We start from the raw sequence: 48,511 nt of genomic DNA on the forward strand, positions 1-48,511 counted from the left end.
TAAAATAATTATTATATAAAATACCATACTATTGATGATAATAAACAAAAGACACTTATTAATTCAGGATATCCATTTAACCCTATACTGATACCTAGGATAAATAATACTAAAACTATCATGACTTCTTTTTTATTATAACTGATTTCATTTAATTTCCCACTAATATTTACTAAACATCTGGTTAATATCAGAAATGTTATGTATACTAGAATAAAATTAATACTATATATTAACTGTGAGATTAATGAGTGAAAATTCTCTGAGAGTAATGATGTTATGTAAGGTAATATAATTAACAGTACTAATAATACAGCTGTAATTATAATAACTGAATTATTGATAGTTCTTACCTGTTGAAATATAGTATGATGATTCATCCATAGGGTTATACATATTATAAAACTTATAATATATGGTAAATATAAGAATTTTAGTTTCCATATAGCTGCTAATGATGGCTGTTCTAGTTGAGGTAATTGTATTACTAGTACTGTCATTATGATAACAATAACAGCATCGGATATTACTTCTATTCCATCAGAATTTATTTCTTTTTTTGTAATCATAATCCTTTTCACCATTATTATATATTTTAGTTTATTTTTATATTAATTTTTAAATATAAAAACATTTATATATTAATATATATTGATACATAATCATGTGCAGATAATGATAAAGAAAAAACAATTAAAAATAGTAATAAAAATAATAATACTAATTTAATTTTAGAAAAAACTTTAGAATCTGCAAAAAAATAAAGACTAAAAAAAAATTGTTAACAATAATAATAACAAATTATCCTATTATACTAACTTAGAAAAAGATAGTATAAATTTATTATCAATCAAAAAAGAAATACTCCCCCTATTAGGGAGTATTCTACTTTTTTTAAATTAAAAACTAGTTTTATTAATAAAGAACAATAAACATAAAATAAACTAGAAAAAAAGGTAGGATGTAGGTTTAAATGAATCATGAAGATTTAAAAAAACAAAACATTAAAGAACTGCGAGAACTCGAAAAAACATTACCCTCCAATGAAGAATTTGAAGATTATTCTGATAAATTAAAAGCATTATCAGACCCTACAAGATTAAAAATTCTATACTTATTGGGAACTGATTTAAAGTGTACCTGTTCTATCCAAGAAGTTCTTGATAAACCACAATCAAACATATCACACCATCTAAAGATACTAAAAAACGCAGGATTTATAGAAAGTGAAAAAGATGGTGTATGGGTATATCATAAACTAAAAGATCCAAAACTTATTGAATTATTAAATCAGATAATAAATATCATAAAATAATACTTTCCAAAATAATAAAAAAATGATTAAGATGAATGATAAAATATATTGTTCTTGCTGTGGCGTAGAAAACTCTATAAACCAAGATTATTGTAAAGATTGCGGGGAGATCTTACATAATTTCAAGGAATATGAAACAAATAATGAAATCAACACTATAGAGGAATTATTTACAGCCACTCATTATCATCAATTAACAGATAAAATATTGAGAATAGAATCATATAAAGCAATTATTCAGAACATTATAGAAACAGGTGAAAATGAAATAATATATAAAAAGAAAATGACCCCCCTAAATAGAATAAAAGCTATTGCTGATGCATATGCTAAAGTAATATATAAAAATAGAGGCAATACATATGGTGAGTACGCATACAATGTAATATGTATAGATAAACAGTTTGACTCAGCAATCCAAATAGCCACGATATTACATGAATTAACACATCACCTATTTAATGAGATAATAGAAGAAATATTAATCTTTCTATGGAATGTAAGAAAAACACCTATGCTTGAATCATTTATACAAACAATGATAACAATACCATCCATACTATTAATCAGTGAATATTGTGCAAGTAGTATAGAAAAAGAATACTTACCACCGGAATATGTTTCATACTCATCCTTTAATTCAATATGTGCTGATTTAAACTATGATAAAAACATAATTCTACGGGCAGTTATTATAGGTAAGAGTATGACTGAGAGCATACATCAAATATTAAGTACATTTATAGATAAAGAATTAGAAGAAAAAATAATCAAAGAATTCCAAATAAATAATACTAAAACAATAGCTGAACCTATCTGTATAACTGACATTGAAAAAAGTAATTATATATTACAAAATGTCTACCTTATGGATATGATAATAAACAGTTATGAAATAATGAATGATAAGCAAATATATCCAAAAATAATAAAAAATAAGGAATATTATGAAAAGTTCTATGAAAAAGAGAGTGCTTAATCATTAATCTTTTCATGATAAATCTTTGTTAATTCAAAATTCATATTATTAATATCTTCACTGTTTAAACATTTAAGAAGATAATTTAAAGATTCTTCTTTTGAAAAAATTAATTTATCAACATTCATTGAATCATAAGCAGTGGAAAAGCTTATTTTTAATTTATTCATATTTATTGAATTATCTGTTAACACGTTACTTAAATATTCAATGAAATTCGAATCAATTGGCTTAATACTTTTAACAGACATGTAATTATAATTTAATCCAAAAATAAACTTCTTTAATAATGTTACAATTTGATTTAAAGTATCTTTATTAATTTCATAATAATATGCCTCTAAATCATAACTAGATATACAGGAACCAAGCATTCTTTCTTTAAAGAAATTTTCACGTTTAAAAATAATATATGATACAAGTAAATCCTCTTGATCAACATTTTGATTAGTAGAAATGAAATTATCAAAACTAATAATATCATCCATACACGTGTTGATTATGAAAAAATTATAAATTAATACATGTTTATTATTATTTAAATATGCCTCTCCTTTATCAGTTAAAGAATAAAGCCAGTTGTCCCTTTTATTAGCTATTTTATGAATATCCTTATAATCTAATACTGATAAAAAATTTGAAAAATTCTGATAAAATTTACCCTTACGAATTTTAATTAATCCATCATTTGCTAATTCATTTATTACTTCAAGAACATTGTTTATTTTATATGATGAGTAAACTTCTTTATTAATATATTCGATACTCTCATATTTTTTAATATAATATAATAAAATTACTTTAAAATAGTGATGATAAAGTTCAATTTTTTCAATCTTATTTTCATATAAATCTTCTAATTCTTTATCCTCAATTATATTTCTTAATTCCGATGGATCTTCATTAAAAGAGGTTAATTCAATTGTATTATCTCTGTTAATTCTTAAAATATCTCCTGGTTTAATCTGTGTAGATTTTATACTGGATAATAATTCAAATAATGTAATTTGTGGAACTTGTTCATAGCCACAATTATAACAATATTTATCTATAGCCAATATAGGACATCCACATTTTTCACAAATAACCTTGTTCTCATTATGATTATTCAGATATAATAAAACATCTTTATTAAACTGGAATATGTGATTATTATGTGATTTATGAGAAGATAAAAGATTTAAAACATAATTTAATCTAGGAATAACATCTTCTTTAGCTAATTTTCCAGATAATATTTCATTATTAAGTTTTAATTTAACAATATATCCATCAGTTTCATTTAAATGTAATTCAGATAATTTTTGTCGATATCCATCTGATAAATCATTAGTTCCTGTGACTTCATTAAATAAATCTAATGCATCATTTATATCTGGTGACATAATATTAATATCCATAATTTTTATATAATTTATTTTATCAATGAACATAATTAAACATTGGCATTATATAAAATATTATTTCTGTACATTATAATATATCAATAAATATTATTAACAAAAAGAGTTGAATAGCTTTTCATTTTTAATCTTATGAATATACTCTTTATTTTTTCAAATCCCTATTTTCAAATGTAATTTTAGGATTATTTTGTTAGAATTCTAAAATTTAAATAATTTAAAAAAAAAGGTTTATGTTTTTCATGAAGATTTTATTTATATTATTTAGGGTGCATATTATTGAATAAAAAAAAAATAAAAAATAAAAAATGAGTAATGATTAATTATCATCTGACATTACAGGTACTAATTCTGGTTTAAGACTTTTTAATGCTCTCATAACAATTATTGTTACAGCACCTTCAAGTACTCCTACACCTGCCTCAACAGGTACTATTATGGTTAGTCCATAAGTTATTGGGAATGTTCCTGCTATTGCATATTCTATACTTGCTATTAATCCAAGTAATGTTATTGTACCAAAACCTGATATAAATAATGCTACATCTCTGTTTATTTTATGTAATAGTTTATATATTCCATAAGCTATTATTGGTGCTAGTATAGCTAAGTTTAATAGGTTTACTCCTAATGTGGAGATTCCTCCTTCTCCAAAGAATGCTTGTATTATTGTTACGAACATGTATACTATCATTGAAGTTCTTAAATCATATAGTGCTAGTATTGTGATTAAGGATACGTGGACACATGCTGCAACAGGTAGTGGAAGTTCAATCATTTGAACTATTACAGTAGCTACTACAAACAATGCAATCATAGGTATACTCTTTTCATCTAGTTGGTCTTTAGATTTATAGAATATTATTGCTAGAAGTATTATTGCAACTGCTGCATATATTATTAATGGATATCCTGTAATCATTCCATCTGGTATGTGCATTTATTTTCACCTCAAAATTTTTTTTATAATTAATAACTCGAATTAAACCTATGAGATAAGTTTAGTTATTTAATTCCTAGTTAGTATTATGTAAATACCACTATATAAACGTTCTATAGCCCTATAGGGGTATACGTATAACGTTAAACTAAATTATAATAAAAATTAGTGGAGGTTAAATGAAAATATGCTCATATGATAAATTACTAAACCATGACATGATAAAGAAGTATAATTTATCTTAAAAAAAATAATAATTAGTAATAAAATAATAAAAAAAGAATAATACTGAATAAAAAAAATGTTAAAAAAAGAAGAAAATTAGAAATATTGATAATCATCAAAAGCAAAAGAAACAGCTTTTAACACTTTAGGAATATCAATATGCTTACTACAAACATCTATACAGTTATCACATCCAATACACTCATATGCTCCCCTATATTTCTTATTCAACACAAATGTTTGATAAAATCTTTTCTGAGAATAATTTCTCAAACCAGAGGACATTCTGTATGTATTAAATAAATTAAGATAATTTGGTATTAATATATCCATCGGACAAACATCTAAACATTGTAGACATCCAACACAAGGAATTTCCATCCTACTTTTGATTATACGAACTCCTCTATTAATTATTTCTTTTTCTTCATCAGTAATTGGTTTAAAATTAACCATATAACCTACATTATCAGCAACATGCTCAATTTTACTCATGTCACTTACAACCATGATAACTCCATCCAGACTAGCTAAAAATCTAACAGCCCATGAAGCATTAGATAATTTATTATCATAATTATTATATAATCTAATAACTGTTTCAGGTAAATCAATTAAAGTTCTTCCTTTATATGGATCCATAACTATTATATCTTTTCCATGTTTTCTAGCTACATTATAATAGTTACCCGAGGATACTTCAAAATTATCCCAATCAAAGTAATTTAAAGGTAATTGTAGTACATCTACTTCATGATGTTTATCTAATAAACCATCTAAATCCTTTGGTTTTCCAGAAAAACAAATTCCAATATTCTTTATCTTACCTTCATGTTTCTTATTTTCCATGAATTTGAATGATTCATCTTTAACTAATTTTTTTTCAGAGAAGGAATCAATATCAATCATATAATAATCAAAATAGTCAACACCACAACGTTCTAGCTGCTTATTAAATATTTCTTCCAAGTCATATGATCCATCTACAGACATAGTTGGCAATTTATCAGCTAATATTACTGATTCACGAGGATATCTGTTAATTACAGCTTTATGAATAGCCACTTCTGACATGCCATTATGACTAATGTATGATGTGTCAAAGTAGTTGAATCCCTTTTCAATGTAAAGGTCAACCATACCATTTAATCTATCAAGGTCAATACTTTTTATATCTTTCTTATTTACTAAAGGCAGGCGTTTAAATCCAAACCCTAATTTTTTCATGTTATATCACAAATCCCTAACTATATTATTATATATTAAATTCATACCATATAAAAAAATTCAATTATCAAATGTTTTTACTACTTTTTCCAGATTATTAGGAATATTGATATTTTGAGGACATACTTCCATACATTGTTTACATTTAATACATTTATCTGGAGATGCGTGATTAGAATATGAAACGTAATTATTATAATACATGGAATATGAATTCTCATGATTTAACAATTTTTGTTTATTATATAAGTCAAAATATTTAGGAATATTAATATTTTGAGGACATACATCTATACAATAATTACAAGAAGTACATTTTATTTCTATTGTATCATTTATAATATCAACTGCTTTATTTAAAATAGATTTTTCTACCTCATCCATAGGTTTAAAATTATCTACTATTGAAATATTTTCATTAATATCTTCTACAGATTTCATTCCACTTAACATCATAAAAACATTATCCAATGAAAGATTAAAACGAATAGCCCATGAAACCACACTATCATGTTCATCATAATTATTAAACATGTCTTTAACAGTACTTGGAACATCAACCAATGTACCACCTTTTAATGGTTCCATTATAATAACAGGTAAATCATGTTTACATGCTACTTCATAACAATCCCTTGCACGTATATTATTATCAGTCCAATCAAGATAATTAATCTGTAATTGAACAAATTCAATCTCAGGATGTTCATTTAATATTCTATCAAGAAATTCAGGGGAATCATGACAAGAAATACCAATATGTTTTACTTTACCTTCCCTTTTTTTCTTTCTGACAAATCCAAAGGAATCTATATCAGTAAACTTCTTCATATGATTTGTAGATACATTATGAAGCATATAATAATCAAAATAATCCACACCGCAACGCTCTAACTGTTCATCAAATATATCCTGCATCTGACTTGAATTAGTCAAATTAAAAATAGGCAATTTATCAGCAATAATATAAGAATCACGAGGATATCTATCTACTAGAGCCTTACGAAAAGCTTTTTCACTATTACCCTTTAAATAAGTATGAGCAGTGTCAAAATAGTTAAAACCGTTCTTCATGAATATATCAACCATCTCAAAAACCTTGTCAAAATCAATACTTGACGGATCATTATCATTAATTAAGGGTAATCTCATTAATCCAAAACCTAATTTTTTCATAAATAATCACCTCAAAAATACAATATAAAAAAAATAGAAAAATAGGATAAATCCTAAAAATTTATTGAATTATTCAGTATTAAAACCATATAATGGTGTTTCAAATTTAGCTGCAACATCTTTAAGATACTTAGGAATATCAATATGCTGAGGACACTGTTTTACACATGCACCACATTCTATACAATCAGATGCTAAACCATTTCCCTCAATCTTACTGTAATTAAGATATTCGTTACCAGTAGCTGTGAAGCCATCAATATTTTCAATCATTTCATTATTATATAAGTCAAATAACTTTGAAATATTAATATCTTTAGGACATGATGATACACAGTAATTACATTTAGTACATGGAACTGTTATATTATCATTAATAATATCAACCACTTGATGGATTATATCTAATTCTTCATCATTTAATGGTTTCATATTCTCATGAATATCCATATTACTCTTCAATTGTTCATAAGCACTTGCACCAGAAAGAACCATCTTCACATTATCTAATGTTAACACATATCTTAATGCCCATTCCACTGGGGATTGTCCATTATAATCTCTCATTAGTTTTTCTGCTTTCTCGGGTACATCTGCTAAAAAACCGCCTTTTAATGGTTCCATTACAATGATTGGTAAATCATATTTACATGCTACTTCATAACATTTACGAGCTTCTACTCCTGGATTTTCCCAGTCAAGATAATTTATCTGTAATTGTATAAATTCCATTTCAGGATGTTCCTTAATTATCTCTTCAATATAATCAGCATGTGCATGTGTAGAAAATCCTAGATGTTTAATTTTTCCTTCAGCTTTTTTCTCATTTGCAAATTTAAATGAATCTACGTCACGGAAACCTTTTTCAGATAAACCACTGACATTATGCATAAGGTAATAATCAAAGTAATCAACGCCACAGCGTTCTAATTGCTCATTGAAAATTGGTTCTAATTGGTCTTCGCTTGTTATTGAAAATATTGGTAACTTATCTGCTACAATAAATTCATCACGGGAATATCTTTCAGTTACTGCTTTTCTAAATGCTACTTCACTTTCTCCATCATGATATGGATATGCAGTGTCAAAATAGGTAAATCCTTTTTCTATAAATTCATCAGCCATTTTATTTACTTGTTCTTGATCTATACTTTTTGTATTATCTTTATCTAGGAGAGGTAATCTCATCATTCCAAAACCCATACTTTTCATTTTCATAAACTCCTTATTGTGTAATTTAATATTCTTTTTATTTATTTTCTCTAATTATTTTTGCTGGTGAGCCTACAGCAACTACATTATCTGGTATATCCTTAGTAACAACACTTCCAGCCCCGATAACTACATTATTTCCAATAGTAACTCCAGGAAGTATTATAGAATTGGCACCAATCCAACATCTATCACCTATTTTCACTGGTTTTCTGGTGTTAACAAATGTATACTCAATAGAATCATCAAAATTTCCTTTTTCATCAATATATGAATAATTTTCATCTTCTAAATCATCATCTACAGGTAATATTCTTTCACGTGTAGAAACAGGATGATCCGCAGTTAGAACATTTACTCCAGGGCCTAGTAATGTATTATCTCCTATTTCTATTATATCCGTATCTAAAAAGTTACAATTATTATTTATAAAAGTATTTTTTCCTATTATAGTTTTTACACCTGTATTACAATAGAATGGCAACATTACTGTTGTTCCTTCACCTATTTTACCAAATAGTTCTTTTAGCAATTCCTGTTTTTTTGTTTCTTCTGAGGGATGTAAATTATTTAATTCATATGTTATGTTAGCTGCATTTTCAAATAATTCACCCCAATTTCCATCATTTAAGCTTAATGGTCCCTTAATAGCCCATTGTTTATTAACCATGTTAATCATCAACTGTTTTTCCTAGTTCATATGCTTCTTGTACAAATTTTGTATTATTTATTTCGCCTTCTTCCCATACACCTGTAGCTAATACCATTCCTTTTTCTTTTGGTGATGGCATACAATCTAATAATCCTCTGAAATCTTCTATTGCACGATTAAAATTATCCTGTGAACCTGTAATACCACATGAGAGGAAGTACACTTCTTTATCATGTAAATCTTGGTATCTTGGTGTCATTCTATCGATTAATGTTTTCATTTGTCCTGTTATAGTATAGAAATATAATGGTGATGCAAATACAATTACATCTGCTTTATCCATTTCATCAAGAATATATCTCATGTCATCATCAAATATCACACAATATTTTTCTCCTTGTTTATAACAGGAACTACAGCCAATACAGTAATTAATATTTTGATCTTGAATTATTATCTTGTTAACATTGGCTCCTGTTGTTTTTGCTCCTTTTATAAATTCATCACATAATATATTTGTATTTCCATTTTCTCTTGGACTACCCATTAATACTACTACTTTTTTTGTCATATTTACTCCTCCTCTTTTTGGTTTTCATTTAGCAATTTTTTTTCTAGTTCTAAAATGTGAATTTGTTTATTGTAATTTTCTTCTTCATGATTTTTTGATTCAATAAGATTACGCATTAATATGTCTATTTTCTTTTGACAATCAGCTATTGCCTCATCACGTTCTTTTTCTAGTTTTTCTATTTCCTTATCAATCTCTTCAATTCTTTCTTCATTGTTTGTTATTTTATCGAGTTGTAGCTCGTTATCCATTGCTTTATCTAGTAAGTCTTGTAAATTTAATCCTTTAGCTTTTATTAAGTCCATTTTTTCTTTATTAACTTTTACACAAGTGCATTTGTTAAATTCAGTCATTGTTATTAAACCTGTTTTTATATATACATAATAAACTGTCTACTTTTATATATACGTTTTAAACTATATAAACTTATATATAAAATCAAAATAGAAACACCATATATATAAATATTAATTTAATATAAATATCTTAATTATTTTCAATAATTAATATAAAAAAAGATAAAAAATTATAAATAGTTTAAAAATTATATTAAAAAATAATCATTGTTTAAAAACAATGATGTTATATAGAAAAAGGAGATGTTAAAAAAGAAGAAACATGAATAAAAAACACACACTACTAATAATATTTCTAACAATCACCATAATTGGAAGTATTAACACACTAAACGCAACAGAAACACCCGAAAACAACACAATAATACACAATGAGGACACAACACATACATATATAACCCCTCACATCACAAATAAAACAATAAAACAAGCAATAAAAAAAGAACCCCTGGAAAAACCAACCACTGAAAACGTGTCAACATATTCCGAATTCATCAAAGCAATAAACAACGCAAAACAATCAAACACGACAAATTACACAATAAATCTAAAAAAAGGAAACTATACTATCACAAACAAAATAATATGGGCAAATAACCTAGAAAACAGAAAAAAATTAATAATCAATGGACAAGGAAGTACAATAACAGGAAATAATACAAAAAGCTTCATCCAAGTAAATTCAAATAATACACTTATCATTGAAAACATGACGATTACAAACACGTCAAAAAATTATGGAAGTGCAATATATAACTCTGGAACAACAATAATCTACAGCACAATATTCAAAAATAATCATGCAACAACAAAAAATACCCTAGGCGGTGGAGCCATATTCAACACAGGTAATTTAACCATAAACAACTCCACATTTGAAAATAATACATCCGACTTTGATGGTGGTGCCATATACAATATAAAAAATAACATGGACAACATGGGCTACATTCAAATTAACAATTCTACATTCACAAACAATAATGCAAGAACTGGAGCTGGAATATATAACTTCAATGGAAAACTAATCCTAATAAACAATACCACATTCAAATCAAACAATGCAAATAACTCACTAATATACATTCAAGATTATTCAAAGGAAAATATAATCAATAACAGCCATATACTAAACAACAACTGTGGTGACACATTAATAACCAATCTGGAAAATATGACAATAGAAAACACCACTCTATCAAATAACAACGTTACAAACACATTAATATACCTAACAGGAAATACAGTTCTCTACAAAATAAAAATAACAAACAATACCAGCAATAACACAATAATAAATACAAATACAACAACAATAATCAAACAATCAGGGATAACAAATAACAATGCTACAAACCTAATAAGAAATTATGATCAATTATTTATCAATGACACAATGATAACAAGCAATACACTAACTAACACTGGAATTATAAACAATAATTCATTAATTCTAACAAATAATACATTCAATAACAATACAGTCATAGAAAAATCATTAATCTATGATAAAATAGGAATAACCAAAGTACATGAAAACAAATTCTATGAAAATAAATGCAATGATTTGTTTATTGGAACAGAAAAAACATTTTCCCAAGTCATCAATAATATATACAAAGGAAATAATCTAAGATACACTGATATAACCATTAACAACAAGAAAATATATAATTATGATGAAAATGTTACAATAAATGGTCAAGTAAATACTGATAAGATTTATAATACTACAGTCAACACAGGAAAAATATCCTTAATGTATAATGATGAAATATTAGATACAGCTGACGTAATAAATGGTTCATACACAATTAATAAATATTTGAATAAGACAGGTATACTTAATTTAACATTAATCTATGAAGGTCAAAATGATTACATTGACACAGCAGATAATGTTAATATATCCATTGAAATCCCACATTATATTCTTCAAATAATAACTGAAAATGAATCATATAGTTATGGAGAACCTATTACATATACTGTGTATCTTACTAATACTGGAAAAGGTAATGGTAGTAATATAACAATCAAGAATATACTAGATAAAAATCTAGAATATATGAATTCCACAGATGATAATTTCAGTATAACTACTAATACGTGGTATATTGATAGATTAAATTCAAATGAAACAAAAAATATTACCATAACCACTACTTCAAATAAAAAAGATGATATAAACATCACAATAACCACTAATTCAGCAATAAATGAAACTTCTACAGCAACTAAGATCATTAGGTATGTAGAACCTGACTATAATCTGACAGTGAATAGTTCTGACATGTATCTATTTGGAAGTAGAATAGTAAACCAGATTATTATAAACAACACGGGAGCAGGCCGTGGAAATAACATATCCTTAATATTTAGTTTAAGTAAAAATGATAAAGAAATAATGCATGAAGTAATACCCCTTAATAAAATAGAGCCTCATGACATAATTATAGTTAATAAAAGATACACAAGTCTAACTTACGGTAATCTCACTGGAAAAATAATACTAAATGATTTGTTAAACAATATCTGTGTTTATAATTTTAAATACATCGTACCTAAACCATATATTACTTTAGACAAAAAAACAGCACATCCTGGAGATACAATTAATATTTCAGCCACATTACACAATATCAACACAACTGTGAATGGAAAATTTGTTTTCAAGTTAAACAATAAAACATTACGAAACTACACTATTAACCAATACAACAATACTATTACAGTGTTAAATTACAAAATTAGTGATGGTCTAAAAGGAAATAATGTACTTGAAGTAAAATATAATGTTAGAGGATTAGATTATGTATTATGTAATAAAACCTCTTTAAATCTTCATAAATTTAAAGTTACCAGTATCCTTGATAACATTAAAGGTTACCCTGGAGATTATGTGAATTTAACAGTACATTTAAAAGATAACCAAAATAATAATGTAACAAGAGGAAAAGTAGTATTTAAAATCAACGATAAAACAATTAAAGATAAAAGAGGTAATGTAATTTACATTAATGTTACAAATGGAATAGTCCAACTAACAAATTTCCAAATACCTCTTAATTTTGGTAAGGATAAATATAAAATATCTGTAGTATACGGATCAAACAACAAGTATGAATACAATAGAAACTATTCCTCACTAAACATTATACATCAACAAACTAGAATAATAATAACAAATACCACATTTAAACCAGGAAATAAATTTACAATACACTGTCAACTAAAAGCCATGAAAACAAATAAAGCTATCTACGGCGGCAATATAGTATTCAAAGTTAATGGAAAAACAATTAGTCCTAAGATTCAAGTAAACAACAATACCCTATCATTTACATATTACCCAAAAAATGCAAAATTTATAAAAAATATAATAGTATGTTTCTCAGGAAATACCATTTATCATAGTACCCGTGAAACATTAAGTTTTGTACCTAGTACTTAAAATCATAAAAAACATAAAATTGAAAATAATATTAAAGAAAAAATAGAACAATTTAACCCATTCAGAGAAAAAATGGATAATTAAAAAGGATAAATAATAAGGAGGATAGTCATTTAATAATAATACATTAGAATAAAAAGTATTACAATAAATAAAAACTTTATGAGATTATTTCTCATAAATGTTTTTTAAAATAAACTATAAATAAATTCAAATAAATATTAATAATTATCAAACAATCAACATAGGAGATTTTAAAAATGATTATTGTTAACGCAACAATGAAACCAATAGCAGATAAAAAAGAAGAAATAATCGAAAAAGCTGAAACATTAATAGCAGCATCTAGAACACATCATGGAAATATTAGTTACAACCTATACTCTGACATTGAAACTGGTAATTTAATGTTTGTTGAAAAATGGGAATCCAAAGAAGCATTACAAAAACACATGCAAACTGATGAATTTGTCGACTTTGGACAAGAAACAAAAGATTTAGTTGACGGTGATTTAGGTATTGACATCTACTATGCAGAATTATTATCTAACAGTGCAGATGTCAAAAATGATGTGAAAGAAATTAGAATATATTATCAATAAATCTCTTCTCCTAAAAAAAGATAATTATTAAAGTAATAATCTTTACTTTAATAACATTTGTTTTTCTTAAATATTTTCCTATAACAAATTATAAATCCTCAAAAATTATTTTTCTCTTGAATTCCTTTAATAATTCAGATACTACCATTGTATCATCCAGAGGATTAGATATAGGTACCTTAATTACTATTTCAACACCACTAGTTCCAATACTCTTAACAAAAATACTATAACTTGGATTTTTAAGAATCAAATCACTATTATCCAGAATTTCTGAAATCTCCTTAATGACTTCATCAAGATCAGATTTATTTACTATTTGTATTGTGAATGGAACTATGTAAAATCCTGTTTTAGTATAATTCTTGAATGGTGTTGTTGTGAATAATACGTTAGGAATAACAGTTAGTTGATTATTAGAAAATAATTGTACAGATTTAAAGCCTATCTTCTTTACCTGTCCTTTATGACCATTAATCTCAATCATATCTTCTACTTCAAATCTTTTCTCTACCAATATGATTAGACCAGAAATAATATTTGATAAAGTATCTTTAGCTGCTAAACTTACTGCTACAGTTACTAATCCTAAACTTATTACCAGAGAACGAATATTAATACCTAAAATCTCTAAAACGCCTAGAATTATTATTATTACTATAATATATCGTAGTATTTTTATAAGTGTTTCAATTGAACTTTTCTCTATCGTACCATTATTTTCAAGTTTTATTAACATTTTAGAAATTAATTTATATATAATTACAGGAATAGCTATCATTAATGCTAAATCAACTATTAGATATAAGTTAGTGATAAGAGTGTTTATATTACTTTCTAACATTAAATATCTTCTCCATTCTCTAATAATATTATATTCTATTTATAAAATAAAATTATCATTAAATTTGTATACTAAAAGAAATATATATTATATAAATATAGTTTAGGATAACTAATCTTATTATTTTTTTTATTTTTCAAAATTAATTTTAGAGGTCACAAATAAAATGGTTTTAACAGAATTATTAGCACCAGCAGGATCATATGATATACTTGTTGTTGCTATTAATGCAGGAGCTGATGCAGTATATATTGCCGGACATAGATTCGGTGCAAGAGCATTTGCCCAGAATTTCACATCAGAGGAAATTGAAAAAGCTGTTAAATATGCTCATCTAAATGGATCTACAATACATGTTACTGTTAACACATTATTTAACACTGCTGAAATCCTAGACGTTCTTAAATATGTTCAATTTTTATATCGTGTAGGTGTGGATGCAGTTATCGTACAAGATATTGGATTAGTATATTTATTAAATAAATTTATTCCAGAAATGGAGATTCACGCATCTACCCAGATGACATTACGTGATTATAATAGTTTTTTATGGGCACATGATGCAGGAATTAAAAGGATTATTCTTCCACGAGAAATGGAAGTAGATGAGATTAAAAGAGTATCTGATAGATTAAAAAAGGACAAGGTAGACTTAGATTTAGAAGTATTTGGTCATGGTTCATTATGCTACTGTATTTCTGGTGACTGCTATATGTCATCATTTATATCAGGACGTAGTGCAAATAGAGGAGCATGTGCTCAGCCTTGCAGGTCTAACTATAAACTCAGATATAAAAATCATAGTATTAGTCATGGCTGTTTAATATCAACACATGACCTTGCTACATTTAAAGGTATTAAAGAAATATCCGATGCTGGAGTAAAATCATTAAAAATAGAGGGAAGATTAAAAACTGAGGATTATGTGTCAACTGTTGTACAGGCATATCGTACAATGATTGATAATATGAATAATGAAGATAATACTGAACTTATCCATGACTTAAATAGATCATTAGATTTAATATTTAATAGATACTATACTAATGGATACATACTAGGTGATAATCCTGGAGAAGTAATGGGTAGACGAAGTTCATTCCACCAAGGATTATACTTAGGAAAAATTAAATCCATTGAAGGAGAAAGAGTTGACATTGAATTTGAAAACTCAGACCATCCAGTATTACAAAAAGGTGATGGTATTGGATTTAAACATAATAATCATATTAGAGGAATATATCTTGATAAAATAGTTGAACAAGATGAAAAACACATACTAATAGAAACAACACGCGATATTAGAGTTGGTTCAGAGGTATATATCAGCTACTCCAAGGGATTACATGATGAACAAAAGAAATATAAGAAAGAACAAGTAAAACCAAGTATTCCATTATCCCTAGATATATCAGCTAACAAGAAAAACAGAATGACTGTTAATGCTAGTTTCAAAGTTAATAATGATATAATCAGCTTTGGATATAAATCAAAGGTTACATTCTCTGAAGCTATTAATAAGCCATTAACAGAGGAAACTATTATTAATCAAATGACAAAGAGTGGAAACACTCCATTTATTGTTGATAATGTAAAAGTCAATAATTTACCAGACAACGTATTTATGGCTATTGGAAAAATTAATAATATTCGACGTGATGTATTAGATATAGCTACTGATAAACTATTACAATACTATATTCCAAATGAAGAAAAATCAGAGCAAATACGAAAAGATATTAAAAAATACACTAAAAAAGTAAAAAATGATAAACATGGCATAAAACCAGCTAGTTATGTTGGACTTAATGTATATGTAGATAACCTAGAATTATTAACTGTAGCTAATAGAAATCCATTAAACAGAATCTACTTTGACACATCATACATGTTTAAAAATAAAGAAGACTACTTTAATAACGTTGAAAATGTTCTAAGAAAAGCAGCAGACATTGCTGCGGATAAGGAATTAGTATGGGTATTATCAGCATTCATCTCAGATGATGATTTAGAAAAGATAGTTGAAATATATGAAAATCTTAGAAAAGATAATATTTCCATCTCAATTATGGGTGATACTCCATCATTAGCTAGGCTATTTCCAGACACAAAAGTTTATGGTTCACATAACCTAAACATTTGGAATAATTTCAGTGTAAAAATGCTCGAAGAAACAGGATTTACAGGAGCTACTATATCCAGTGAATTATCAGAGAAAGAAATAAGAGAATTAATTAATAAGTCAAAGGGTTATAATACAAAAATGGAATTAATTGTACAGGGAAATCAGGAGATAATGGTTTCTAAAGATGATTTCTCTAATTTAAATGAAGGATTTGATTTAGATATTGGTACAAATGAATATGTTGTATTAGAAGATAAAGAAAATAATGCTAAATTCAAAATCTACTTTGATTATAATAGACAAAGTCATTTCTTCAATAATGACATGTTATGTTTAATTGATGAAATTGATGAAATAAAAGAGATGGGCATTGAAAATATAACTCTTGACTGTCGATTTACTAAAGAAAAATACATATCTAAAGTTATTTCATTATATATACAAAGACTAAGAGATCATAATCCTGAAAGATGTTATTCTGAGAGTATTGATGAAATTTCTTATTCAAAATTAAATAAAGGTAATTTCAAGAATACACGTGTTTTAGAGGATAAAAAAAGCCGAAACAAAAGAAAAAGACGAAGATCTTAAATCTCTTTTTCTTAATCTATTTTTTTATACATTAATATCATATGTTCCTCTACATCTAATTTTTTATTATTCTTATAAAAATCAAAACCATTATTTAAAAAGAACATTGCTGTTTTTACAAATGAGTTTGCTAATATGTATTCGTAGGACTTGTTATTATTATTTTTTACTGACCACTGAATATCATTTAATATTTCAGTTCCATAGCCCCGTAATCTGTATTCTTTAAATATATGAATGCATAGAATTTTTATTATGTTATATGTCTTCTTTGTGAATAATTCCATGTGTTCTTCTTTTATTGCAAAAAATCCCAATATATTATAATCAGATATCATCATATAACATTCTATATCCTCATTTAATAGTTTTGTTATTAGATTATTTGTTAATTTTTTGTTTAATGTTCTATCCATTGATTGTATTTGTTTAAAATCATTTTCATTTGTAATTTTTCTGTAATAGTAATTGTCTAACATGTTAAACATGATTTTTAATATTTTGATATTTTATTTACCAAATACCTCCATTTTATTATTTTTATTTATTAATATATTAAAAATAATATAAATAATTAACTAAATAATTAAACATTGTATATAATATATTCATTTTAAATAAAAATATAAAAAACATTTCAAAAAGAACTAGAAAATAATAAAATGAAAAAACTAAAAAATATAGAAAAGTTTTTATTTAATATTTAAGATAAATATTAAAGTACGAGGATTTGAAAGAAAAAAATACAAATCCAAAAAAAAAATCATACACGACAATAAAACAGGAGATAGGATTTATGACATGTACCATTTTAGTTGGTGGACAATGGGGAGACGAAGGTAAAGGTAAATGTATCACATACTTTTGTACTAAAGATAAACCAGAAATAATAGCAAGAGCAGGAGTAGGACCAAATGCGGGACACTCTGTTGAATTCAATGGTGAAAAATATGGATTAAGATTAACACCATCAGGATTCTTCAATGAAGATGCAAGATTATTAATAGGTGCTGGTGTATTAGTAAATCCCGATGTATTTAAACACGAACTAGATTACCTAAGCAAGTATAATTTAGAAGGAAGAACATACATGGATGCAAACTGTGCAATAATCACAGAAAAACATACAAAAGCTGACAAAGATTCTTCCTATCTATCTAAGAAAATAGGAACAACAGGTAGTGGTTGTGGACCAGCAAATGCAGATCGTATAAACAGAACAATAGACTACGCAAAAGATATTGACGAACTAAAAGACTATGTAACAGACGTACCACAAGAAGTTAATAAAGCAATAGACGAAGGAAAAGATGTATTCATCGAAGGTTCACAAGGATTTGGATTATCCTTATACTATGGAACATACCCATACGTTACAAGTAAAGATACATGTGCAAGTACAGCAGCAGCAGACGTAGGAATAGGCCCAACAAAAGTAGACCAGGTAATTGTAATATTCAAAGCATATATTACAAGAGTAGGAGAAGGACCATTCCCAACAGAAATATCACCAGAAAAAGCAGAAGAAATGGGAATAGAAGAATATGGAGTAGTAACTGGACGTAAAAGAAGAGTTGGTCTCTTCGATAAAGAACTAGCTAAAAGATCATGTATGATTAATGGTGCAACCCAAATCGCATTAACATGCATAGACAGATTATACCCAGAATGTGCAAAAGTAAACAAATACGAAGACTTATCACAAGAAGCAAGAGATTACATTGAAGACATTGAAAAAGATGTAGGTGTACCAATAACAATTATCTCCACAGGTCCAGATTTAGTTGATACAATAGACTTAAGAGACGAAAAACTAAACTAATCTCCTTTCAATTTACTTTTTTTTAAATAATTAATAAAAATTCTACTTAAAAACAGTTGATATAACTAATTCTAAAATAATAATTAAATTGATAAATAAAAAATAGAAAAAAATAGTAGAGAATATAATGAATAATCTTATTCAGCATCTCTGTACATATGTGCAAATTTAGGGTCATATAATTTAGATTGTTCTCCGCTTTGCTGATCTAATACATCACCAACAACAATCATTGCTGTTTTAGTAAATCCAGCTTCGTGAACTTTTTCAGCTATATTAGATAAATTACCCCTGACAATTTCCTGATCAGGCCATGTAGCTTTTTTAACTACAGCAACAGGAGTTTTTTCATCATATTCTTTAACTAATTCAGCTACTACTTCCTCAATCATATGTACTCCAAGGAATATACACATTGTAGCATTATGCTCAGCTAACTTACATAAAGCTTCCTTAGAAGGCTTAGGTGTTCTTCCCTCTGGTCTTGTAATAATAATTGTCTGAGAAACTTCAGGTAATGTAAGTTGTGATTCAAGAGCTGCAGCAGTACCAAATAAACTACTTACACCAGGAATAATAGTATATCCAATATCTAATTCTTTAAGTTGATTAATTTGTTCTGCAATAGCACCATAAATTGATGGATCACCAGTATGTACACGTGCAGTAATCTTGTTTTCCTCATGAGCCTTTTTAATTACATCAATGATATCATCTAAATTCATTTCTGCACTATTATATATTTCAGCACCATCTTTTGCATAATCTAAAATTGCTGGATTAACTAAAGAACCTGCATATATTATTACATCAGAATTTTTAATAGCTTCTGCACCTTTAACTGTTATGAGTTCAGGATCTCCTGGTCCTGCACCTAAAAATATAACTTTTCCTTTATAATCATCAAAATTCATTTTCTTTTTTCTCCATCATTTTATGTTAATGACTTTTTTTATATACTATTAATCTTTTTTTCATTAATAATAAGTTTTAATGTTAAATAACTATTATTATTTTTTATATCTGGCCATTGTATCAGTAATAATACCTGAAATGAATAAAACTATTCCCATAATCACTATAAATAATCCAATAGACATTAAATATATGTTATTATTATATGCAGTCATATTAATTGTTAAAAGAATTAATATACCAAAGAATAGGATTATTGCTCCGCTGATTCCATAAAAATATAATGGTCTATTAAAACGCATAAGCTCTAATACTCTCATTAACACTGAAAAACCTTGAACAACAGGGTTATCCGTACTTGTATCTACATCATATCTAACAGTAATCTCAACTTCAACTATACGTAAATGATTTTTAGCAGCCTCTATTAACATGTCACTTTCTATTCCAAAACCATCTGGGTCAAAGTTAAAATGTTTAAAAGACTCTGATGAAAATGCTCTGAAACCACTTTGTGTATCAGTTAACTTAATACCTGATGCTAAATTAGTAGCAGTATCTAAAACCGTTTGACCTACACGCCTATATTTAGGTGTGTTTGTCTCGTTACCATTAATATATCTACTACCATTAACAATATCGGCCTTACCCTCTTCTATTGGTTTAACAAGATTAGGTATTTCTGAGGGATTATGTTGTCCATCAGCATCTAATGTTACAATAACATCATATTTTTCAGCATATTTAAAACCAGTTTTTAATGCGGCTCCCTTACCTTGATTAGTTTTATGACGTAACACTGTAGCCCCTGCTCTTTTAGAGACTTCAGATGTTCTATCAGTACTACCGTCATCGATAACGATTACTTCATCAGCATACTTGGAAGATAATATAATCATACTTGCTATAGAAACCTCTTCATTATATGCTGGTAACAAAACCGCAACATTACTCATTAATTGTACAACTCCTAAAAAAAAATAATAAATTAATTATTATAATATTTCCCAATATTTAATATTATAATAATATTTGATTTTTTAAATTATTATAATTTTAGATATTAGAGTTAATTAACTACAAAAATATATTATATAAATAACTATGAAAAATAAAGTATTATTAACATTCAATAAAATAAACTTATGAAACATAATTCAATACAAGGGAGATTACAATGAATATATGCATCGTGACAGAATATTTTCCACATAGTGCTGATTTAGAAATAAAGGGTGGTGTGGAAGTATGTGCATTTAATGAATCAGTAGAACTATCTAAATACAATAATATCACAGTATTAACATCAAATGATGAAAATAATAGTGATGACTTTTACATTAATGATATTCATGTTATATGCTGTGGTGATAAAAGAGGTTACACTCAAAAAGGCTCATTATTAAAAAGATTAAATTTCATGAAAGATGCATATAATGTTGGTAAAAATCTTAAAGATATTGACCTAGTAATAGGATATAATTTTATCACATATCCTGTAGCATGGCATATTTCACAGAAACTAGATATTCCAATTGTTGCTAGATATCATGATGTGTGGATAGGTCGATGGATTAATACTATGGGCATTACAGGAATATTTGGTGAATTTATGGAACGACATTTTTTAAAACAGGACATTGATTTAATTCTACCTGTATCTGATTACACGAAAAACAATCTGTTACTTTATTTTCCAGAGGATAAAATAAAGACTGTGCATAATATAGTTGATTTTCCTGTAGTTGAATCAGAGCCTTATGATAAACCTACAATTGCCTGTGTTGCTAGACTAGTTGAGTATAAACGTGTTGAAGACTTAATAAAAGCTGTGAATATTATCAAGAAGGAAATACCTGACATACAATGTAAGATTATTGGTACAGGTCCTCTTGAAAATGAATTAAAAAATCTTACTAAAGAATTAGAGTTAGAAGATAACATTGAATTTTTAGGATTTGTCGAAAAGCATGAAGATGTTATGAAGGTGGTGAACTCCTCTGATGTATTTTGTCTTCCTAGTGTTGTTGAGGGTTTTGGTATAGTTATTATTGAAGCATTATCCTTAAAGACGCCTTTTGTTGCTGCAGAGATTCCTCCTGTTGTTGAAGCTAGTGGTAGAAAAGGAGGATTATTTTATGAACCTAAAAATTATAAAGAATTAAGTGAATGCCTCTTAAAGATATTAACTAATGATGAACTACATTCTAAATTAGAAATAGAGGGCTATGAACAATCTAAAAATTATACAAAAGAAGTTATTGGTGCTAAACTTAATACAATATTTAATAATTTAAAAATAGATAAAAAAATAAAATAAAAAAAATGGAGTGGTATTCCTACTCTAATCTGTAGTACCATTTCATCCATTCAGCTGTTTTTTTAATACCTTCTTTAGGTTTTACTTTAGGGTCATGTTTTAAATCCCTGATGGATTTAGAAAAGTCTATTGTTTTTACTTTTGTTGTGAATGGTTCTGCTTCTTTGTAAGTTACAAGACTATCATCACGTCCTGTAGCTTCTAATACTAAATCAGAATATTCTTTAATATCCATTTCCCAGTCTTGATTTCCACCAATATTATATACTTCACCTGGAATAAAGTTATCCACAATATTTGCAAAAGTTCTTACAGTATCTCCCACATAATCTATGATTCTTTTATGTCCAGTGTATACCGTGTATGGTTGATCATGTAATGCTAGGTATGTAAATTTAGGTATGAATCCTCTGTATGGAGTGTATTTCTCTCCAGGACCATAACAGTTTACTGGTCTAACTCTTACTGTTTCTGTTCCAAACATTTTTGCAGAGTTCATGCACATTAATTCTCCATCCCATTTACTTATAGCATAATCATTCATTTGGTATGTGTCTTTTATTGGATTGTTTTTCATTACATCTTCAGACATTTTACCATTATAATCTCCGTATACTTCAGCTGATGAGAAGAATATCATACGAAACTTGTTTTTTTCCTGTAATCTAATCATATTTTTTGTACCTATAACATTTGTCTGCCATAGGTTTTCGTAGTATGCTTCCCCATTCCATCTACCGTATTCTGCTGCTAAGTGGTATACGTAATCAAATGGGCCTTCTTCTTCAAGTGTACGTTCTATTTGTCTATAATTTCTAACATCTGTACGTACATAATCGTCACGATTATTATTAAGTAAATCTGCTGCTATAACCTCGTGTCCCCTATTTCTTAATTCATTTACGAGGTTTGTTCCTATAAATCCTGCTCCACCAGTAACTAATATTCTATTGGTTTCCATAAAATTCCTCTTAAATTATTGTATAAAAGTATATATTTAATAGTATTAATATTTTAATAAGATAAAAAAATGAAATAATAGGATAATAAATAAGGTGAAGAATATGTTTACAATAGGAGCTCATTTATCAATAAATAAAGGATTTGAAAATATTGGACTTGAGGCATTAAGTATTGACGCGAATACTTTTCAATTTTTCCCACGAAGTCCAAGAGGCGGAAAAGCAAAGAAATTAGATCCTGATGATGTTGATAAACTTCAAGAATTAATGGATAACACAACAATGGACGTTATTTTAGCTCATGCCCCTTATATTATTAACTTAGCATCTAAATCAGAGAAAACTAGGAATAATGCTTATGAGATTTTCGAGGATGACCTTAGAAGATTAGACCAGTTACCTAATAATATGTACAATTTTCATCCTGGAAGTCATGTGCAACAAGGTGTAGATAAGGGTATTGAGTTAATTGTTGATTCATTAAATAAATTAATTCGTGAAGACCAAAAGACAACAGTTCTATTAGAAACTATGGCTGGAAAGGGTACTGAGATTGGAAGATCATTTGAGGAACTACAGGCTATTATTGAAAAAGTAGAACTTGATGATAAATTAGGAGTATGTCTTGATACTTGTCATGTATATGATGCTGGTTATGATATAGTGAATAATCTCGATGGTGTACTTGATGAGTTTGATTCTGTGATTGGCTTAGACAGATTAAAAGCTATACATTTAAATGATAGTAAATTTGGATTAAGTAGTCATAAGGATAGACATGAAAAAATAGGTTTAGGTAAAATTGGTATTGATGCTATAACAGATATTATCAATCATGAAAAACTACGTGACTTACCATTTTATTTAGAAACACCTAATGATGTAGAAGGATATAAGAACGAGATTGAATTATTACGTGGCTTATATAAAGAGTAGGGATTAATATGATTAAAGAAGATTTTGAGGAGTTTGCTCATGGTAATGGTGTTAATCTATTAGGATATGCTGATATTCCTGAGGAATTTAAATTAAGTCATATGTTTGAAACAACAATTGTAGGTATTATTAAAAAAGATAAGAAATATTCAAAAGAAGATAATAGCGAAGAGTATGATGAATATACAGAGCTTTTAATAGAATTATGTGATTTTATTGAAAAAAGAGGTTATCATACTTTTTTAGTAAATAAGGAAAATTTAGATATTGATTCTTCAGAAATTATTCAAAGCTCTAAGTTACATAATCTTGATAATGAAATATCCTCTGATTATGATGTTAATGTAGATAACGATGAAGTATTTTTTATTAGTACAGATATGCCTGTTGATTATAAAAATTTACCTAAGCATTTAAAACCTATTATTGAAAAGTATTGTAAAAAATGTTATAATTGTGTGAATAATTGTCCTCAACATGCATTATATCTTGTTGATGGTGAAATTCGTTATGATAAAGAAAAATGCCTTGGTTTTGGTGAAAGCTGTATTGAATGTATAAAGGGTTGTCCGTTTTATGTTGAAAAACCTAAAAAATAGTTAAAAATAAAAAAATATTTTTATTTTATTTTAGAATGACTTATAATAAAGTAGATTATTGTTGAATAATAATATTAATAATTCAATTTTATTCTATTTTGTTCTTTGTTTTTGTTTTTTATTAATGTTATCAACTTATTTTTTTTAATGGTAGGTAAATAGGTTTTGTTTCGTAAATATGTAGGTAGAATAAACCTATTAACATTATTATTGCCATTAATACTTGTACTATTGCTAATCCTATTTTTTTAATTATTCCATTCATTGTTCACACCTCATGATAGAATTAATTTTATTAATGACATCATAGTCAAGTATATTCTAATTGTCTTAATGATACTTGAATACTTATTTAACCATAAGACTATACCTATACCCCTATAGGTATACTAATTAATATAAAAAAAATACTATATAAATCTATTTTAGTCAAGTGACCAATGACTTAATTAATACTTTATATAGTTAAAATTTCTTTTAATAATTCATTAATATTTTTTTAATTAACAGATTATGTAATTGATTTATATTAATAAATTATATTCAACACCTTTCGAGTTTAACACCTTTTGATTTTGACCTTTTGAGTTTATTTTTATATTATACGTATACCCCTATAGGTATAATAATTAATATAATAATACTACTATATAAAGATATCTAAAAAAAATCATAAAAAAGAAAAAATAGTTAAAAAAATAGAAAAAATACTTAAATTCTAGAATAATAATCAATAATTTTTGACAAGTCCTTAATAGCCTCCGAGCTATCTCCCTTATCAATAGCATCTTTAACACAATGATTCATGTGTCCTTCAAGAATAATACTACCTACTTTGTTAAGAGCAGACTTAGCCGCATTCACTTGCATTAAAACATCTTCACAAGGAATATCTTTCTCAATCATACGATCAATAGCTGCAACCTGACCTTCAATTTTACTAAGACGTCTATGTAAATTATCTAAATCCATACATTGTTTCATATATACACACCTGATTACTTATAATATATCTTCTCTATCAATCTCCTCAATACGAGACATTTTACCAACAATAACCTTATCAGTTAAACCTGCAAAAATACCATTCTCCAGAACACCAGGTATAGTATTTAATTCCTTCTCTAATTTTTGAGGATTTTTAATTTTATCAAACTTGGTATCTAAAATAAAATTACCATTATCAGTTATAACAGGACCATCCTTTTGAATACCCATACGTAACTCAGGTTTACCACCCATTTGAATAAGAGTTTCTTTAACAACTCTTAATGCATCAGGAATAATTTCAAGAGGTACTGGGAACTCACCTAAATCCTCAACCATCTTACTCTCATCAACTATTACAACAAATTTTTTTGCAGAACTATCAACTAGTTTTTCTAAAGTATGTGCTGCGCCTCCACCTTTAATTAAATCAAGAGAAGAATTTACCTCATCTGCACCATCAACTGCTATGTCAATATCATATTCATCTAATGTAGTGGTATTAATACCTGCTTCTCTAGCTATTATTAAAGATTGATAAGAGGTAGGAATTCCAAGAATATTTAATTCTTCTTTTTTAATTCTCTCACCTAAATATCTAATAAAATAATGAGTTGTGGAACCAGTTCCTAATCCAACAATTTGACCATCTTTAATTAAATCTGCTGCTTTTTTTCCAACTTTATCTTTCAATATATCCATGTTTACCATTTTTCAATCACCTATTATTAATGACTTAAAATAACTTCTGTCAACTTATTACCCACCGGACATGTTAATTCCGGACCAATCTCTTCTATTTGACATTTATCATCATTATATAATCCTTCTGGATGACATATGTCATAATTTTCACAATCAACATCACAATCTTTTAATCTAAATATAATTGTTAATCCTTTATATGCTTTTTTAGTTTCAATTGATGTTCTAATAGTAGCTGGTTCGACTTCAACTGTCTGAACTTTACCATCTTTATGTAATGGACATTTATGAGTAACTTTTTTTACGTTGGTTATTTCATATTTTCGTCCTTTTTCAAGATTTAAACATGTTCTGTTAAATCTACATGATTCACATTTACTAGAACCACCATAAAAAGTAAAAACTAAACCCTTTTTAGCTAAACTCGTACCAATTAAAGTAATCATGCTTATCCTCCTTATTCGATTACATGAGTATTTCTTGCAATATTTTCTGCTGCTTCTCTTGTTAAACCACGGTCACCTAAAATAGTGTATCTTTCTTTTCGAATATTATGTGCCTGTGTTAAAGCTTCTATTATATATTCATCTTCGATTCCTAATTCTTTTGCTGTAGTAGGTGCTTTAACTTTTTGTAGAATAGATCTTATTTTCTTCCAGTTACCACCCTGTAAATACATCATCATAATTGTTCCAACACCACACTGTTCTCCATGTAATGCTGGGTTAGGTGCTATAACATCTAGAGCATGACTGAATTTATGCTCAGATCCGCTGGCTGGCCTACTACTACCTGCTATACTAATAGCCATGCCACTGCTTATTAATCCTTTAACAACAATACCTACGCTTCCAACATGTCTTGGTCGTATATTGTCTGCTTCATCAACTAATAATTTTGCTGTCATTAATGATAATGCTGCTGCTGAATCACTGAATGGTTCGTTGATAAGTTTATAAGCCAATTTCCAATCTTCTACTGCAGTGAAATTAGATATTATGTCAGCATAACCTGCTGCTGTATATCTATATGGTGATTTGGCTATTATTTGAGCATCTACAACTAATCCAAAAGGTGCATTTGCTTGTAAAGATACACTACCATCATCACTTTTAATAGATGCTCGTGGTGATGCCATACCATCATGTGAAGCGGTAGTAGGTATGCTGATTAATGGAATGTGATTGTTAGTCGATGCCATTTTTGCAACATCTATTACTTTTCCTCCACCTACACCTAAAATTGCTGTGGAATTTTTTGATTGTTTTGTTACTTCATCTACTGATTCGTATGATGCTGTTTTTATGATTATTTCTGTTATATCGTAACCTTCATCTTCAAGAATTTCAGTTACTTGATCTCCAGCAATTTTTTTTGTTGTAGGACCTGTTACTAATATTATATCTTTTTCTGAAAAGAGACTATCACATACTTCCCCTATATCTTTAATTACTCCGGGACCCGTACGTATTTCTCTAGGTAATTGTACATTTCTGAAATCCATTTTGTAGCCTACCTGAAATTTTTGAATAAATATAATATATTATATATTTTTCTTTATTTAATACAATTACTTATAAGAAATGATAACTCCTGTTATATAATCTTTACTATTTCTAATTGTTACTTAATATCCCATTCAGAAAAATTTGATTTTTTGAAATGTAAATTTATAAATAAAACAAGATAGAATACTAATAACTTTATATTTTATTATTATTTATACATTATTATTTATAAATTTAGACAAACCTAAAAATTGTTATAAAAATCTAATAAAATAAATATTTTTTTAATAATTATCAAGCATTTTATAAAAAATGTACATTGCAATAAATTCTAAAAATATTTTTTTAACCAAAATGAAATATAATAAACTAGTCTTTAAATAGTTGATAATATATAATCTGTAGTAGAGGAGGAAAAAACAAGGAATATCATGTCAAAAGATAAACTTTGTAACATTTTTCCTCAAAAAATATCAAAAATTTATGGAGATTATAAAAATGACCGAAATGAAAAAATTTCTAGCAGAAATAGTAGGTACATTTATTCTTGTATTCTTTGGTACAGCATCAGTTGTACTAACATTATTCATTAATAATGGACAAACGTTCCCTAGTATTTACAACATAGGAATAACAATGCCGGACTGGGTGGGAATAGGTTTAGCATTTGGTCTAGCATTAGCCGTAGCAATTTATGCATTTGGTCCTATATCTGGAGCTCATTTCAACCCTGCAGTAACCATAGGATTATGGGCAGGTAAGAAATTCCCAGGATCAGATGTAATACCTTACTTAATAGCACAATTTATTGGAGCTATACTAGCTTCAGCAGCTTTATTAGCTATTTCCGGTACTCCAGCATCATCCATTGGTGCACTAGGTGGTGTAGGACCATTCGGAGATATTGGAATGGTTGGTATGTTCATTGCTGAGTTCTTAGGTACATTCCTATTAATGTACGTAATTATGGCAACAGCAGTAGATAAAAAAGCACCTGCAGCTGATGCAGCATTAAGTATTGGTTTAGTATTAGCAGGTATTGTAATAGCAATAGGTAACTACACTGGTGCAGGTGTAAACCCAGCACGTGCATTCTCACCTATGTTATTAAACTACTTTGTAACAGGTGCAAACGCATTTATTTACTATCCAATTTATCTATTTGCACCAATAGTTGGAGCAATTGTAGCTGTATACTTATACGACTACTTCCACAAAGAAATAGGTTACTAAAATATAATTGTAATAATCTACTTATTACAATTTTTTTATCAACTCCTTCAAATAATAAAAACTATTTTCTAAAAAATTTTATCAAAAATATTCTTTTTGCCAAATGGTTCATTTGTATTAAATAAATTATTAATAAGAAAACTTATAAATTTTATATACATTACACTTATTAATAAAAGGGATAATAAATGATTTCAGAAAAAAATATTAAGAAATATGCTAGTAGTGTTTTAATATCCACTGTTGATAGATTATTTGATCATAAAGAAATATTGATAGATAACTTTTATAAAGACTTTGTTAAATCTAATAAGAAAAATAAGAAATTGAAAAATAATTACAAAGATAATGAAGTAGTTGATGAGTTACTCCTTGAAGAATTAGAAAAAAGTTTCACACGTAATGACATTGGATATGCCTTACAGAGTGAAATGGTTAAAGCAAATGAAGATGCTTTAGATGATTTATCAACAATATTAGATGAAAAACTAAGACCTATTGCATATAGTCTTAGATCAGTATTTAATGATAATAATCAATATGACCAGTTTAAAAAGTATGTTACAGAAAACCTTGTTGTATCTAAAATGAATTTAAGTACAGCCACAGTTAAAGCATTAAAAACCATGAATATATCTGGTAATAAATCACTTCAAATCATTCAACTTATTAGCCAAGTTGACAACTAGTTTTAAATTTAAACTTGTACTGAGAATATACAAGTTTATACACTTTTTTTATAAAAATATTAATGATAAACTTAATAATATTAAAAAACCTATTTAAAATCAGTATTTTATATCACATCATGTACATAAAAACTACTTTTTTTATTAATACATTGTGTATTCGAAAAAATAATAAATAAAAAAAGAATGAAGGAGTTTATATTCCTTCTGTTTTATCAATATGTTTTGTTACTTCAACCATTAATTTATGAAAGTCAAGGGAATCTCTATCACGTGGCCTTGGTAAATCATCATTGATTATTTTTTTAATAGTACCTGGCCTTTTTGAGAAGACAACAATTTCATCTGCTAAGTAAACGGCCTCTTCTACATCATGAGTAACAAACACAATAGATCTATTACGTTTTCTCCAATTCTCAACTATTTGTTCTTGAAGATTTCTTTTTGTTTGGAAATCTAATGCACTGAATGGCTCATCCATTAATAATGTTTCAGAATGATTAATCATAGACCTGATAATAGCAACACGTTGTTTCATTCCACCAGATAATTCATGAGGATAACTATATGCAAAGTCTTTAAGTCCAACAGCATCAAGATATTTCAATGCTCTTTCCTTATTTTCTTCCTCTGATTCTCCTGCTATTTTTAAACCAAATGTTACATTATCCATTACATTAAGCCATGGAAATAATGAATATTCCTGAAAGATAAATCCTCTATCACTTGAAGGTTTTTTTACTATATTACCATTATGTTTTATAGTACCTTCTGTTGGATTTTCAAATCCCTCCATCAACCTAAGTAGTGTTGTCTTACCACAACCAGATGGACCTATGAAACATACAAATTTACCTGTTTCAAGAGTTAGGTTAATGTTTTTTAATGCTGTAACCTCTTCATTTTCATTGTTAATGAATCTTTTTGATACGTTTTCTATCTCAAATGTCATATAGTCACCTTACCAGAATATTTGTTCTTGTATTTTTGTAAATATGAAATCAAATACTATTCCAATAAATCCTATTAATAACATACCTACTACTGTTGAACCAGTATCAAATATATTTGTTGATGTTAAAATCATATAACCTATACCAGAACTTGAACCAATCATTTCACCAGAAATTGTACACATTAATGCTATACCTACCGCTACTTTTAGTCCTGAGACTATGTAAGGTACTGTTGAAGGTATTATTACTTCTCTTAACATTTGACTGTTGGAAGCACCAAAAGACATAGCTGCTTCAATTAATACTCTTTTAGTTCTGTGAACACCATCTACTGTATATACTAGTATTGGAAATACACATCCCATGAATATGATGAATACTGCTGGTGCTATTCCTATTCCAAACCATAATATGGAGAATGGAATCCATGCCATTGGTGGTATTGGTCTTAATATACTTATAACTAAATTAGATAATCTTTCTAATCTTTCAGACCATCCCATAATTATTCCTAATAATACTCCAACTACTGATGCAAAAACCATACCTATAATAACTTTGTATAATGTATCCCATACATCAGTGAATAATTCACCTGTACTCCATAATTTTATGAAGGAATTAACTACTTCTACAGGTCCTGGAAACATATATGATGGTAATACAGTTAATACATCAGCTAATATATACCATACTATTACGATAAGAATAGGTAAAATTAACTTATCTAGTCCCATATAATATTTTCTTTCTTCTGTCATTTTATCCCTTTTTATTGATTTTTAATGATTATGCAGTGTAGAATAATTTTTCATCACTAAATGTTTGATTTAACACTCCTAAATCTTTTTCTGTACTTATGAAATCTCTTACATCTTGTTTGTATGTATCATTTAAGTCAGATACCCAGCTCATGTTAGCTAATATTTGTCCTTCTAAGGTTTCATTAGCTACAATGTTACGTGGTAAATACTTTACACATCCGTATGGATCATTTTCTAGTTTTTCTGTAGCATTTTTATGTATTTCTGCTATTTTTTTAACTTTATCGGGATGTCTATTTGCGAATTTATCAGTAACTACTACTGCACAACATGGATGATTTTCTAATATCTCATGAGATGTATCTACAACTGTCATATTATTTTGTTTTTCAGCAATTGACATATATGGTTCATATGTTAACATTGCATCAATACTTCCAGTTTTTAATGCATCATTCATGGATGCTACTTTCATACTTGGACTTGTTATATCTGACATTGTCATGTCATGTTTTTTTAAGTCGTATTGTAGTAACATGTATTGTATTGAAGATTGACCTGGTGTAGCTATTGACTTTCCTTTTAAATCTTCAATTGATGTAACATCAGGTTCATTAGTTACTAATCCACTACCTTCTAATTGAGCTCCTGCAACGATTTTTATAGGTACGTCTTTTGATATGGATGATAATACGGGTGTTACTCCCACATATCCTACATCAACTGTCCCGCTTGTCATTGCACTTATTAAATCTCCACCATTATTATATTCATGTAGTTCTACATTTAACCCTGCATCTCTATACATGCCTGAAGCATTTGCTACAAATAATGCTGCATCGTGATCTGAAGGTAAGTATCCTATTGATACTGTATCATCATCTGAGTAGAATGATGTATATGTATAGGATACTACTGCAAGGACTACAATAATTACTATTATTAAATCAATGTATTTTCTTTTTAGCATTCTTTAATAGCTCCTTGATTTACTAAAATAAACAAATTTAAAATAAACTATATTATTTTTTTTTATTGAAAAATTAATTTGTTTTTTTTATTGTTGCCCGATATTATTTGTTTTATTGCCCGATTAATATTATTATATTAATTATATTATTTTTGTGTTTTGTTTAATTTAAAGTAAACTATGTTAGTCTTCTATTAAAAATAATTTTTGTCTATTTTTATAATCAATTTGTCTGTTTTATTGCCCGATTTTTTCAATCGAATTATTTATAATAATATTATAACAATAGTTATATTTTTAGTATTATTAATATGTTTCAATTTAGGAATTATAAGAATAGCTTTAAATAGTATTAATATGAAATATAACAATGTGAAATAAATAACAATGTGAAAGAATTTTATTATAAAAATCATTATTAAAAAAAATAAATCGGGAGAAAATAAAAATGGCACATGAATTAATATACATGGATAACTCAGCAACTTCACCAGTAGATGAAGAAGTACTAAAAGAAATGTTACCATTCTTTAACGAAAGATTTGGAAACGCATCAACATTATACAGATTAGGAGTAGACGCAAAAGAAGTACTTGAAAAAGCAAGAAAGCAAGTAGCAGACCTAATCAATGCAGATCCAAGTGAAATAACCTTCACAAGTGGAGGAACAGAATCAGATAACATGGTCATTAAAGGAATAGCATTAAAAGAAATACAAAAATCAACAGAGGAAAACCCTAGAAACCACATCATAACTTCTGCAATAGAACACCCAGCAGTACTAAAAACATGTGAATTCCTAGAAAAATTCGGATTTGAAGTAACATACTTACCAGTAGACGAAGATGGACTAATAAGTCTAGACGACTTAAAAAATGCAATAAAAGACAGCACCATCTTAATTACAATCATGCACGCTAACAACGAAGTAGGTACAATCCAGCCAATAAAAGAAATAGGAGAAATAGCAAGAGAACACAACATACCATTCCACACTGATGCAGTACAAAGTGCAGGTAAAATACCAGTAGACGTAAAAGAACAAAACATAGACCTATTATCATTATCAAGCCACAAAATAAACGGTCCAAAAGGTGTAGGAGCAGTATACATCAAAAAAGGAATAAGACTTGAAGTATTCATGCACGGTGGAGGACAAGAAAACGGACTAAGATCAGGAACTGAAAACATACCTGGAATTGTAGGATTCGGTAAAGCAGCAGAACTTGCTAATGAAAGATTAGAAGAACACATGAAACACAACCAAGAAATCAGAGATGCATTAATAGAAAAAGTATTAGCAAACATTAAAGACTCATACGTAAATGGTAGCCTAGAACACAGATTACCAAACAACGTACACTTCAGATTCTCAGGAGTAGAAGGAGAATCACTAATTTTAAGATTAGATAACGAAGGAATAGACGGAGCAACTGGATCAGCATGTTCAACCCATGATCTTAAAGGATCACACGTATTAGCAGCATTAGGAATAAAACCAGCATTATCTCACGGTTCACTAAGATTATCCATAGGACCAGAAAACTCAATCGACGATGTAGACTACATAGTAGCATCAATTAAAAAAGTAGTAGATTATCTAAGAGACCTATCACCACTATGGGATAACGAAGAAGACAAATACATAGGAGATAGGTTTGAAAAACCAGTAGAAGATGAAGATTTAGACAGATATTAAAAAAGTAGGATAATAAAAAAGGATGGTGAATAAAAATGCAATACAGTGACAAAGTTATAGAACATTACACACACCCACGAAACACAGGTGTAATAAAAAACCCAGATGGTGAAGGAACAGTAGGAAATCCAGTTTGTGGAGATATCATGACAATCTACATAAAAGTAGATGATGATGAAAAACTAACTGATGTAAAATTCAGTACATTTGGATGTGGAGCAGCAATAGCTACAAGTAGTATGATTACAGAAATGGCTATTGGAATGGATATAGATGAAGCATACAAAATATCAAGAAATGACGTAGCAGAAGAATTAGACGGACTACCACCAATTAAATTACACTGTTCCAACCTAGCAGCTGATGCATTACAAGCAGCTATAGAAAACTACAGAGAAAAAAAAGCAAAAGGTGAAGAATAAATTATTAATTTTTCACTAACTCCTCTCTTTTTATTTAATTTACTCTTTTTATTAAATTTAACTTCAAAAAGGATTCTTTTTCTAAAAAAATAAATTCTATTCTATAAAAAAAAATATTAAAAAAATAATTAAGGGGTTTAGTATGTTTTTGATATTAAAGCCTTATAATGAGCTTCTTTACCACAATTTAAACATGGTCCAGATACATCAGCCTCTTGAGTACCTAATACGTCAATATCGAATTTTTCTTCCATGTCCTTACCACAGTCAGTATCTCCACACCAATTAAATGTAACAATTCCACCTTTCTTGTTAATAGTCTTTTTAACCTGTTCAAGATTTTCAACGGAATATGTTTTTTCTTCTTGGAATTTATTAGCAGATACTTTCATATCCTCAGTAATATTATCTAATGTATCTCTAACAACATCTGCAATAGTGTTCTCATCGTAATCAATGAATTCTTTATTACCAGTATCTCTTCTTATTAATACAATAGATTTATTTTCAATATCTCTAGGACCAACTTCTATTCTTAATGGAACTCCACGTTTTTCCCATTCATAATATTTCTTACCTGGCCTCATATCTCTTTTATCTTGTCTTACACGGATACCATTACTTTTTAATAGTTTTTCAAGATTATCAGTGAAGTTTAGTACTACATCTTGATTTTCTTTGAATATAATTGGTACAATTACTACTTGTTCAGGTGCTACTACTGGAGGTAATTGTAATCCTTTCTCATCACCATGGGCAGCTATTAATGCAGCAATCACACGATCAGATAATCCATAACATGTTTGATGAGCATATTCATGTTCACCTTCATCATTTTCAAATTCTATGTCAAATGTTTTAGCAAAGGTTGTACCTAAATTATGTACTGTTCCTATTTGAAGAGTTTTTCCATCAGGCATAATCATGTCAAATGCCATTGTGTATTTTGATCCAGGGAATTTATCCCATTCAGGTCTTTTACTTATGGAGTATGGTATACCTAGTTCATCAAAGAATGTTTTATATATTTCTATTCCAGTTTTTACTTCTTCTTCAGCTTCTTCTTCTGTTGCATGTACTGTGTGAGTTTCATTGAATGTTGTTATTTCACGAACTCTTATTAATGGTCTTGTATGTTTTGTTTCATATCTGAATGTGTTTACTGTCTGGTATACTTTTATTGGTAAATCCATGTGTGAACGTACCCATAATGAAAACATTGGATACATTGATGTCTCACTTGTAGGTCTTAATGCTAGTTGTTCATTAAGATCTCTTTTTCCACCTTTTGTTACCCAGTATACTTCATCTTCAAAACCTTTAACGTGTATTGCTTCTTTTGCTAATTCACTTTCAGGTATTAACATTGGAAATAATACTTCTTCATGGTCTTTATCAAGTAATTCCTGTAATGCTTTGAGTGCATATTTTCTAATTTGAAAACCTCTTGGTAGCCATACACTCATTCCTTTAATAGGATATCTTGAATCAATTAATTCAGCTTCCTCTAATATGTTATGAAACCATTCGCTAAATTTCTTCATTTACTCACCATAATTTGTTTTTTTTAAATAATATAAAAATTAAATTTCATAAAATAAGTTTTAATCTTGATTAGTTCATTTATTATATCTATATTTGTTTTTTAATGATTATAAAATTTTATACTTAACATTTAGTAGCCTTTAAAATTAGACTATTTCTTAAGTTGAAATAAAAAAGAGAAACGTTTTTCTGATTAAATTATTGTTAAATAATTATTTAATAGTTAAATATTTTTATTATAATAAGATAAAAGTTAATATATGTATAAATTAGTTACGATTATACCTATTTCTAATTTCAGTAATTCTAAGACTAGATTATCACCATTTCTATCTGAAATTGAAAGAAAGGAATTATTAAAGTGTATGCTTAAAGATATTGTATCTAATATCAGAAGTAGTGTAGAGGAAATAATTGTTATAAGTAAAGATGAGGAAGTTCTTGAATATGCTCAATCTCTTGGTTTAAAGTGTTTAAATGAAAGAGAACATGAAAGTGACTATCTGAATAATTCATTACTTGATAGTATCTCTTATGTTAAAGATAATTATTCTGATGCTAATATTTTAATGTTACCTGCTGATATTCCGTTAATTAAACAAAGAAATATTCAGTATATTCTAGAAAACAAGAATGATTTTATTATTTCACCCTCTAAAGGTGGTGGAACAAATCTATTGTACATTAATAATGAATATAACTTTAAGCCACAGTTTGGTGAGTTTAGCTTCTTTAAACATGTGAATGAAGCTAGAAGATTAGTTATGAATCCTAATATTTATGATTCATTTTATTTATCTATAGATATTAATACACCTCAGGATTTAGGTGAATTATTATTACATGGAAAAAATACGTATACTTTCAAGTATATTAATAGTCTTGATATTGTAGTTGAAAATAATCATGGTGGTGAACGATTAAATGTCTACAGAAAAAATGAATAAAAAGTGTTCTATGACTATTGCAGGTTTAGATCCATCAGGTGGTGCTGGGATTATTGCTGATTGTAAAACATTTCATGCTCATGGTATTTATGCTACCTGTGTTGTAACAGCTATCACTGCTCAGAATCCTTATAGTGTTAGTAATATTGGTAAAGTAGATTTGCAATTAATTGAAGATGAAATTGACCAAATTATGGATGTTTATCCTATTGAATTTATGAAGACTGGCGTATTATATTCAGGAGATATTATTAAATTAGTATCTAAGAAGATTAAGGAATATCAATTGAAAGCTGTTGTTGACCCTGTTATGATTTCTGAGTCTGGTAAAAATCTTACAGGAGACTCTTATGTTACTACTTTCAAAAAATATCTTATGAAAAATGCATATATTATCACACCAAATATACATGAAGCAGAGAATATTTCAAATAAAAAAATAGAAACTGAAGAAGATATGATTAATGTTGCAGAAAAATTAAGTAATTCAAACAACACTGTAATTACTGGTGGACATATGCAAGGAAATGATATACTGTACACAAACGGTGAAGTTCATAAAATAAAAGGTGAACTAATCAAATCAAATAATACTCATGGTACAGGATGCACATACTCATCTGCAATAACATCACAATTAATCAATAACCATGATTTACTAGAATCATGCAAACTAAGTAATCAATTTATCAGAAATAGTATAATCAATGGTTTTAATAATACACCGTACCAATTCTGGAATTCTATAAAATTCTAATATATGTTATCAATATTGGTTTCTAAAAAAAAGTTCATAATTTACTTATTCAAATATTAATTAAAGGAAAAAAATAATCTAAAATTATAAATAAAATTTCTTATTTCTTAAACTGAAATAAGATTTAGATTTCCTTACTTTAGTTGCATTATCTAAATTAATATCAGCCAATAATAATTGCTCTGTATTATCAGCTATTTCTATAGTATTTCCATGATAATCACTTACTATTGATTTACCTGAGAATTCCATCTTACCTTCAACACCAACACGGTTACAGCATGCAATATTAACACTATTCTGAAATGCTTGAACATTAATTTCCCATTTATAAAGTTCCTCTGGTTCTAGCGTAATATTAGCTGTAGGAATAATAATAAGTTCTGCACCTTTTAATGCACATGTTCTGATACTTTCAGGGTAATGTCTATCAAAACATACGACTATACCAATCTTTCCAAATTTAGTATTGAAAACATTAAATCCTTCCTCTGAGGGAGTATAATATGTTTGTTCATAGAAATTTTTACATTGAGCAATATGAACCATTTTCTGTTTACCTATAATCTTACCTGAGTCATCTATTAACAAGCTCATATCATAGAGTTTATTATTTTCTTTAACATAGAAATTAGGTGATGTATATATTTCATGTTTTCTGCATGCTTCTTGTATTCCTTGAACATATTTAGAGTCTAGTTCAAGTATATAATCTGTTACATCCATTTTTTCATATTGTGGGAAAAAAGGACTTAACTGTATTTCTGGAAAACAAATTAAATCAGCGCCTAAATAAGATGCTTTTTCTATAAAATTGATAGATTTATTATAATTTTTTTCTAAACTAGAATCCATTTTCATCTGTGCTGATGCAATTTTCATATAATCTACCTGGTTATATCTATAATTTAAAAAAATAGGAAGTATCTGTTAAAGCCTAAAATAATTTATATTATAACTTATATTTTTAACAGATTTAACTAAAAAAAGGAAGATATACATTATTATAATGTATATGCTTCATCTTGACCTATTAATGAAAAACCATTGTCTTGTAATATTTTTAAGGTTCTTTCATTTTCTTCAGTTCTTAGTACAACTAAAGCTTTCTGTGTTTTCTTTTCCACGAATGCGTAGATGTATTCTACATTGATATTATTACTATTTAGTATGTTTAGTGCTGCTTCTAGTCCTCCAGGTTGATCTTCTACTTCTATAGCTAGTACATCAGCTAGACTTACAGCAAAATTTTCAGATTCAAGTGCTTCCTTTGCATTTTTAGGATTAGAGACAATCATTCTTAATATTCCGAATTCCGATGTGTCAGCAATAGATAATGCTCTTATATCAATATCATTTGATTTAAGAATATTTAATGCTTTCCATAATCTTCCTGTCTTATTTTCTAAAAATACAGATACTTGTTTTATTGGCAATGTTATGCACCTCTTAATTAAAGTTTCTTTTATCAATTACTCTTTTTGCTTTTCCTTCACTTCTTGGAATTGAGTATGGTTCTGCTAGAGTTACTTTTACTCCTATACCTATTGCTTCTTTGATTTCCTTACCAACCTTATATTTGAATTCTTCTAGGTTGGTCATGGAATCAGAGAATGTTGCTTGGTCAATTTCTACTTGTACTTCTATTTCATCTAGTGTATCTGGTCTTGATACAATGATTTGATATGCTGGTGATAGTTCATCCATAGCCATGATAACTTCTTCGATTTGTTTAGGGAATACTATTACTCCTTTTACTTTAAGCATGTCATCGCTACGTCCGATAATTCTGCTCATTCTAACAGTTGTTCTTCCACATTCACATTTATCATAGTTTAGTGATGTGATATCTTTTGTTCTGTATCTGATAACTGGCATACCTGTTTTTGTAAGGGATGTGAATACTATTTCACCTGTTTCTCCTTCTGGTAGCACTTCTAGTGTGTTAGGGTCTATTATTTCTGGATAGAAATGGTCTTCTGCTATGTGCATTCCATCTTTTATATGGCATTCTGTTGATACTCCAGGACCCATTACTTCTGTTAGTCCATAGATGTTCTGGGCAGATATTCCAAATTTATCTTCTAATTTCTGACGTATTTCTTCTGTCCACATTTCTGCTCCAAATACTCCTCCCTTAATAGGTACTGTTTTTGGGTCTATTCCTGCTCTTTCAAATGATTCTGCTATGTATAATGCATATGATGGTGTGCAACATAGGAAGTCTGCTGGGAAGTCTTTGAGGAAGTTCATTTGTTTTTTTGTATTTCCTGAAGACATGGGTACTGCTAGTGCTCCTATTTTCTGTGCTCCATATTGTGCTCCGTGTCCTCCTGTGAATAATCCAAAACCGTATGCTATGTTTACTATGTCTTTTTTATGTACTCCTACACTTGCCAGTCCTCTTGCTGTACATTCTGCCCATATGTCTAGGTCTTTTTGTGTGTATGCTGCTACTGTTGGAATTCCTGTTGTTCCACTTGTTGAGTGTACTTCTACCCAGTCTTCTTTTGGTGCTGCCTGTAGGTCGAAGGGATATGTATTTCTTAGGTCATCTTTTGTTATGAATGGTAGTAGCTGTATGTCCTCTAATGTTTTTATGTCATCTGGTGATACATTGTTTTTGTCGTATAGATTTCTATAAAATGGTACGTTATCGTATGCATAGCGTACTACTTTTTTTAATCGTCTTAGTTGTAATTCTCTGAATTCTTCTCGACTCATGCATTCTCTTTCTTTGTTAAATATGTATACATCTTCTTCTTTGAACTTTGTCATGTAATTCCTCTTTTTAGTTTAATCATCTCTTTATTGTATAGTAAATATCTTTATGTTAACATTTTTATTTTTGATGTCTTCATCTGTTAATTCTAGGAGGCATGCATGTCCATTTGCTGCGTCTCCTGGATTTACTACTACAGTGTCTCCAATTTTGTCTTGACCTATTGATTCGTGAACGTGTCCACATACATTTAGTGTTGGCTGTGTTTCTTCAATTATTTTTCTTATACCTTCACTTCCTACATGTGCACCAGATTCTATTTTGTCTGCATTTGTGTTTAGTGGTGGTGCGTGTGTTACTAAAATAGTATAAGAATCTGAACCCAATACATCTTTGTATTTACTTAATTCATTGTATAATATTTCATCACTAAATTCATTTGGTGTATCGAATGGTGTAGGATTTGATCCACCAAAACCAACTACTTGTATATCTCCAATATTTGAAGTATTATCATGTATATTGATTATGTTAGATTTATCTAGTAGTTCATTTGCATTTTTCGGATCACAATTTCCTTGTAGTGCATGAACTTGAGCATATTCACTAAATTTATTAAGTGTTTCTATAAAATAGTCTTCAGGACCAAATTCTGTTACATCACCCGTTATAATAATTTGGTCTACTGGATTTTCATCTAAATAACTAAATATTTTATCAGGAGCACTATGAATATCTGTAATTATTAATATTTTCATCGTAAAAAATTCTCCTTAATTTAATTAACTATATGTAGATATCTCATTTGATATTAATATTATTTAGTATAAAAAAAAGTATAAGTATAGAAAAAATAGAATTGTGTAATTATATATTTTACACATTTTATAAAACAGTTATTAATCAGATATATCAATATCTGAGACTATCTGAACTTCATAATCAGGATAAAGTTCATTAACCTCTTTTTGTAGAATATCCAGTCCTTCATCCCAGTCAATATCAAAACTCATCACTACATCGAAGCGCATCTGTTTTTTATCGACTTCTACAAAGAATCCATGAAGTTGTAATACCCATTCATGATTCATCACAGTTTCCATTACTGTATTATGTATTTTTCCTGCTTCATCATTTTTAGTGTTATATGAGTAAACACCTACTCCTATAAGAGTTATTCCCATTTCTTGGTAGACTTTTTCCTGTAATTTACGGGTTAATTCATCAACTTCTTCTACTGTCATTACATCAGGTAATTCTAGATGTACTGATGCATAATTTTTATCCGGACCATAATTTGTTATGAATATATCATAAGCTCCCCTTACTTGTGGTTCTTCTATTAGAAGTTCTTTTAGATGAGCAGTAGTTTTTGGGTCAGCACGTTTTCCTAGTATATCATTTAATGTTTCTATCATCATATCAATACCTGCCTTGATAATTACTGCTGAGATTATAACACCTACGTATGCTTCTAATGAGATGCCTGTGAATATGTATAGAAGTGCTGATAATAGTACTGATAAAGATAAAACTGCATCGAAAGTTGCATCTGCTCCTGATGCTATTAATGCTCCAGAATTAGCAATCTCACCCCTCTTTTTCACATATGACCCAAGCACTAGTTTTACAATAATTGCCACTGCAAGGATTAATAATGTAATACTTGTGTATTCGGGTGTTGCAGGATTGATAATCTTCTTAACTGATTCAATAATTGAAGTAATACCTGCATAAAGTACAATTCCTGCTACAATCATAGCACTTAGATATTCTATTCTTCCATAACCTAGTGGATGATTCTTATCTGGAGCTTTAGATCCTAACTTATTTCCAATAATAGTAATTACAGATGATAAAGCATCAGATAAATTATTTACAGCATCAAGGGTTACTGCAATAGAATTAGACATTATACCTGCAAATGCTTTGAATACTGCTAATAATATATTTGCCAGAATACCTATCACACTAGTTTGAATAATTATCTTATCTCTATCAACTTTTTGATTTATATCATCATTTGTCATAATATTCTCCCCGTGTTACAATTATAAACAAAAAATAATCATGATTAAATTCTCTATTAGGGTATACATACTACTTGTATATGAATATATGTATATTTATCAATATATTAGAAAATAAAAAAAAAAGAAGAAGCCTAAGCTTCTTGTAACTGTTCAGAAAAGAATGGACTCATTTCTTTTAGAGCACTTTTAATATTAGGTTTTTCACCAAATACAAATACAGAAGTATCATTATCATCAAATTCTATGATAACATTCTCATACTCACAGATTTCAATAAACCTTTCTTCCTGGATAGGTTCCCTGAAATTAAATCTGATAAAATCAAAGTTTGCAGGCATACCTGGTATAAACTTTGACTGAATATTCACTGACTTGAATACTTCTTTACCCTGTGATGCTTCTAATAATTTTTGTTCCCACTCTTTTACGTATTCTTCTCCTTCATTACTAGCTAAAGCTAATAGATTTCTTTCAACTGTATTTAATAATGAATCAATACGTCCTATCTCCTTAGCTCTATCTGGTTCTGTTGGGTCTTCTAGGTAAAAGTTTGTTAATGCCCTAGCATATTGTAAATCTCTAATCATTTCTTTTGGAATATCCTCATACTTCTTTTTAAGTTCTTTAAGAAGATGATCAAGAACACCCCATCTTAAATATAATGGATCTTTCATATCATTAACCATTCATATGCCCCTGTAATATGTTACGTATTGTGTAATTATATATTTGACCATCTAATTTTTCTTCTAATTCCTGATCTATTTGTTCTAATGAATCATATTCATCTAGGAATAATACATGATAACTAGTAGTATCTTTAACTTTCATGATAGCTATAGGAGTTTTTTCCTGTACTTCTTTCTTATCTATTGTTGCTTTATATTCTACGAATTTCTCATAATCTTCAGGTAAATCTTTTGTTGTGAATACTCCTACAAGCTCTACAATAAAATTCTGCATGGTATTCCATCTCCTTATAATGTAAATTTTATTATCTTTAATATTTTTATTTTATTTTTTTATGTTTTTTCATTTCTATTATATAATTATGTTATTCCCTTTAATCTAATAAATATATTGATAATTATAGGAAATAAGAATGGAATTTATTTGTGTGTAAATTAAGATAATTAAAAATTTTATTAAAAAAAAAGATGGGGGTGAGAAAATTTAACTTTAAGTTATATGTTTGTGAACACTTATTCAGCTTCAGCTTCTTCTCTAGGTGTGTTCATTTTTTTAACTAACTCTGTAGGGTCAACTACTTGTTTATCAAGTGTTAACTCTTCTGGAGATAATCCCATTGCTAATCCGTATAATTGAGCTAAGTGTAATACAGGGATTGCGAAGTCTGTTCCGTATTGTTCGTTTACTTCTTTTTGTCCTACATCAAACTGCATGTGACAGAAAGGACATACGTTTATAATAGCATCTACGCCAGCTGCTTTCATGTTTTCTAATTTTTCATGGGTGAAACTGGTTGTTACTTCTAAATCTCTTGCTCTGAGTCCTCCACCTGCTCCACAGCACATCATTTTGTCTTTGTATGGTACTGATTTAGCACCTGTGATTTCTACAAGTTCATCTAAGATTTTTGGATTTTTAGGGTTGTCTATTTGTAATTCATCACTAGGTTTTAAGAAGTGGCATCCGTAGTGTACAGCAACGTTTAAGTTTAAATCTTTTTCGAAGATTTCAGATATTTTATCTAATCCTACATCATTGTATAATACTTCTGCGAAGTGTCTTACTTCTGTTGTACCTTTGTATTCTCTGTTGATTTCAGATAAGGAATTGTTTACTTTGTTTTTGAAATCTTCATCTTCTTTTAATAATAAGTTTGCTTCGTGAAGTGAACCGAAACATCCGTTACATTCTGTTAATACTTGGGAACCCATATCTTCTGCAATTGTTAAGTTTCTTGCTGCAATTGTTGCCCATGTTTCTTTATCAAATGAACCGAATACACCTGGTGCAGGACAACAGGAAGCTCCTTCCATTTCTTGTAACTCTACACCTAATTTGTCCATTAATACTCTGGTTGATTTTTCGATACCTGGGTATCTGTTGTTCATTATACATCCTAAAAAGTAAGCATATGCCATGTTTTTATCCTCCTATTATTAATTACAATCCTATTCTTTTAAGTCGCCAGCTTCCCAGTCATATCCGATTAATTCATCGAATCCAGTTGCTTTGATTAATGTTTGTACTTCTTCTAATGCAGCTGCATCTGAGTGAGTTGTTGCTGGTAATTCACTAAGACCAATTTCTTTTCTTAATGCTTTTGTTTTATCGTTAATAGGTACAGCGTGACCAGTTTTTGCTACGAAAGAACCAGTTTTTTTGTGTGCTGTTGCCATGTAACCTTCGTGTGCAGCAACGTTTCTGATTGCTTTTACGATTTCTACGATTTTTACATCACGAGGACATCTTTCTTGACATTCGTAACAGGTTGTACACATCCAAATTGCGTCATCTGCAATTACGTCTTTGTAACCCATTAATGCTTTTCTTACTAATCTTCTTATCATGTAAGGTGTTCTTCTTCCTGAAGGACATGCACCTGAACAGGTACCACATTGATAACATACAGCTAAAGTTTCTGATCCATTTACCATTATAGCTTCTTTGAAAGCTGGGTCTAGATCTTTTTCAGTTACTAAGTATTCACTTTCGTTTAATAATGTCATTTTTTCACTCCATTGATAAAATACACAATAAATAAATATTAATTTATAATATTTAATTTAATATTTTACATCTAAAAATATTTCAGATGGTTTTTTTGATTGACTCACCTATCTGTCAATCTTGATAAATTTTTAATAGTTAACTTGTAGAAATTTACAAACTGAACACTCTAAATAAATTTCTATTAATATGTTATTTGAAATTAGTATATAAAGGTATCATAAAAAATGGCTTGTGTAATCTAAAAGATGACACAAATATAATGAAAATAAAAAATATAACAAAAAAAATACAATATAATAATAAAACACAAAAACCTCAAAAAGAGTATAAGGAGTAAATAAAAGAATGTTAAAAATAAAAGCACATGATGGACCATCACGACTAGGACAATGGAACAACAAAGACACACCAACACTAATAGATTACAAGACAGTAGAAACAATAAAAAACATACCAACACCATTCAAAATACAAGAAGAAATAGCAGAAGAATACGTTGAACAAACAATACAATCAGCAGAAAACCAGGAAAAAAACAAAGTAGCAGTAATTCAAGGAGCCCAATACCCCCAACTAAGAATAAAATGTGCACAAGAACTAGAAAAACTAGGATACACAACACTAGCATTTGCAAATACAGATGAACTACAAAGAAATCCTGAAAGTCTACTAGACATAATAATCCAAACAAGAGAAAATATAAACCCAAACACAACACTATACTTCCCATTTGCAACAACACAAATCACACCTATTTTAGCATACATAGGAATAGATATCTTTGACACAAGTAGAGCAGTATACGAAGCAAAAAATAACAACTTAATGACAAGTACAAACATATACCCTGGCAATGAATATCAACTAACAGACGACCTAGAACAAGAAAACATAAAACAAATAGAATTCACAATAAAAGAAATACAAGAAAACATGAAAAACAAAACACTAAGAAACCTAACAGAACAAAAAGCAGCAACAAACCCAGAACTCATGACACTACACAGACTGCTAGATAAAAACTACCAAGACTATCTGCTTAAATACACACAATTATACTAAAAAAACAAACATAACCTCCCCTCCCACCAAAAAAACTAATTTTCAAAAAATAAAAAAAATAAAAAAATACGTGTATTATAATATTAAAAAAAATGATAAATAGAGTACTACTTACTATCATTAGCAGATGCAATGATACGATTATAAGTCCGACGAGCAGCCGCACCGTCATATCCAATATAAACATGACATTCTGAATTATCATATTTTGTACAAATTACTTCATAAAAACATGTTTTCTTATCATGAATAAACTGAATATCCTTATACATATCATGATTAATATGAGTACCCTTAATAAAGTCTACGGAATTATCATCAGAGTAGTTCACTTAAAACACTTCTATTTACTTAATAAGATTTTATTTAGAACGCTTATTTCTATCTAAAGTATCACATTCCAAAAATAATTTTTTTTAATATCTAATATTAATATATGTAAATCAGCATTATATAAAATATTTGCAATACTAATTAATCATAAAAAATCTTTAAGTAAATCCTCATCAACATCAGCAAGTGTAACTAAAGCCTCAGCTTCAAGAAAATGTAAATCACCAGGAACAATCATACAGTGTAAAGGATTACCAAAGTCAAAATCAGCAACATCAGCAACCCTACCACCCTTAACAATAGGATGATCACTACCAGCCTGAGCAATACCAATAACTATACAATCATCATCAAAAACATGCTCCCCACGCTCAGACTCAACCTTACGTAAATAATCAATAGCCTCATTAATAGTCATATACCTATCCTTATGAGCCTGAATATCTAACAATACTAAAGTATGTAAACCAATACTAGAATTTAATTTGATAGCATCATATGGTGAATGAGGGAAGAAATTCTCATCAGGAAAAGGAACAGTAGTAGTCTTACCAAACTTATAAGCTTGAAGACCAGCAAGACCTGGAGCAGCAGAAAAAATACTACTACCATGAATAATACGAGTCTCAATACCCTTATTAACAGCTTCAACATACAACTCAGTATGAGTAGTAGCCATTAAAGAATCTCCAGCAGTGACAAAAGCAATATCCTTAGTCATAGCCTCATTAATAATAACATTACAATCCTCAACATCCTCACGTTTTAAAGTAATGAAAGGAACATCAAGTTTATCAATCAAATTATCAATATTACCGCCCATTAACTTAGCAGTATAAAACTCAGCATAAATACAATCAACAGACTGCAAAGCTTTAAATCCTTTATATGAAATATCATCTTCACTAAACAATCCAAGACCTACAAAATATAACATTTATATATCCTCCAAAAATTATTCTAAAATAGATATAATAACATATTTATAATAATAGATTATTAAACAATTCTAATAATCCACATAAAAAACTGTTATTAATAAAACAAGAAAAACAATACTGCTTTTAAACAATTAATTTTGTAAAAATAGAACTTTATAATACTAAGATTTGAATAGAAATAGTTGTTTATTTAAATAATATATTTGAAAGGCCGGCAACTTTCTGAAATTCCCATAGACTTACCATCTATAGTACCAAACAAAACGTGGATAGACTTTATTACTGAGATCGAGACGAGATCAGATGTGACCC

The 48,511-nt window shown here is 28.3% G+C and carries 49 protein-coding genes and 1 pseudogene; 16 read left to right on the plus strand and 34 right to left on the minus strand.

Features of this window, described 5'->3' with window-relative positions:
• Positions 1-11: 11 nt before the first annotated feature.
• Positions 12-569, minus strand: a complete 558-nt coding sequence (locus OTK55_RS08365) for a TMEM175 family protein (protein ID WP_274871877.1) — start codon at positions 567-569, stop codon at positions 12-14.
• 404 nt (positions 570-973) lie between these two features.
• On the opposite strand from OTK55_RS08365, the gene OTK55_RS08370 reads away from it, so the two are divergent.
• Positions 974-1,315 carry an ArsR/SmtB family transcription factor gene (locus OTK55_RS08370; protein WP_274871878.1) on the plus strand — a complete coding sequence of 114 codons (342 nt, stop codon included), beginning with the start codon at positions 974-976 and terminating at the stop codon, positions 1,313-1,315.
• Between the two features lie 31 nt (positions 1,316-1,346).
• Entirely contained in the window at positions 1,347-2,294 is a 948-nt protein-coding gene (locus OTK55_RS08375) for a hypothetical protein (RefSeq protein ID WP_274871879.1), read from the plus strand.
• On the opposite strand, the gene OTK55_RS08380 is transcribed toward OTK55_RS08375, so the two are convergent.
• From OTK55_RS08380 to OTK55_RS08415, 8 genes are all read right to left on the minus strand, one after another.
• Complete coding sequence (locus OTK55_RS08380) at positions 2,291-3,679, minus strand: hypothetical protein (RefSeq protein WP_274871880.1); 1,389 nt, start codon at positions 3,677-3,679, stop codon at positions 2,291-2,293. The two genes, OTK55_RS08375 and OTK55_RS08380, sit on opposite strands and share 4 nt — an antisense overlap.
• 337 nt (positions 3,680-4,016) lie before the next feature.
• A complete protein-coding gene (locus OTK55_RS08385) occupies positions 4,017-4,637 on the minus strand; it encodes an energy-coupling factor ABC transporter permease (protein ID WP_274871881.1) in 621 nt (206 codons plus the stop codon).
• A gap of 321 nt (positions 4,638-4,958) precedes the next feature.
• Positions 4,959-6,089 (minus strand): aldo/keto reductase, encoded by a 1,131-nt coding sequence (locus OTK55_RS08390; RefSeq protein ID WP_274871882.1) that lies wholly within the window; start codon positions 6,087-6,089, stop codon positions 4,959-4,961.
• 60 nt (positions 6,090-6,149) lie between these two features.
• The gene (locus tag OTK55_RS08395; RefSeq protein WP_274871883.1) at positions 6,150-7,265 is read right to left on the minus strand and encodes an aldo/keto reductase; all 1,116 of its coding nucleotides are present in this window, start codon (positions 7,263-7,265) and stop codon (positions 6,150-6,152) included.
• Between the two features lie 69 nt (positions 7,266-7,334).
• Entirely contained in the window at positions 7,335-8,477 is a 1,143-nt protein-coding gene (locus OTK55_RS08400) for an aldo/keto reductase (protein WP_274871884.1), read from the minus strand.
• A gap of 37 nt (positions 8,478-8,514) precedes the next feature.
• Complete coding sequence (locus OTK55_RS08405) at positions 8,515-9,147, minus strand: sugar O-acetyltransferase (protein ID WP_274871885.1); 633 nt, start codon at positions 9,145-9,147, stop codon at positions 8,515-8,517.
• A 1-nt stretch (position 9,148) separates the two neighbouring features.
• On the minus strand, positions 9,149-9,700 hold the full coding sequence (locus OTK55_RS08410; RefSeq protein WP_274871887.1) for a flavodoxin family protein: 552 nt from the start codon (positions 9,698-9,700) through the stop codon (positions 9,149-9,151).
• Positions 9,701-9,702: 2 nt separating this feature from the next.
• Positions 9,703-10,053: a hypothetical protein gene (locus tag OTK55_RS08415; RefSeq protein ID WP_274871888.1), complete on the minus strand. Its 351-nt coding sequence runs from the start codon at positions 10,051-10,053 to the stop codon at positions 9,703-9,705.
• Between the two features lie 265 nt (positions 10,054-10,318).
• Between OTK55_RS08415 and OTK55_RS08420 the strand changes: the two genes are divergently transcribed.
• Complete coding sequence (locus OTK55_RS08420; RefSeq protein WP_274871891.1) at positions 10,319-13,510, plus strand: hypothetical protein; 3,192 nt, start codon at positions 10,319-10,321, stop codon at positions 13,508-13,510.
• A 260-nt stretch (positions 13,511-13,770) separates the two neighbouring features.
• Positions 13,771-14,112: a putative quinol monooxygenase gene (locus OTK55_RS08425; RefSeq protein WP_274871892.1), complete on the plus strand. Its 342-nt coding sequence runs from the start codon at positions 13,771-13,773 to the stop codon at positions 14,110-14,112.
• Between the two features lie 88 nt (positions 14,113-14,200).
• On the opposite strand, the gene OTK55_RS08430 is transcribed toward OTK55_RS08425, so the two are convergent.
• On the minus strand, positions 14,201-14,956 hold the full coding sequence (locus OTK55_RS08430; protein ID WP_274871893.1) for a mechanosensitive ion channel family protein: 756 nt from the start codon (positions 14,954-14,956) through the stop codon (positions 14,201-14,203).
• A 166-nt stretch (positions 14,957-15,122) separates the two neighbouring features.
• Here OTK55_RS08430 and OTK55_RS08435 point away from each other — a divergent pair, with 166 nt between their 5' ends.
• Complete coding sequence (locus OTK55_RS08435; RefSeq protein ID WP_274871894.1) at positions 15,123-17,672, plus strand: U32 family peptidase; 2,550 nt, start codon at positions 15,123-15,125, stop codon at positions 17,670-17,672.
• 11 nt (positions 17,673-17,683) lie between these two features.
• On the opposite strand, the gene OTK55_RS08440 is transcribed toward OTK55_RS08435, so the two are convergent.
• Positions 17,684-18,151: a hypothetical protein gene (locus OTK55_RS08440; protein WP_274871895.1), complete on the minus strand. Its 468-nt coding sequence runs from the start codon at positions 18,149-18,151 to the stop codon at positions 17,684-17,686.
• Between the two features lie 317 nt (positions 18,152-18,468).
• Between OTK55_RS08440 and OTK55_RS08445 the strand changes: the two genes are divergently transcribed.
• Entirely contained in the window at positions 18,469-19,494 is a 1,026-nt protein-coding gene (locus OTK55_RS08445; RefSeq protein WP_274871896.1) for an adenylosuccinate synthetase, read from the plus strand.
• A 137-nt stretch (positions 19,495-19,631) separates the two neighbouring features.
• Here OTK55_RS08445 and cobM read toward each other — a convergent pair whose 3' ends face one another.
• Together cobM and OTK55_RS08455 are read right to left on the minus strand one after the other, a co-directional pair.
• Entirely contained in the window at positions 19,632-20,408 is a 777-nt protein-coding gene (gene cobM, locus OTK55_RS08450; protein ID WP_274871898.1) for a precorrin-4 C(11)-methyltransferase, read from the minus strand.
• Positions 20,409-20,504: 96 nt separating this feature from the next.
• The gene (locus OTK55_RS08455; RefSeq protein ID WP_274871900.1) at positions 20,505-21,365 is read right to left on the minus strand and encodes a glycosyltransferase family 2 protein; all 861 of its coding nucleotides are present in this window, start codon (positions 21,363-21,365) and stop codon (positions 20,505-20,507) included.
• Positions 21,366-21,586: 221 nt separating this feature from the next.
• Between OTK55_RS08455 and OTK55_RS08460 the strand changes: the two genes are divergently transcribed.
• Positions 21,587-22,729, plus strand: coding sequence for a glycosyltransferase family 4 protein (locus OTK55_RS08460; protein WP_274871902.1), 1,143 nt, complete (start codon positions 21,587-21,589; stop codon positions 22,727-22,729).
• A gap of 19 nt (positions 22,730-22,748) precedes the next feature.
• On the opposite strand, the gene OTK55_RS08465 is transcribed toward OTK55_RS08460, so the two are convergent.
• A complete protein-coding gene (locus tag OTK55_RS08465; protein ID WP_274871904.1) occupies positions 22,749-23,690 on the minus strand; it encodes an NAD-dependent epimerase/dehydratase family protein in 942 nt (313 codons plus the stop codon).
• A 103-nt stretch (positions 23,691-23,793) separates the two neighbouring features.
• Here OTK55_RS08465 and OTK55_RS08470 point away from each other — a divergent pair, with 103 nt between their 5' ends.
• Together OTK55_RS08470 and OTK55_RS08475 are read left to right on the plus strand one after the other, a co-directional pair.
• Positions 23,794-24,627 carry a deoxyribonuclease IV gene (locus tag OTK55_RS08470; protein ID WP_274871906.1) on the plus strand — a complete coding sequence of 278 codons (834 nt, stop codon included), beginning with the start codon at positions 23,794-23,796 and terminating at the stop codon, positions 24,625-24,627.
• A gap of 8 nt (positions 24,628-24,635) precedes the next feature.
• Positions 24,636-25,226, plus strand: coding sequence for a hypothetical protein (locus OTK55_RS08475; protein ID WP_274871907.1), 591 nt, complete (start codon positions 24,636-24,638; stop codon positions 25,224-25,226).
• Positions 25,227-25,356: 130 nt separating this feature from the next.
• Here the strand turns inward: OTK55_RS08475 and OTK55_RS08480 are convergent, their stop codons facing one another.
• The 5 genes from OTK55_RS08480 to OTK55_RS08500 form a co-directional block, all read right to left on the minus strand.
• The gene (locus OTK55_RS08480) at positions 25,357-25,491 is read right to left on the minus strand and encodes a hypothetical protein (protein ID WP_274871908.1); all 135 of its coding nucleotides are present in this window, start codon (positions 25,489-25,491) and stop codon (positions 25,357-25,359) included.
• 446 nt (positions 25,492-25,937) lie between these two features.
• Positions 25,938-26,210, minus strand: coding sequence for a metal-sensing transcriptional repressor (locus tag OTK55_RS08485; RefSeq protein ID WP_274871909.1), 273 nt, complete (start codon positions 26,208-26,210; stop codon positions 25,938-25,940).
• A gap of 18 nt (positions 26,211-26,228) precedes the next feature.
• Positions 26,229-26,924, minus strand: a complete 696-nt coding sequence (gene rpiA / locus OTK55_RS08490) for a ribose-5-phosphate isomerase RpiA (RefSeq protein WP_407652441.1) — start codon at positions 26,922-26,924, stop codon at positions 26,229-26,231.
• A 17-nt stretch (positions 26,925-26,941) separates the two neighbouring features.
• Positions 26,942-27,364: a UPF0179 family protein gene (locus OTK55_RS08495; RefSeq protein ID WP_274871911.1), complete on the minus strand. Its 423-nt coding sequence runs from the start codon at positions 27,362-27,364 to the stop codon at positions 26,942-26,944.
• A gap of 11 nt (positions 27,365-27,375) precedes the next feature.
• On the minus strand, positions 27,376-28,422 hold the full coding sequence (locus OTK55_RS08500; RefSeq protein WP_274871912.1) for an NAD(P)-dependent glycerol-1-phosphate dehydrogenase: 1,047 nt from the start codon (positions 28,420-28,422) through the stop codon (positions 27,376-27,378).
• Positions 28,423-28,924: 502 nt separating this feature from the next.
• Here OTK55_RS08500 and OTK55_RS08505 point away from each other — a divergent pair.
• Both OTK55_RS08505 and OTK55_RS08510 read left to right on the plus strand, forming a co-directional pair.
• Positions 28,925-29,659, plus strand: a complete 735-nt coding sequence (locus OTK55_RS08505) for an MIP/aquaporin family protein (protein ID WP_274871913.1) — start codon at positions 28,925-28,927, stop codon at positions 29,657-29,659.
• Positions 29,660-29,847: 188 nt separating this feature from the next.
• Positions 29,848-30,348: a hypothetical protein gene (locus tag OTK55_RS08510; RefSeq protein WP_274871915.1), complete on the plus strand. Its 501-nt coding sequence runs from the start codon at positions 29,848-29,850 to the stop codon at positions 30,346-30,348.
• Between the two features lie 196 nt (positions 30,349-30,544).
• On the opposite strand, the gene OTK55_RS08515 is transcribed toward OTK55_RS08510, so the two are convergent.
• Genes OTK55_RS08515 through OTK55_RS08525 form a run of 3 tightly spaced genes read right to left on the minus strand, consistent with a single transcriptional unit; the run spans position 30,545 to position 33,038 of the window.
• Positions 30,545-31,300 carry an ABC transporter ATP-binding protein gene (locus OTK55_RS08515; protein ID WP_274871917.1) on the minus strand — a complete coding sequence of 252 codons (756 nt, stop codon included), beginning with the start codon at positions 31,298-31,300 and terminating at the stop codon, positions 30,545-30,547.
• A 9-nt stretch (positions 31,301-31,309) separates the two neighbouring features.
• Positions 31,310-32,041 (minus strand): ABC transporter permease, encoded by a 732-nt coding sequence (locus OTK55_RS08520; RefSeq protein WP_326520475.1) that lies wholly within the window; start codon positions 32,039-32,041, stop codon positions 31,310-31,312.
• Between the two features lie 52 nt (positions 32,042-32,093).
• A complete protein-coding gene (locus OTK55_RS08525) occupies positions 32,094-33,038 on the minus strand; it encodes an ABC transporter substrate-binding protein (protein ID WP_274871919.1) in 945 nt (314 codons plus the stop codon).
• 463 nt (positions 33,039-33,501) lie between these two features.
• Here OTK55_RS08525 and OTK55_RS08530 point away from each other — a divergent pair, with 463 nt between their 5' ends.
• Both OTK55_RS08530 and nifU read left to right on the plus strand, forming a co-directional pair.
• Positions 33,502-34,737, plus strand: coding sequence for a cysteine desulfurase family protein (locus tag OTK55_RS08530; RefSeq protein WP_274871939.1), 1,236 nt, complete (start codon positions 33,502-33,504; stop codon positions 34,735-34,737).
• Positions 34,738-34,772: 35 nt separating this feature from the next.
• Positions 34,773-35,159 carry a Fe-S cluster assembly scaffold protein NifU gene (nifU, locus tag OTK55_RS08535; protein ID WP_274871920.1) on the plus strand — a complete coding sequence of 129 codons (387 nt, stop codon included), beginning with the start codon at positions 34,773-34,775 and terminating at the stop codon, positions 35,157-35,159.
• Positions 35,160-35,296: 137 nt separating this feature from the next.
• Here the strand turns inward: nifU and proS are convergent, their stop codons facing one another.
• A complete protein-coding gene (proS, locus tag OTK55_RS08540; RefSeq protein ID WP_274871921.1) occupies positions 35,297-36,703 on the minus strand; it encodes a proline--tRNA ligase in 1,407 nt (468 codons plus the stop codon).
• Between the two features lie 261 nt (positions 36,704-36,964).
• On the opposite strand from proS, the gene cofC reads away from it, so the two are divergent.
• Both cofC and thiD read left to right on the plus strand, forming a co-directional pair.
• Positions 36,965-37,651, plus strand: a complete 687-nt coding sequence (gene cofC / locus OTK55_RS08545; RefSeq protein ID WP_274871922.1) for a 2-phospho-L-lactate guanylyltransferase — start codon at positions 36,965-36,967, stop codon at positions 37,649-37,651.
• A complete protein-coding gene (gene thiD, locus OTK55_RS08550) occupies positions 37,629-38,408 on the plus strand; it encodes a bifunctional hydroxymethylpyrimidine kinase/phosphomethylpyrimidine kinase (RefSeq protein WP_274871923.1) in 780 nt (259 codons plus the stop codon). Before cofC ends, thiD begins: the two co-directional genes overlap by 23 nt.
• An 84-nt stretch (positions 38,409-38,492) precedes the next feature.
• Here the strand turns inward: thiD and OTK55_RS08555 are convergent, their stop codons facing one another.
• The 9 genes and pseudogenes from OTK55_RS08555 to hdrC all read right to left on the minus strand — a co-directional run.
• Positions 38,493-39,290: a carbon-nitrogen hydrolase family protein gene (locus OTK55_RS08555; protein WP_274871924.1), complete on the minus strand. Its 798-nt coding sequence runs from the start codon at positions 39,288-39,290 to the stop codon at positions 38,493-38,495.
• 122 nt (positions 39,291-39,412) lie between these two features.
• Positions 39,413-39,844 (minus strand): ACT domain-containing protein, encoded by a 432-nt coding sequence (locus tag OTK55_RS08560; protein ID WP_274871925.1) that lies wholly within the window; start codon positions 39,842-39,844, stop codon positions 39,413-39,415.
• Positions 39,845-39,857: 13 nt separating this feature from the next.
• Entirely contained in the window at positions 39,858-41,186 is a 1,329-nt protein-coding gene (locus OTK55_RS08565; RefSeq protein ID WP_274871927.1) for a phenylacetate--CoA ligase family protein, read from the minus strand.
• A gap of 30 nt (positions 41,187-41,216) precedes the next feature.
• On the minus strand, positions 41,217-41,888 hold the full coding sequence (locus tag OTK55_RS08570; RefSeq protein ID WP_274871928.1) for a metallophosphoesterase family protein: 672 nt from the start codon (positions 41,886-41,888) through the stop codon (positions 41,217-41,219).
• Positions 41,889-42,029: 141 nt separating this feature from the next.
• Positions 42,030-43,160, minus strand: coding sequence for a cation diffusion facilitator family transporter (locus OTK55_RS08575; protein ID WP_274871929.1), 1,131 nt, complete (start codon positions 43,158-43,160; stop codon positions 42,030-42,032).
• A gap of 134 nt (positions 43,161-43,294) precedes the next feature.
• Complete coding sequence (locus OTK55_RS08580; RefSeq protein WP_274871930.1) at positions 43,295-43,849, minus strand: DUF2096 domain-containing protein; 555 nt, start codon at positions 43,847-43,849, stop codon at positions 43,295-43,297.
• A complete protein-coding gene (locus OTK55_RS08585) occupies positions 43,842-44,126 on the minus strand; it encodes a DUF749 family protein (RefSeq protein ID WP_274871931.1) in 285 nt (94 codons plus the stop codon). The genes OTK55_RS08580 and OTK55_RS08585 overlap by 8 nt, the downstream gene beginning before the upstream one ends.
• Positions 44,127-44,365: 239 nt before the next feature.
• Positions 44,366-45,271, minus strand: a complete 906-nt coding sequence (gene hdrB / locus OTK55_RS08590) for a CoB--CoM heterodisulfide reductase subunit B (protein ID WP_274871932.1) — start codon at positions 45,269-45,271, stop codon at positions 44,366-44,368.
• Positions 45,272-45,301: 30 nt separating this feature from the next.
• A pseudogene (gene hdrC / locus OTK55_RS08595) lies at positions 45,302-45,865 on the minus strand (CoB--CoM heterodisulfide reductase subunit C); the annotation flags it as partial.
• 343 nt (positions 45,866-46,208) lie between these two features.
• Between hdrC and OTK55_RS08600 the strand changes: the two are divergent.
• Positions 46,209-46,925 carry a tRNA guanosine transglycosylase family protein gene (locus tag OTK55_RS08600; protein WP_274871934.1) on the plus strand — a complete coding sequence of 239 codons (717 nt, stop codon included), beginning with the start codon at positions 46,209-46,211 and terminating at the stop codon, positions 46,923-46,925.
• A gap of 107 nt (positions 46,926-47,032) precedes the next feature.
• Here the strand turns inward: OTK55_RS08600 and OTK55_RS08605 are convergent, their stop codons facing one another.
• Both OTK55_RS08605 and dph5 read right to left on the minus strand, forming a co-directional pair.
• On the minus strand, positions 47,033-47,257 hold the full coding sequence (locus OTK55_RS08605; RefSeq protein WP_274871935.1) for a hypothetical protein: 225 nt from the start codon (positions 47,255-47,257) through the stop codon (positions 47,033-47,035).
• A 146-nt stretch (positions 47,258-47,403) separates the two neighbouring features.
• Entirely contained in the window at positions 47,404-48,195 is a 792-nt protein-coding gene (gene dph5, locus OTK55_RS08610; protein ID WP_274871936.1) for a diphthine synthase, read from the minus strand.
• Positions 48,196-48,511 lie beyond the last annotated feature (316 nt).

It is taken from the genome of Candidatus Methanosphaera massiliense, assembly GCF_028890305.1.
In the GTDB taxonomy this organism is placed as follows: domain Archaea; phylum Methanobacteriota; class Methanobacteria; order Methanobacteriales; family Methanobacteriaceae; genus Methanosphaera; species Methanosphaera massiliense.

Bases quoted from the DNA above. Each gene is read 5' to 3' on its own strand.
- OTK55_RS08365 (WP_274871877.1), bottom strand. From the start codon at position 569: ATGATTACAAAAAAAGAAATAAATTCTGATGGAATAGAAGTAATATCC.
- OTK55_RS08370 (WP_274871878.1), top strand. From the start codon at position 974: ATGAATCATGAAGATTTAAAAAAACAAAACATTAAAGAACTGCGAGAA.
- OTK55_RS08375 (WP_274871879.1), top strand. From the start codon at position 1,347: ATGAATGATAAAATATATTGTTCTTGCTGTGGCGTAGAAAACTCTATA.
- OTK55_RS08380 (WP_274871880.1), bottom strand. From the start codon at position 3,679: ATGTCACCAGATATAAATGATGCATTAGATTTATTTAATGAAGTCACA.
- OTK55_RS08385 (WP_274871881.1), bottom strand. From the start codon at position 4,637: ATGCACATACCAGATGGAATGATTACAGGATATCCATTAATAATATAT.
- OTK55_RS08390 (WP_274871882.1), bottom strand. From the start codon at position 6,089: ATGAAAAAATTAGGGTTTGGATTTAAACGCCTGCCTTTAGTAAATAAG.
- OTK55_RS08395 (WP_274871883.1), bottom strand. From the start codon at position 7,265: ATGAAAAAATTAGGTTTTGGATTAATGAGATTACCCTTAATTAATGAT.
- OTK55_RS08400 (WP_274871884.1), bottom strand. From the start codon at position 8,477: ATGAAAAGTATGGGTTTTGGAATGATGAGATTACCTCTCCTAGATAAA.
- OTK55_RS08405 (WP_274871885.1), bottom strand. From the start codon at position 9,147: ATGGTTAATAAACAATGGGCTATTAAGGGACCATTAAGCTTAAATGAT.
- OTK55_RS08410 (WP_274871887.1), bottom strand. From the start codon at position 9,700: ATGACAAAAAAAGTAGTAGTATTAATGGGTAGTCCAAGAGAAAATGGA.
- OTK55_RS08415 (WP_274871888.1), bottom strand. From the start codon at position 10,053: ATGACTGAATTTAACAAATGCACTTGTGTAAAAGTTAATAAAGAAAAA.
- OTK55_RS08420 (WP_274871891.1), top strand. From the start codon at position 10,319: ATGAATAAAAAACACACACTACTAATAATATTTCTAACAATCACCATA.
- OTK55_RS08425 (WP_274871892.1), top strand. From the start codon at position 13,771: ATGATTATTGTTAACGCAACAATGAAACCAATAGCAGATAAAAAAGAA.
- OTK55_RS08430 (WP_274871893.1), bottom strand. From the start codon at position 14,956: ATGTTAGAAAGTAATATAAACACTCTTATCACTAACTTATATCTAATA.
- OTK55_RS08435 (WP_274871894.1), top strand. From the start codon at position 15,123: ATGGTTTTAACAGAATTATTAGCACCAGCAGGATCATATGATATACTT.
- OTK55_RS08440 (WP_274871895.1), bottom strand. From the start codon at position 18,151: ATGTTAGACAATTACTATTACAGAAAAATTACAAATGAAAATGATTTT.
- OTK55_RS08445 (WP_274871896.1), top strand. From the start codon at position 18,469: ATGACATGTACCATTTTAGTTGGTGGACAATGGGGAGACGAAGGTAAA.
- cobM (WP_274871898.1), bottom strand. From the start codon at position 20,408: ATGAATTTTGATGATTATAAAGGAAAAGTTATATTTTTAGGTGCAGGA.
- OTK55_RS08455 (WP_274871900.1), bottom strand. From the start codon at position 21,365: ATGAGTAATGTTGCGGTTTTGTTACCAGCATATAATGAAGAGGTTTCT.
- OTK55_RS08460 (WP_274871902.1), top strand. From the start codon at position 21,587: ATGAATATATGCATCGTGACAGAATATTTTCCACATAGTGCTGATTTA.
- OTK55_RS08465 (WP_274871904.1), bottom strand. From the start codon at position 23,690: ATGGAAACCAATAGAATATTAGTTACTGGTGGAGCAGGATTTATAGGA.
- OTK55_RS08470 (WP_274871906.1), top strand. From the start codon at position 23,794: ATGTTTACAATAGGAGCTCATTTATCAATAAATAAAGGATTTGAAAAT.
- OTK55_RS08475 (WP_274871907.1), top strand. From the start codon at position 24,636: ATGATTAAAGAAGATTTTGAGGAGTTTGCTCATGGTAATGGTGTTAAT.
- OTK55_RS08480 (WP_274871908.1), bottom strand. From the start codon at position 25,491: ATGAATGGAATAATTAAAAAAATAGGATTAGCAATAGTACAAGTATTA.
- OTK55_RS08485 (WP_274871909.1), bottom strand. From the start codon at position 26,210: ATGAAACAATGTATGGATTTAGATAATTTACATAGACGTCTTAGTAAA.
- rpiA (WP_407652441.1), bottom strand. From the start codon at position 26,924: ATGGTAAACATGGATATATTGAAAGATAAAGTTGGAAAAAAAGCAGCA.
- OTK55_RS08495 (WP_274871911.1), bottom strand. From the start codon at position 27,364: ATGATTACTTTAATTGGTACGAGTTTAGCTAAAAAGGGTTTAGTTTTT.
- OTK55_RS08500 (WP_274871912.1), bottom strand. From the start codon at position 28,422: ATGGATTTCAGAAATGTACAATTACCTAGAGAAATACGTACGGGTCCC.
- OTK55_RS08505 (WP_274871913.1), top strand. From the start codon at position 28,925: ATGACCGAAATGAAAAAATTTCTAGCAGAAATAGTAGGTACATTTATT.
- OTK55_RS08510 (WP_274871915.1), top strand. From the start codon at position 29,848: ATGATTTCAGAAAAAAATATTAAGAAATATGCTAGTAGTGTTTTAATA.
- OTK55_RS08515 (WP_274871917.1), bottom strand. From the start codon at position 31,300: ATGACATTTGAGATAGAAAACGTATCAAAAAGATTCATTAACAATGAA.
- OTK55_RS08520 (WP_326520475.1), bottom strand. From the start codon at position 32,041: ATGGGACTAGATAAGTTAATTTTACCTATTCTTATCGTAATAGTATGG.
- OTK55_RS08525 (WP_274871919.1), bottom strand. From the start codon at position 33,038: ATGCTAAAAAGAAAATACATTGATTTAATAATAGTAATTATTGTAGTC.
- nifU (WP_274871920.1), top strand. From the start codon at position 34,773: ATGCAATACAGTGACAAAGTTATAGAACATTACACACACCCACGAAAC.
- proS (WP_274871921.1), bottom strand. From the start codon at position 36,703: ATGAAGAAATTTAGCGAATGGTTTCATAACATATTAGAGGAAGCTGAA.
- cofC (WP_274871922.1), top strand. From the start codon at position 36,965: ATGTATAAATTAGTTACGATTATACCTATTTCTAATTTCAGTAATTCT.
- thiD (WP_274871923.1), top strand. From the start codon at position 37,629: ATGTCTACAGAAAAAATGAATAAAAAGTGTTCTATGACTATTGCAGGT.
- OTK55_RS08555 (WP_274871924.1), bottom strand. From the start codon at position 39,290: ATGAAAATTGCATCAGCACAGATGAAAATGGATTCTAGTTTAGAAAAA.
- OTK55_RS08565 (WP_274871927.1), bottom strand. From the start codon at position 41,186: ATGACAAAGTTCAAAGAAGAAGATGTATACATATTTAACAAAGAAAGA.
- OTK55_RS08570 (WP_274871928.1), bottom strand. From the start codon at position 41,888: ATGAAAATATTAATAATTACAGATATTCATAGTGCTCCTGATAAAATA.
- OTK55_RS08575 (WP_274871929.1), bottom strand. From the start codon at position 43,160: ATGACAAATGATGATATAAATCAAAAAGTTGATAGAGATAAGATAATT.
- OTK55_RS08580 (WP_274871930.1), bottom strand. From the start codon at position 43,849: ATGGTTAATGATATGAAAGATCCATTATATTTAAGATGGGGTGTTCTT.
- OTK55_RS08585 (WP_274871931.1), bottom strand. From the start codon at position 44,126: ATGCAGAATTTTATTGTAGAGCTTGTAGGAGTATTCACAACAAAAGAT.
- hdrB (WP_274871932.1), bottom strand. From the start codon at position 45,271: ATGGCATATGCTTACTTTTTAGGATGTATAATGAACAACAGATACCCA.
- OTK55_RS08600 (WP_274871934.1), top strand. From the start codon at position 46,209: ATGTTAAAAATAAAAGCACATGATGGACCATCACGACTAGGACAATGG.
- dph5 (WP_274871936.1), bottom strand. From the start codon at position 48,195: ATGTTATATTTTGTAGGTCTTGGATTGTTTAGTGAAGATGATATTTCA.